Genomic DNA, 56140 nt, shown 5'->3' with positions numbered 1-56140 from the left:
CGATGGCGGCGGCGCGGAGCTCGGGGGCGGCGAGCACCCGGGCGTCGGTGACGGCGGAGATCAGGGCGGCCCGCTGCCAGCGGCTGCCGCGCAGGCGGGCACCGCGCAGGTCGGTGCGGATGAGCCGGGCGCCGCGCAGGTCGGCGTCGCGCAGGTCGGCGCCGGTGAGGTCGGCGGCGTCGAGCCGGGCGCCGACCAGGCGGGCGCCGCGCAGTGAGGCGCCGGCGAGGTTGGCGCCGAGCAGCCGGGCGTCGGTGAGGTCGGCGCGGGCGAGGTCGACGCCGGAGAGGTCCCGGTGGGAGAGGTCCTCGCCGGCCAGGGCGGCGCCGCGCAGGTCGGTGTGGGCGGGGACGCGGAGCCGGGCCAGCACCTTGACCGCGTTGGACCGCGCGACCTCCTCGGAGCCGGCGGAGTCCGCGGCGCCGTCCAGGACGGACTGCGCCCACTCCTGGCAGACCTGGTGGTCGGCCAGGTCGCAGAGGAACTCGACCGCCAGCCGGGTGAGCGGCCGCCGGGCGAGCAGCTCCGGCTCGCCCGCGCCGAGGCCGGCCGCGGCCGCGCGGGCGACCAGCCACTCGACCACCGAACCGTGGATGAACTGGAACATGCCCTCGTCGGAGCGGACCAGCAGCGAGCCGGAGCCGACCGCGTGGGCGACCTGCGGGGTGGGCAGCCCGGTGCCCGCCAGGTCGGCCAGCACCCCGGCGATGTCGAGCAGTTCGTCGTACGGCATGGCGCCCCGGCCGCTCTCCCAGAGCCGCAGCGCGAGCAGCGTGACGGCCTCCCAGAGCTGGTCCAGCCCGAGGCCGGGCGCGGCGCCCGGCCCGCCGTGGCCGCGCTGCTCCTCGAACCGCAGCCAGGCGGTGAAGACCTCCTGGTAGAGGCCGGCGGCGCTGAGCGCCCGGCCGGCGCCGGCGACGGCCCGCAGCCGGTCGTGGTCGAGGTCGGCGACGAAGCTGAGCAGCCGGGGGTTGCGGCAGAGGGCGAGCAGGTCGGGGATGGCCTCCAGCAGCCGCATCCGGCGGTCGGCGGCGGTCTCGTCGCCGTAGCGGTTGACCAGGTAGCCGCGGATCTGGGCGGCGGTGAAGTCCTGGACGGCGAGCAGCCGCCGCTGCGGGAGCAGGCCGACCCGCTCGCCGAGCGCGGTGAGCACCTGCTCCTGGGAGCTGAAGTGCTGGGTGCGGCTGCTGACCACGATCTTGGCGTTGTCGACGGCGGCGTCGAGCAGTACCTGGAGGTGGTCGGCGGCCCGTTCGTAGCTGACCCGGTTGAGCAGTTCGTCGAAGCCGTCGAAGAGCAGGACGATGCGGCCCTGCCGGAGCATGTAGCGGAAGGCCCGCAGGTCGATGGTGTCGATGCCGTGCGCGGTCAGGTGGGCGGCCACCAGGCCGTCGAAGGAGTGCGCCTTGTCGAGCGCGCTGAGCTCGATGAACAGCGGTGTCAGGTGCGGGAGTTCGGCGGGGATGCGGCGGGCCAGCTCGCGCAGGGCGAAGGTCTTGCCGTGGCCGAAGTCGCCGAGCAGCAGCAGGAACCGGCCGTGGTCGGACTCCAGCAGCCGGAGCATCTCGTCGACCAGGCCCTCGCGTTCGGCGCCGCCGGGGCGTTCGGCGTCGCGGTAGCGCTGCGGGAGGTAGAGGCCGGGCTGGTACTGGCTGTCGGTGCTGAGCCGCTCGCTCTGGGCGGCGACGTAGCCGCTCAGGTCGAGCAGGCCCTGGAACTCGATGAAGCTGCGCAGCCGCACGCCACGCCGGCGGGCCCGGTCGCGCAGTTCGCGCGGGGGCGGCGGGCCGTCGTGGACGAGTTCGGCGTCGGGGGCGGTGCCGGCGGCGTGCACGGCGTCGACGAAGCGGTCGACGTCCTCGGCGGTGGGGGTGGAGACGCAGGCGGCGACGCGCTGTTGGCGGACGAAGCCCGATTCCGTCCAGGTGACGAAGAGCTGGGGCGGGGCGCCGGCGACGGTACGGATCTGGGCGCCCTCGTGGCGGGTCCGGCAGACCTCGGCGACCCGGGCGAGCAGGGTGTCGGCCGGGGAGGCCAGCTCCCGGGCCTCCCGTTCGGGTTCGGCGGGCGGCAGGGCGGCGGCGGCCGGCGGCGTCGGCGGGGCGGGCGGTTCGGCCGCGTCGGGCGGCGGCGGGAAGGCGCGGTGGGCCCGGCGCCAGGCGGCGGGCGTCTGCTGGAGTTCGGCGCCCGGGGCCGGCCAGCGGGTGAGGCCGTGGCGGGTGAGCCGGAGCAGCTGGTGGGTGCCGGGGCCGCCGGCGCCGACCACGCTCACCTCGCCGGTGCCGGTGGAGAGCGCGCGGACCGTCGGCCGGGAGTCGGCCGGGCCGTGCAGCAACAGGTGCAGCCGGGGCGCGGTGAGCCGGGTGAACCGGTCGAGGTCGCGCAGCGGTTCGGCGTCCTGGCCGGCCCGGGCCGACCGGGCGCCGGCGGGCCGGGCGGTGACCGGGTGGCGCAGCGCGCCGATCCGCAGCCAGCCGTCGTTCTCGTACGGGCGCAGCGCCTGGGCGAACCAGGCGGCCTGCTCGGGGCCGAGCCAGCCGTACCGGTCGTCGGCGCGGTGGCTGTACGCCATCGAGGAGTTGAGGCCGGCGACGACGGTGCCGAGCTCGGGCACGGGGAAGAGCGTCCACGGCTGGGCGCTGTCGAAGACGACGTCCAGGCCCTGGTAGAACTCCTGGAACAGCCGGGCGTAGTGGCGCCACTTGGGCCAGTACGGCGGGGCGGGCCGCAGTTCGTCGGCCTCGCAGGTGCTGAAGTAGGCGCGCGAGGCGGCCTGGCTGACGTCCTGCCCGCCGGGCACGATGGCCACCCGGTGCGGTTCCACGCCGAGCAGCGAGCGGATCCCGGTGAGGAAGGCGAGCGCCTGCTCGCACTCGCGGGGGCTGCCGGAGGCGGTCAGGTCGCCGGTGACGACGACCAGTTCGGGGGCGGGGGCGCCGGCGTCGGCCAGCTCCACGAGGTCGCCCCAGATGGCGGCCTGGAGGTCGACCGGGTCGCTGCCGCGGCCGAAGGACGGGCCCGCCAGGTGCAGCACCGACACGCCCTCGCGGCCGCCGGCCCGGTCACCGGCCGACGGGTACTCGGGCGGGGCGGAGGGCCTGCGCCGGCCGGCCCAGCCGGTCCCGCCGACCGGCCGGGGCGCTGGCACCTGCGGCTGCGCCTGCCCCGGCACGACGGGCGCCCCGACGGCGCCGCCCGGGTAGCCGGGCCGCAGGTCGGGCCGGGCCCGGCCCTCCATGGCCTGGCCGACCCGGGCGAGCAGCAGCTGCCGGGCCCGCGCGGGCTCGGCGACGCCCGCCAGGTCGATGTAGGTGAGGGTGGCGAGCAGGCCGTCCACCGGGATGTCCTCGATCCGGACGGTCAGGAGCCGGCGGTCGGGGGCGTCCGGGTCGGAGCGCAGGGCGGCCTGCCACTCCATCCGCCCGTACCGGGAGCGCTCGTAGTTGCGCGAGAGCAGGGCGATGGTGGCGGCGGACTCGGTGACGCCGCGGTCCATGAAGTCCACGAAGTTGGTCCCGGGGACGAAGTCCCAGGCCTGCAGGAAGGCGCGGTAGCCGGCCTCCTCCAGCGTCCAGGCGATCCAGGCCGCCCACCGCTCGTCCGCCGGTGAGTAGCTGATGAAGAAGTCGATCGGCCCGGGGCCACCCGGGGTTGCGTCCAAAGCCCCCATGGGGGAGAGCTTGTGACCGATCGGCCTCTGTTAAACCCCGTTCGGACCCGGTCTCGACGTGAGAACAACCGTGTGCGACCCTGGCGGGCGTGCTTGCCTACTGGCCCACCGTCAGACGTCTCCACCCCTTGGACTGGGTGGCCGCGGGGCTGCTCACCTGCGGGTTGCTCTTCCTCGCCACCGGTCTGCTGCCGGCGGCGTCGGCGAGCGCGGCGGTCTCCCGGATCGCACCGCTGCTCGCCTTTCTCGGCACGGTCATCGTGCTGGCCGAACTCACCAGCGCCGCCGAGGTGTTCGACGTCGTGGCGGCGGGCGTGGCGCGGGCCGGGCGGGGCAGCTACGCCGCGCTGTTCCTGCTCTGTGTGGCCTTCGCCGCCGTCACCACGATGACCCTCAACCTGGACACCACCGCCGTCCTGCTCACCCCGGTGATGCTGGCCCTCGCCACGCGGGTGGGCATCGCGCCGCTGCCGCTGGCGATGACCACGGTCTGGCTGGCCAACACCGCGAGCCTGCTGCTGCCGGTGTCCAACCTGACCAACCTGCTGGCCGCCGAGCGGGTCGCGCTCTCCCCCACCGGGCTGGCCCGGGTGATGTGGGCGCCACAGCTGGCCGCCCTGCTGGCGACGATGGCCTGCCTCTGGGGCTTCTACTGGCGGCGCGGCCGCCGGGGCGCCGCCGACTACACGCCGCCGCCCGCCCACCGGCCGGGCGATCGGGTGCTGTTCCGGGTCTGCGGGCTGGCCTGCGCCGGCTTCCTGCTGGCGACGCTGCTGACCGGCCTGCCGCTCTGGGTGGCCTCGGGTGCGGCCGCCCTGGTGGCGGTGGCCGCCTTCGCCGTCCGGCGGCCGGAGGCGCTGCGGGCCTCGCTGGTCCCGTGGCGGCTGCTGGTGATGGTGCCGGGGATGTTCCTGGTGGTGCAGACGGTCGACGCGCACGGGCTGCACCGGGTGCTGGACGCGGCGATCGGGACGGACGGCGGGGTGCTCGGGATGTTCCGGGCCTCGGCGGTCGGCGCGGGCCTGTCCAACCTGCTCAACAACCTGCCCGTCTACCTGGCCGGGGAGGCCGCGGTGCCGGTCGCCAACCACCAGCAGCTGCTCTCCCTGCTGATCGGCACCAACATCGGCCCGCTGATCACGCCGTGGGCCTCGCTGGCCACCCTGCTCTGGTACGAGCGGTGCCGCTCGGCAGGCCTGCGGGTGCCGCTGCGGGGCGTCGCCGGGACCAGCGCGGTGCTGGCGGTGGCCGGCGTGCTGCTGGCCACCTCGGCGCTCGCGCTCACGGCGTAGCCGGGCCGGTGAGGGTCCGGCGTGCCGCCGGGCGGCCCGGGCCGGGCGGGCCCCGCTTCAGTCCTCGTCGGGTGTCGGGTATCTGGCTACGACCCCGTCCTTCTGGGCGGGGGGATGTCAGCGATCCCCCTGGCGGCCGCCTCGGCGATCCGGGCCGTCCGGGCCGCGTCGCACTGCCGGCGCACCACTCGCCGGGCGCCCCCGTCGAGCGGCCCGAGGACGACGTCCACCGGGCCCGGCACCGAGCGGCCCAGCACCACCGTGGCGGCCGATCCACCGCCCGGCAGGACGGTCGCGTGGAACTCGCCGGCCCCCAGGGTGTACGTCTCGCCGCGTGCGCTGGTCCGCTCGCCGAGCGGCTCCCAGCGCACCAGCCGCGCGGTCGGCCGGATCTCGTCGGTGCCCGCCGCGCTGTACACCTCGTACGCGCGGTGGGTCGGCCGGTCCGGCTCGTCGTGGACCGCGACCCGCAGGTTGCCGACCCGCCCGTACAGCACGCTGCTCTTCAGCTCCCAGCTGTGGCAGTGGATCTCCCGCACACCGCGGGCCGGGCCCGGCGCGTCGGTGTCCGGGCCGAAGACGTGCACGCAGACCCCGAACTCCCCGTCGCGCAGCACCGGCAGGCAGAAGAAGCCGAGTGGGTGGGCGACGGCCCGCAGGGGTCTCGCGCCCGAGACGACCTCCGCCAGGATCCCGCCGAGCAGCCCGTCCAGCGCGGGCGAGGCGGCGCTCTGCCCGACGGCCCGGTCGAGCGTCGCGAAGAGCTCCGGGAAGGGGCCCGTGCGGGGGCCCGAGCCAGGGTCCGGGCAGGGGCCCGTGAAGGGGTCCGGGAAGGGGTCCATCGTCTCTCCCTCCGGCGGCTACCTGCGGTACGGGTTCTCCGCGTGCAGCGCCCTGTCGATGATGTCGCCGACGTCCCCGTCCGCGAAGGCCGCGGGCAGTCGGACGCCCAGCTGGTCGAAGAGCCGCCTGGCCTCGTCGACGGTCGGGTCGTCACTGAGCGGCTCGGCGTCCCGGAGGTCGAGCTTGACCGCCTGGTCCCGGTAGTGGTGCAGCTCGGTGACGTAGTAGTCGTAGAGCGGCCGCCCGCGCTCGACGTAGAGGCTGACCCGCCGCGGATCGTCCTGCGTGATGATCAGGCACGACGCGGAGAGGTCGAAGCGCAGGGTCGGGACGACCGAGGAGAGGTGGACGTCGATCTCCAGGGTGTCGAGCCGCTGCCGGTACCAGGCGGCCGCGAACACCGTGGCGTACGACTCCTTGCGGGTGCGTTCCACGCTCCACCCGCCCGGCTGGGCGCCGTCCGGCCGGCTGCCGAAGGTCTCCCGGAACCGCGAGTACGCCGCGCAGGCCCGCTCGTCGCCCGGGTGCACGATGTCGATCTTTACGGTGAGCGAGCGGCGGCGGCGCTTCGCCTCCCGGACGCACTCGGGCAGGGTGACCGCCCGCAGGTAGGTGCCGGTACCGCCCTTGAACACCCAGCGGTCGGTGTCCTGGCGTGCGAGCTCCAGCGCCCGCTCCAGCTCCACCCCGGCCAGCTCCCGCACCGAGGTCAGGCTGTCCAGCGCCTGCCGGGCGCCGGCCGTCGCCTCCCGGATGTCGCTGATCCGGCGCCGGCGCTCGGCCAGCGACCCGTAGACCACCGCCGCCAGCACCAGCAGGGTCGCGCCGGAGACGACGTTGTCGCCGAGCCCGCCACCGAACAGGTCGAGCAGCCCGACGGCCAGCGCACCGCAGAAGGCGACGACGCCGTCCGAGTTCCGCAGCGCCCACGCGATCGCGTTCTCCAGCCGCCGCCCGGGCTCCGAACCCCCGTGCGCCACCCCGCACCCCCTCGTTCGCCGACCAACATGGTAAGTCCCGCAGGCATTTGACGACCAGACAGCAGGACTTCCGGCTGCGCGGCCCTGACCGGCCGGAGCTCGGCCCGGGCCGCCGGCAGGCCCGTCAAGGAGTGATCGACGACACGGGGAGGTCCGGTCAAGGACCCCGGCCCCGACCCCCCGCCCGGGCGAGTCGCCGCCGCCGACCGGCTAGCCTGGAGGGCTCCGCCCCGGGACGCCCGGCCCGGGCGCCCGCCCCGCCGACAAGGAGCCCGCCGTCGTGTCCGACACCTTCGCGCACCTGCACGTCCACACCGAGTACTCGATGCTGGACGGGGCCGCGAAGAACGGCAAGCTGTTCGCGGAGGCCGAGCGACAGGGCATGCCGGCGATCGCGATGAGCGACCACGGCAACATGTTCGGCGCGTACGAGTTCTTCCACGCCGCCGCCAAGACCGGCGTCAAGCCGATCATCGGCATCGAGGCGTACGTCGCCCCGTCCTCGCGCTTCCACAAGAAGCAGGTGTTCTGGTCCCCCGGCGGCCAGCGGCCGGCCAGCGCGGACGGCGAGGGCGGCAAGGACGTCTCCGGCGGCGGCCGCTACACCCACATGACCATGTGGGCACAGAACGCCACCGGCCTGCGGAACCTCTTCAAGCTCTCCTCGCTCGCGTCGATGGAGGGCTACTACATGAAGCCCCGGATGGACCGCGAGCTGATCGCCGCCAACGCGGCCGGCATCATCGCCACCACCGGCTGCCCCTCCGGCGAGGTGCAGACCCGGCTGCGGCTCGGGCAGTACGAGGAGGCCGTCAAGGCGGCCGGCGCCTACCAGGACATCTTCGGCAAGGAGAACTACTTCCTGGAGCTGATGGACCACGGCCTGTCCATCGAGCAGGACGTCCGCCAGGACCTGCTGCGCCTGGCCAAGCAGCTGGACATCCCGCTGCTGGCCACCAACGACTCGCACTACGTCACCGCCGACCAGGCGGACGCCCACGACAGCCTGCTCTGCGTCGGCGTGGGCAAGAACAAGGACGACCCGAACCGGTTCAAGTTCCAGGGCACCGGCTACTACATCAAGACCGCCGAGGAGATGCGCGAGCTCTTCCGCGAGCTGCCGGAGGCCTGCGACAACACCCTGGCGATCGCCGAGCGGGTCGAGTCGTACGAGGAGGTCTTCACCTACGTCGACCGGATGCCGCAGTTCGACGTGCCCGAGGGCGAGACCCAGGCCTCGTTCCTGCGCCAGAAGATCGCCGCCGGCCTGCAGCACCGCTACGGCGACAGCCCCAGCCAGGAGGTGCTGGACCGGGTCGAGCTGGAGATGGGCGTGATCACCCCGATGGGGTTCGACGCCTACTTCCTCGTGGTCGCCGACATCTGCCAGTACGCCCGGGACAACGGCATCCCGGTCGGCCCGGGCCGAGGCTCGGCGGCCGGCTCGATGGTCTCCTACCTGACCCGGATCACCGAGCTGGACCCGCTGGAGCACGACCTGCTGTTCGAGCGGTTCCTCAACCCCGAGCGCATCAACCCCCCGGACGTCGACATCGACTTCGACGACCGCCAGCGCGACCAGATGGTGCGCTACGTCACCGACAAGTACGGCTCCGCCTACACCGCCCAGGTCAACACCTTCGGCACGATCAAGGCCAAGGCCGCCGTCAAGGACGCCAACCGCATCCTCGGCTACCCCTTCGCGATGGGCGACCGGATCACCAAGGCGATGCCGCCGGACGTCATGGGCAAGGGCGTCCCGCTGGCCGACCTCTTCAACGAGAAGCACCCCCGGTACAACGAGGGCACCGAGATCCGGGCGCTGTACAGCAACGAGCCCGACGTCAAGAAGATCATCGACACCGGCCTGGGCATCGAGGGCCTGATCCGCGGCACCGGCGTGCACGCCGCCGCCGTCATCCTCTCCTCCACCCCGCTTCTCGACCTCATCCCGCTGCACATGCGGGACAAGGACGGCGTGATCATCACCGGCTTCGACTACCCGTCGTGCGAAGCCATGGGCCTGATCAAGATGGACTTCCTGGGTCTGCGGAACCTGGGCATCATCGACCACTGCATCAAGATCGTGAAGGCCAACCGGGGCGTCGACGTCGACATCGAGAAGATCCCGATCGACGACCCCACCACCTACCAGCTGCTCGCCCGCGGCGACACCCTCGGCGTGTTCCAGCTCGACGGCGGCCCCATGCGCGCCCTGCTCAAGCTGATGAAGCCCACCGAGTTCGCCGACATCTCCGCCGTCTCCGCGCTCTACCGGCCCGGCCCGATGGGCATGAACTCGCACACCAACTACGCGCTGCGCAAGAACGCCCAGCAGGAGATCGTCCCGATCCACCCCGAGCTGGAGGCCCCGCTGAGCGAGGTCCTCGGCCCCACCTACGGCCTGATCGTCTACCAGGAGCAGGTCCAGCGTGCCGCCCAGGTACTGGCCGGCTACTCGCTCGGCCAGGCCGACCTGCTCCGCCGCGCGATGGGCAAGAAGAAGAAGGAGGTGCTGGAGAAGGAGTTCGTCCCCTTCCACGCGGGCTGCAAGGAGCGCGGCTACTCCGACGAGGCCATCCAGGCCGTCTGGGACGTCCTGGTCCCGTTCGCCGGCTACGCCTTCAACAAATCGCACTCCGCCGCGTACGGCCTGGTCTCGTACCAGACCGCCTACCTCAAGGCCAACTACCCCGCCGAGTACATGGCCGCCCTGCTCACCTCCGTCGCCGACGACAAGGACAAGATGGCCGTCTACCTGGCGGAGTGCCGCCAGATGGGCATCAAGATCCTCTCCCCCGACGTCAACGAGTCCGTGGTCGACTTCACCGCCGTCGGCAGCGACGTCCGCTTCGGCCTGAAGGCCGTGCGCAACGTCGGCGTGCCGGTCATCGAATCGCTGGTGAAGACCCGCAAGGAGAAGGGCAAGTACGCCTCGTTCGCGGACTTCCTCGACAAGGTCGAGCTGGTGGTCTGCAACAAGCGCACCGTCGACTCCCTGGTCAAGGCCGGCGCCTTCGACTCCCTCGGGCACACCCGCCTCTCGCTCAGCACCGTGCACGAGAGCGCGATCGACGCCGTCACCGGGCTGAAGAAGCAGCAGGCGATCGGCCAGGACGACCTCTTCGGCGCACTGGACGCGGACGAGGGCGCCGGCCCGGGCATCGGCCTGGACTTCCAGCTCACCGACCGCGAGTGGCCGCGCCGCCAACTGCTCAGCCTCGAACGCGAGATGCTCGGCCTCTACGTCTCCAGCCACCCGCTCGACGGCGCCGAGCACATCCTCTCCAAGAACCGCGACACCTCCATCGCCGAACTCCTCGGCTCCGGCCGCACCGAGGGCGAGGTCCGCCTCGCCGGCCTGATCACCGCCGTCGACCGCCGGATCAACAAGGCCGGCAACGCCTGGGCGATCATCACCCTCGCCGACCGCGACGGCTCGGTCGAGGTGCTGTTCTTCCCCGCCACCTACAACCTGATGGCCGAGCAGATGGTCGAGGACAACGTCATCTCGGTCCGCGGGCGCCTCAACGAGCGGGACGGCTCGCTGAGCATCTTCGGCCAGGAGATCACCACCCTGGACGTCTCCTCCGCCGAGCTCGGCACCAAGCCGCCGGTCCAGATCACCATGCCGCTCGGCCGGATCACCGCCGAGACGGTCGCCGAACTCAAGCTCGCCCTCCGGGCCCACCCCGGCGACGTCCCGGTCCGCCTGCTGACCACCAACTGGGACAAGGACACCCTCTACGAGCTGGGCTTCCAGGTGAACCCCGACAACGGGCTCGCCTCGGACATCAAGACGCTGCTCGGCACGCACGCCTGGGCGGGGACGGTGTAGCGGGCGCCGGTCGGTTCGCCGGCGTACGGAGCCCGGCCGGCCCGGCAGGGGCGGAGTACGGTGGGGACAGCGGGACAGCCCGGGCTGCCGCGACGGACGGGTCGGCCCTGTGCCGGCGGACCGGACCCGCGCCCGCGGATGGGTGGTGAGCCATGTCCGTCTACGTGAAGCTCTCGACCGAGGCCCGGTCGCCGGATGAACCGTCGAAGGGGCCGTTGGACATGCAGTACCAGGACACGGCCGACGGCTACACGTACGAGTACGACCTGCACCCGAGCGGGGCACTGCGGATCCTGCGCGTCTTCGAGGACACCCCGCACGCGGTCGAGGCGTACTTCAGCCCCTCGGCGTGGCTCCAGGTCGCCGGCACCTACCTGCGGAGCGGCTCCGAGTACTGACGGCGTGCCGACGAGGACCGCGGGCGGCGTTCACGGGTCGCCGTCCGCCGCTGCGGCCCTTACGGTCTGTCCTGGGGCCGGCTCGTCGCCACAGGAGGCCTGGATGCCGCACTACCGATGGGTCCTGGAGACACAGGACGACAACGGACACTGGACCCGGCAGGACGACACCCTCATGCCGAACCCCCTGGCGTACGACGGACCGCCCCAGCGGGCGGCGAACCACCTGCGGGACGTGTTCGTGCGCACACTCTCCCGGCCCGCGCCCGGCCCCCGGGCGGTCAGGCTCCGCCTCTGGGAAGGGGCGGAGGCCGTCGGCGAGCCCCAGGCCGAGACCGAGTGGTCACGCGAATGACGCACGCGGCCCCCGCGTAGCCGGGGCAGCCCGAATCTGACATGGTCACGACCCCTTCGGATCCGCCCCGGCCGGTCCTGGACGAAGCCCCCGCCCCCCCCCCCCGGCACGCGGCCGGCCGGCGCGGGAGCTCGACCGGTCAGTGCGGGAGCTCGACCGACAGGTGCGGGGCCAGCGACCGGAGGAAGTCCGCCGCGTCGAACATCGCACCGGCCGAGGCCAGGCCGGTGGTGCGCGTCTGCCCGGCCAGGACCCGCCGGGCGGCCTCCACCACCAGGGGTGCGGTGATCGCGTAGATGTCCTGGCCACGGGCCGAGGCGCGGCGCTCGACGCCGCCCGAGCGGACGACGACGTCGACCACGAACGTCTGGTCCGAGCGCCCCAGGGCGTCGACCGCCTCCGGCGCCGGGGTGTCCTCCCCGGCCAGGTCACGCGCGGCCTCGACCGTCATGTGGGTGCGGACCTCGGACACGGCCAGGTGGCTGGGCACGGTGACGACATCGGCCATGGTGAACTCCGCGATCACCGCACGCCGGCCCAGCGGCTCCGGGAAGTGCCAGTCCTGCTCCCACGGCTGGTCGTCGTGGTACTGCAGCGCACCGTCCGCGAACCGCACCCGGCGGCCCGCGCGCCGCTCGTGGGACACCTGGCCGGCCTCCCGGGTGCCCGGCGTGGGGTGCCAGCTGCTCAGCCCGTACGCGACGTGCACCGCGTCCGCCGTGGTCCACTCGCCCATCGCCGCGGTCACCAGCAGGTCGCCCAGCCCGCCGTAGAAGGCCATCGCCGGCACCACGGGTGTCTCCGCGTTCCGGGCCGCTTCCGCGTGGTCGGCGAACATCGCGGCATTCGCCTCGATCTCCGCCGCGACGTCGAGGTACGGGATCCCCGCGCGCAGGGCAGCCTCGACGACCGGGCCTCCCGTCACCGCGAACGGCCCGGCGCAGTTGATGACGGCCGCAGCGCCGGCCAGGGCCCGGTCCAACGCGCCCGGGTCGTCCACGGCGGCCGGCCGTACGGTCACGTCCGCCCACTCGGCCGCCAGCGCCTCCAGCCGGGCCGCGTCACGGCCGGAGGCGACGACGGCGAAGCCACGCCGCCGGAGTTCGGCGACGACGAACCGGCCGGTGTGCCCCGTCGCCCCGTAAACCACCACTGCAGCCGTCGTACTCATCGTGCCCCCGCTTCTCGCTGTTCCGATGGGTCCAGTCTGGCCGCGGCGGGGACCGGAGTGTGATGGTCCGGAAGGACAGCACCCGTACACTTTCGGACATGCCCACTGTCGCCCTGCTGACCGCCGGTCACCTGCTGCACTTCGAACTGGCGGTGGCCTACGAGATCTTCGGCAACCCCCCGCGCGAGGCCACGGACGGCTGGTACGACGTCCGGCTCTGCGGGCCCGGGCCGGTGCGGGTCGGCCCGTTCACGGTCGAGCCCGAACACGGGCTCGACCACGCGGCCGGCGCCGACACCGTGATCGTGCCCGCGTGCGCCGACATCGACGAGCCGCTGCCGGCGGAGCTGATCGAGGCCGTACGGGCGGCCCACGAGGCGGGCGCCCGGGTCGCCTCCCTCTGCACCGGGGCGTTCGTCCTCGGCGCCGCCGGCCTGCTGGACGGCCGGCGGGCCACCACCCACTGGGCCCATGCCGCGGAGCTGAGCGCACGCCATCCACTGGCCGCGGTCGACCCGGACGTGCTCTACACGGACAACGGCAGCGTGCTCACGGCCGCGGGCAAGGCCGCCGCCGTGGACCTCTGCCTGCACCTGGTCCACCTCGACCACGGCGCCGCGATCGCCAACTCCGTCGCCCGTCGCCTCGTCATGCCGCCGCACCGGCCCGGCGGCCAGGCCCAGTTCGTGGCGACGCCGGTGCAGGTCACGGGCGACCACGTGCTCTCCCAGCTGCTCGCCTGGGTCCAGCAGCGGCTGGACCAGCCGCTGACCGTGACCGACCTGGCCCGGCGGGCGAACACCAGCCCGCGCAATCTCGGACGGCAGTTCCGGTCGGTGATCGGGCAGACGCCGCTCCAGTGGCTCCTCACCCAACGCGTACGCCGTGCCCAGGAGTTGCTGGAGGCCACCGACCAGAGCATCGAGTCGGTAGCCGTCGCCACCGGCATGGGCACCGCCACCACGCTCCGACGCCAGTTCAAGCGGGTCGTCGGGGTCCCGCCCGACAGCTACCGGCGCTCGTTCCGCAGCGGCGGCGGCCCGGTGACGGCGCTCTGACCCCCGATTGCGCCGCTCCACCCCGCGACGAGCGCGGAATGTGATCGTCGGACCATGACCAAGCTACTCACCCGCGCGTTCGGCTCCCTGTCCGTCCGGAACTTCCGGCTCTTCGCGGCCGGCCAGCTCGTCTCCGCGACGGGCACCTGGATGATGGTCGTCGTCCAGGACTGGCTGGTCCTCGGCCTGACCGACAACTCGGGCACCGCTCTGGGCGCCGCGACCGCCCTCCAGTTCGCCCCCGTGCTGCTGCTGACCCTGTACGGCGGCCGGCTCGCCGACCGGTACGACAAGCGCCTGCTGCTCACCGTCGCCAACCTGGCCGCCGGTGCGCTCGCCCTGGTCCTGTCCCTGCTCGTGTTCGCGCACGAGGTCCGGTTGTGGCACGTCTACGGGCTGGCACTCGGCCTCGGCCTCGTCAACGCGGTTGAGGTCCCGACCCGCCTCGCGTTCGTGAGCGAGATGGTCGGCGCCGAGCTGCTGCCGAACGCGTCGGCGCTCAGCGCCGCGTACTTCAGCACCGCCCGGGTCGTCGGCCCGGCCGTCGCCGGCCTGCTCCTCACCGCGCTGGGCACCGACTGGGTCATGCTGTTCAACGCGCTCAGCTACCTGGCGACGGTGTCGACCCTGCGGATGATCCGCCCCGCCGAGCTGAGGCGCGGCCCCCGCCCGGACGCCCGCCCGCGGGTGCGGGACGGCCTGCGCTACGTCGTGGGCCGCCGGGACCTGCTGCTGGCCCTCGCACTCGTCGCCGCGGTCGGCCTGTTCGGCATGAACTTCCAGCTGACCCTGCCACTGTTGGCCAAGACGGTCTTCCACGTGGACCCCGCCTCCTTCGGACTGCTGGCCAGCAGCTTCGCCGCCGGGTCGCTGGCCGCGGCGCTCGCCACCACGGGGCGCCGGCGACGGCCGTCGGGCCGGCTGGTGACCGGCTCCGCGCTGGCCTTCGGGACGCTGGAGTGCCTCGCCGGATGGGCGCCCTCGTTCGCTGTCGCGATGGTGCTGCTGTTCCTCGTGGGCTTCACCGCGATCCTCTTCGCGCAGGCCGCGAACCACCGGATCCAGCTCGGCAGCGACCCGCGGTACCGCGGTCGCGTGATGGCGCTCTACACCCTGATCCTCCAGGGGTCCACGCCGCTGGGCGCCATGGGCGTCGGCTGGCTGGCCCAGCATCAGGGTGCGCGTTCCGGGCTCGTCCTGGGCGGTCTGGGCTCGGTGGCCGCCGGCGCCTGCGCGTTCGCGTACGAGCGGCGCGAGCGGGGCGGCCGGGGCGCACGGGACGGGGACCAGGACGGGGACCAGGACGGGGACCGGGGCGGGGACCGGGCCGGGCGGTCGGCCGTCGGGCCCGACCTGCCCGACGAGGAGCGGGTACTGCGCTGACCGGCCTCACCCCACCGCCGGCGGGGGGGGGGGGGGGGGGGGGGGCCGCCCCCCCCCCCCCCCCCCCCCCCCCCCCCCCCCCTCCCCCCCCCCCCCCCCCCCCCCCCCCCCCCCCCCCCCCCCCCCACCGCCGCGCCGCTACTTGCCCCGCAGGCCGACCGGGTTGCCGTCACTGTCCTCCAGCACGCAGATCCGCACCCCCGGACTGACCTCGCGCGGCGCGCTCCGCTCGGTCGCGCCGGCGGCCAGCAGGGCGGTGCGGGCGGCGTCGAGATCGTCGACGTCGGCATGGACGACCGGCCCGCCGGCCACGTCGCCGTGGGGATTCAGGCCGACCTCGAAGCCGTCGACCGAGTAGCCGACGTAGTAGGGCTGGTCGGTGTGCGGCGTGCCCAGCAGCGCGCCGTAGACCTTCTTGGCGGCGTCCAGGTCGGACACCGGGACCACCAGGGTGCGGATCGTCGGACTCATCGGTTCTTCCTCTCGGGTGGAGTGGGCCGGGCCCGCCCGTGCCGAGGGCCGGTCAGAGCCCCAGCCGGGGAGGACCGGTCGCCCAACGTAGCGGCGGGGCCGTCACCATTCCCGCCGCCGCCGCCCACCCGCACCGGCCCTCCTCGGGAAGTCACCCGATCGGACCGGCCCCCACCACCCGCACCCCTGCCACGGGCATTCGCGGGTCGGCCGGATCACGCCGACCCGCGACCGTCGCCCTTCCGACGGAGCAACTAGAATGAGACACCGTCGCGAGTGATCCATCTGCGCACGCACGAAGCGTGTGCACGGGGTGAGGGAAGAGGTGTGCCGTGCCCGAAGCAGACTCCGGTGCGTCCACGCTCGCAGCGAAGCTGGACCGGCTGTTCGACGTGGTCCGCCGTCCCGACCGTGAGCAGTACACCCACGAGGAGGTCGCCCGGGCCTGCCGGGAGGCGACCGGCGAGAGCTTCTCGGCCACCTACCTCTGGCAGCTCCGGACGGGCCGCCGGGACAACCCGACGAAGCGTCACCTCGAAGCGCTGGCACAGTTCTTCCAGGTGCCGCCCATGTACTTCTTCGACGACCGGCAGAGTGCCAGGATCGCCGAGGAGCTGGCACTGCTCGGAGCGCTGCGCAACGCGGGCGTACGGGAGGTGGCCCTGCGTGCGGTGACCCTCTCGCCCGAAGGGCTCGGCACGATCAGCGACATGATCGAGGCGATCGCCCGCCGCGAGGCCGGCGGCAGGTAGCGGCCTTCACGGCGAAGCGGATTCCCTCGGCGTTGCCGCGTCCGTAGTATCACCTCCCGGTCGAACGCCAGGGGGGCGAATCGTGGGGTATCCGGGTGGGGTTGAGCATGGGCTCTGGCAGCGATGTCGGGGGGTCGCGGAGTCGATACCGCTTCCGGAACCGTTCGGCATACCGGCACTGACGGAGGCGCTCGCCCTGCGGCGCGGCAGACCCATCGAACTGATGCCGCTCTCCGGCCCGGAGCACTCGCCGTGCGGTGTGCTGATCAGCACCGACCGGGCGGACTACATCGGCTACCCGGCCGACACCACGGCGCTGCACCAGCAGCACATCGTGCTGCACGAGATCGGGCACCTCCTCTGCGGCCACATCGGGCACATCGGGGGCTCCGGGGGCACCGGGCTGAGCACCGCCGTGCCGCGCGCTCTGACGACCCAGCTGTCGGAGGAGTTGGTGCGCCGGGTGCTCGGCCGGTCCGGATACACGGAGCGGCAGGAGCAGGAGGCCGAGCTCGTCGCCTCGCTCGCCCTGCAACGCGCACTGCGCCGGCCCTGTTCCATGGCGGCCGGCCAACTCGCCGACCAGGTAGGACGGTTACGGTACGTGTTCGGGCGGCCGTTGCGGCGCAACACGGCGCGCCGTGGGTGACCAGGTGGCCAGCACCGCCGGCTACTTCGCCGGTGCGGTCGCGCTGCTGGGCACACTCTGGAAGATCCTGATGGACCGGGGACGCCGCTCCGACCCGGCGCTCCACTACGGCTACGCCTGCGGGGCGCTGATCGGGGCGGGGATGGCACTGAGCGCCCCGGCCACGGCTCCGGCGCTGGCCGCCGTGGTGCCCGACCCGAGCCACCTCACCCTGGTGGCCGACCAGTTGAAGATCGCCGCGTCCGGGGCACTGGCCATGATGGCCTACTCCACCTGGCCGGCCGCGACGGCGCGACGCGCCGTGCGGCGGCAGACCGCCCTCACGGCCGCCACGGTCGTGCTGAGCATCGCCGCCTTCGTCGCCGCCTCGCCCGTCCGGGAGGGCGCCGCGGTCAGCGTCAACGGCGCGGGCAGGCCGATCCTGGCGGCGTACGTCGCACTCTTCGCCGTCCACACCACGTGGTGTCTGGCGGTCTTCGGGTTCCTGATCGGGCGCTGTGCACGGTGCCTGCCGCCCGGGGTCCTCCGGCTGGGCCTGCGGCTGATGGCGCTCAGTGCGCTGGCGGGCCTGATGTGGACGGCGGACAACCTGCACGACCTGGCGAACATCCTCACCGCGGGCCGTGAGAACGGTGCGGAGAGCAGGGTGTCCGGGGTGGCGGGCGCCGTCTGCGTCACGCTGGGCTTCGCGGGAGCGACCGCGTCGGCCTGGGCCGACTGGGCCGGACGCGTGCGGGCCTGGCACGATCACCGCCGGCTCGGTCCGCTCTGGTGGGCCATGCGGACCGCGCTGCCGGAGATCGAACTCGTCACCCCGGACCGGCTGTTCGGGGGCGGGAGAGGCCGGCGGCGAGGCGATGTCCAGTTCGCGCTGTACCGGCGGATCATCGAGATCCGGGACGGCCAGCTCTCCCTCCGCCCCCATCTGCATCCGGCGGTACCGCTCTGGGTGGGGGAGGTCATCGGCCCCGCCGAGGCGGAGGAGCTCGCGGCCGTGGTGGAGGCGGCCGCCATCGCCGCCGCTCTGGAGGCGGCCCGGGCCGGGCACCGCTTCCCCGTCGGCCCCGGCGAGGGATGCGTGCCGCACCCGGTGGCGGCGGACATCCACGAGGAGGCGGCGTGGCTGGTCAAGGTGGCCGCCGCGTACACGGGTTCGCCCGCCGTGGCCCACGTCCGCGGCCGGGTGCGCGGCGAGCTGGCCCGCGCGGCGGTAGAGCGCTGACGTCGTGGGACCGCCCCGCCGCCCGGCGTCTACGGCGGGGTGGCGGGGCGGGGTTGGTGGCGGGGCGGGGCCCGATCAGGCGTGGGCCAGGTCCGGCATCAGCTCGTACACCTGCTCGGCGGATGCGGGATCGGCTTCCAGGCAGGCGAGCAGGTCTTCCTTGGCGGTGTCCGCCCGGTCGAGCCCGATCAGGCAACGGGCCCGCTGCAGCCGGGCATCCACGTCCTCGGTCGAGCCGAGCACCTCGTCGAGCAGCCGAAGGGCCTCGTCGTAGCGTCCGGCGTCGTGATGGACGACCGCCAGGTTGAACTGCATGCCGGGGTCGTCCGAGAGCTCGACCGCGCGTGCCAGGTCGGCACTCGCGCCGTCCAGGTCGCCCTCCTCGTAACGGAGTTCGCCGCGCAGGGCCCACGCCTGGGCGTACTCGGGGTCGACGGCGAGGGCGGCTTCCCAGGCGTCGGACGCCGCGGGCGTGTCGCCGTCGGCCGCCAGCAACTGACCCTTCAAGCAGAGGAGTTGCGGGCTCGCCGGGGTGGCCGCGAGGCCGGCCAGGACTTCGCTCCAGGCGAGCTGGTGCTCGCCCGACTCGAGGAGCAGGGCGGCCCGGTTGAGGCGGGCGTCGGCGAACGCCGGGTCGAGCTGGAGGACATAACCGAAGTCCGCCACCGCCGCCTCAGTGTCGCCGAGCTCGGCCAGGACGTCGGCCCGGTTGAAGTACGCCTCGGGGAACGGCGGCGAGAGGCGGATGGCCCGGTCGTAGTCGGCCAGCGCCTGCTCCGGACGGCCGAGGTCGCGCCAGAGCATGCCCCGGTCGAAGTAGTACTCGGCGTAGTTGGGGTCGCACTCGATCACCGCGGTGTAGTCGGCGACGGCCTCGGTGTGACGGCGGAGACCCGCGTACACCTGCGCACGGTTGTAGCGCAGCACGGATCGGTGCAGCGCGTGCTCGTGGTCCTCCAGCGTCTCGTCGAGCCGGGCGATGCAGGCGTCCAGCAGCGCCAACGCCTCCTCCAGGCGGCCCTGGTGGACCTCGATCAGCGCGAGCCCGTTGCGGTTGAACACCACGCGCGCCTCCCGCTCCTTCGGCTCGGGATGCCACTTGGCGAAGGCGATCGCCTGGTTGACCCAGCTCCGGGCCAGCTGGTGGTCGCGCCGGTCGGCGTCGAAGTGCCGGGTGTGGAGCATGGCCGTGGCGTACGCGGCCTGCATGTGGACCTCGGGCGAGGTGCTGAGCGCCCGGGCCTCGTCGTACAGCGGCAGCGCCCGCTCGGCGAGGCCCAGCGCGGCGAAGGAGGTCGTCATCTTGGTGGTGAAGGCCCACCAGTGGGTCGGGCTGCTCTCGTGGGTGACCAGCCGCCGGCCGCGTTCGCCGAGGTCGAGGACGGCGTGGTAGTAGCCGAGGTCCATGCAGTGGTCGAGCGCGTGGCGCAGGATGTCGGCCCCGGCGCCGGACGGGTCGCTGCCGTGCTCCGCGTGCCAGGCGATGGCGCCCAGCCGCAGGGAGGACTCGCCGGCCGTCTCCAGCTCCGCCCGCCGCAGATCGTGCAGCCGGGCGCGCTCGGTGGGCGGCAGGCCCAGGTAGGCGGCGATCTCGTCCGGATTGTCGCCGACGCCGTCGCCGGCGATGTAGCTGCGGCCGAGCGCGGCGTCGGCCGGGGTCCGGGAGTGGCCCTCCGCCGACCGGCCCTCGTCCGGCCGGCCGCCCCGGTCCGACAGGTCGAGCACCGTGCACCAGGTGGCGAGGGCGGTCGGAAGGTCCTCGCTTCCGATGCCGGCCGGGCGCTCCGGCGGCTCGCTGCCGGTGGTGACGACCACGGTGAGCAGCGCGGGATCGATGCGCCGCAGCAGGACGGCGAGGAACTCGGCGTCGGTGGGGTCGGCCCGGTGGGCGTCGTCGACGATCAGTGTGCGCGGGGCCGGACCGGCCGCGCGCAGGTACGCCTCCAGGAACTCGACCAGGCCGTGGGCGATCCGCAGGGTGCGCAGCGCGGAGTAGAAGCGGGTGCGCTCCTTGGGCACCGCCAGGGAGGTCAGCGTCTCGCGGGTGGCGGGCACCAGGTCACGCAGTTCCGGCGTGGTGGAGAGGATTTCGATGTCGTGCCCGGTGACGGCCTCGGGGCAGCGGGCGAGCGCGTCCGGGACGATCGCCCGCAGGATCGAGCCGACGGCGGTGTAGGGCCCGCGCAGCCGGCGGTCGGCGTTCACCGCGGCGAGCACGGGCGGCAGGTCGAGCCGCTCGCGGGCGTCGACGCGGGCGGGACGCCCGGCGGCGCGGACCCAGTGGTGGCGGTGCTCGGCCATGACACAGCTGCCTTTCGTGCGGTGGCGCAGGGGCGAAGGGAGGGTTCGGGGCTCAGGCCGACCGGGCGGCGCGCCGCTCGCGGGCGGCGAGCACGACGACGGCGGCGGTCTGCGCGAGGCTGAGCAGCATGAGGGCGAGCGAGTCGAGGCGGCCGGCGAGGTCGGCCTGTCCGGTCAGGCGCAGCCACATGTCGTGCAGCATGCGGTACGCCGTCGGTACGACGACCCCGGCGAACATCGTGAGGGTGAACACGTAGCCCACCAGCATCAGCCAGGCGTACCAGCGCGCCACCCTCCGGTCGACCGGGTGGTGGGCGGAGAGGTCCAGCGGCGGCCGGCCGACGACCCGCCGAACGGCGTTGCGCAGCACGTCGGTTGCGGCGGCATGGAGGTTCACGCAGCCCAGGACGGTACTGAGCAGGACGTAGATGTCGGTCCGCAGGTAGAAGAACCCCTGCCAGGCGAGGCGTAGTGCCGTGGCGTAGGCCATCGCGAGACAGAGCGACGCGACCACCCCGTTGGCGTCGCGGGTCACGTCGGCGACCAGGGTGAGCAGGGCGATCGCCAGGGCATCGGCCAGCATGCCGGCCATGATGGGCAGATAGCGCTTCCGGCGCGGCACGCTGACCAGCCCGTCGAGGGAGGTCTCCAGCACCAGGTAGACCAGGCGGCGGCCGATGGAGAGCCGCGAGCGCAGGCCGAGCCGGCGGCCGGCCAGGGCGTGGAAGGCCTCGTGCAGGGCGAGCAGCGGCACCTGGCCGACGAACAGCATCAGCACGACGAGGGTGTAGGACGAGCTGAAGAACAGGTTGTCGACGCGCGGGACCAGCTCGGGCACCCGGACCATCTCGGTCACGGCGAGGGCCGTCACCAGTGCGTAGCCCACGAGGGCCGGTCGGCTGAACACCAGCTGCCCCAGACGCTGCCAGCGCACCGGCGTGGCAGGTCCCGCCGGTGTGTCGTCGCCGGCGGGGCGGACGAGGTCGAGGTCGACGAGCGCCTCGACCAGGTCGGCGATGTCGACGCTCTCACCGTGCACGGCCTCGTAGCGTCCGGCGGTCTCGCGGGGCGTGAGGCCCTCGGCCAGCATCCGGACCAACTCGGCACCGTCGGCGGGGAAGACGGCGTAGGTGTCGGTCTCCGGGCTGCCGATGGTGACCTCGTCGGCCTCGGGGAGGTACACGAGCTCACGGAGCGGTATCGGCCGGTCCAGGTCGATGCCCGGGGCGGTGGAGTTGCTGTCCGTGGAGGAGTGCACGGATCCTCCTGCGGGAGGTAGGCGGAGGGGGCGGGGTGGAGCGGTGCCGGCCGGACGTAGTGGCCGGCCGGCACCGTGTTCCCCCTTTACCCGGGGGGATCGGTTCAGTTCTGCACGGCGCAGGACCACGGCAGGTACAGCGCACGGGCCGCGCTGGTCAGGCGAACCGGGCCGGCCTTGCGGACGACGATCTTCTTCATCGCACACACCTCCTTCGGTGATGGGTCATCAACAGTGCCATCAGCTGAGATGAATGACCCACTGGGAGCCATCCATGCCAGCTTGGCGATGGACCAAGAGTGATGAAGGTGTGGTGATCGTGTCAATAGATCCAGGCGCCCTGACCTGAGCAGGCATCAGCTCCCCGAGGAAGTCCCCAGGTCGAGGGCGGTGCGGAGACCTCAGGGACGGGAGAGCAACTAATAAACTGAAATAACGGACCGGCGCCCTGCTCTCCACATAAGCTGATCCCGCAGACCCCAAGGACACCCGAGCGGGCCACCCTCCGGTGGGGCTGCGCGCCGCTGCGCGCCGCTGCGCGCCCGCCCCTGCCCGGCCCCTACCCGGCCTCGGCGTCGACCTCGACGGTCAGGCCTTCGACGGTCAGGCCTTCGACGGTCAGGCCTCCGACGGGCCGGCTCGCCGCGCCGTGTCCCTCACACGTTCCGGCCCCGGTGCGGGAATGCGCAGCGAGTCCAGCAGCGGGGGAAGCGGGCCCTCCGGCGGCGCCTGCCCGGCGGCGCGGCCGATCTCCCCTATCCATGCGCAGAGTTCGGCCGTTCCCGTGGCGTCGGTCACGTTCCCGAACCAGACCGGCCGGGCGCGCCGACCGTCCTCGTGCCGCCCGTGCGGGCGGACCACCACCACGTTGGCCTGCTCGCAGGGGCCCAGGCAGTCCGTGACGACCAGGCGCGCGGCCGGCAGGGCCGCCACCGCCTCGGCGAGCACGGCCAGTTGACCCTCGTGATCGGTGCCGGGCCGCTTCCTGGCAGTGCCGCAGCAGCAGCCCCGGCAGACCACGACATCGACGGCAGCCGTTACCGGTGACATCGCCCAACCTCCTCGTGGGGTTCCGCGCCCCAACCGTCGGAGAAACCACGGGTCAGTGTCCTGACTCCCGGATCGACGCTCGCCCCGACCTTCCGGCCACAAGGCCGTGATCGTCACCTGCAGGGGGTCGCTCCCCGGTCACAGTGGCGGGACCGCCCCGGAATCACACCGGGTTCCTGCGCACCGTGGTCTCGGATGCTTACATTTCGTGCGCGACCCTGCCCCACCGCGTACGAACACGTCAACCCGGGCCCACTCACGCGAGGCGCCCGCAGCGCACGTTCCACCGGCCGGCACGTCCGCTCAGGTCCGTGACGGAGAGCGGCTCCACATCGAGCCGCCAGAACGCCGAGGCCGGCGCGCCGAGCGCGTGCTGGACGGCGGCCCGAACGACGTCCGGTTCCGTGACCACGACCACCCCTCCCGCCTCCGGGGCAAGGGCGTCGAGCCAGGTACCGACCCGCGCGAGGACATCGAGCAGGCTCTCCCCGCCCTCCGGGGCGAACTCCGGATCGGCCAGCCACCGGGCGACCGCCCCGGGCTCGGCCGCGGCCACCTCGTCAAGCCTGCGGCCTCTCCAGCGGCCCATCTCGCGCCCGCCGGGAGCGGACCGGGCCGAGGCGGGGAGGCCGAGGGCCTCGGCGGTCTCGCGGCACCGGACCGACGGGGAGACGAGCACCTGACCGGTGGCCCGGATGTCGCCGGCGGCTTCCCGCGCCTGCCGCAGCCCCGCCGGGTCGAGCGGGCTGTCGTCGTCGAAGCGCGCCTGCCGCATCGCCTCGCTCATCGCCGCCGAGATCAACGTCACCCGCACCGCCACGCCGCTCCTCCTCTGCCTCTCCGACTGTCCCGTGGAATCCGCCGATCGGTCCACGCACGCGGCGCCGGGGCGTGCACCCCGGGACAGACCGGCGGATCCGCGCCGCCCGCACGCTCCTGGCGCAACCGCCGGCTGCCGATACCGTCTGCTCGATATGACGAGGACGGCATGACGGAAGTCCGGTGCGAATCCCGCACGGTCGCGCCACTGTAAGCCAGGCGGGCGCCGCCCCCACAGGGCGGTGGCCCCGAGTGTCAGCGGATGGTGATCCGGTCGAGGTTGGGGCCGCCGTCGGCGGTGGTCGAGGTGACCCGGATGGCGTTGGCTCCGGCCTTCAGCGGGACCGGGAGCGAGCTGGTCGCCCAGCTGTCCCAGCCCGCGGTGGGCGGGAAGGGGCGCCCGGCGGCGATCCGGGTGCCGTTGACGGTGATGTCCATCGGCCGGTCGACGGTGGTGCCGTTGGCGTACCTCAGGTCGAGGGTGGCCCCGGACGCGGCTCCCGCCTGAACCGTCCACTCGGCGTAACTCCCGGCGGAGTTAGCCAGGTTGACGAATCCGGTGCCGCCGTACCCGGCGTGGTCGGCCTCGATGGTGCCCTGCGAGATCCGTGCCTCCTCCGCCTGGTAGACGCCGGAGCCGCCGGAGACCAGCTGGTAGCCGCGCATCGCGGTGGTCAGCAGGTAGCAGTCCTGGAGGGAGCCGGAGGTGTCGCCGAGCGAGCGGTAGATGCCCCACTTGGGCCGCACTCGGTCCGCGAGGAAGGTGTCGACGCCGGTCCTGGTGACGTCGACCACGGTGGCGCCCGCGCTGCGCAGGATCCACCGGACCGACCCCGAACTGCCGTCCCCCACCTTGATCTGGAAGTCGACGTCCACCCAGCGGTCGTGCAGCTGGTCCAGGCTGGTACGGCCCACCAGGACTCCGCTGACGGGGAGTTGGAGTTCGATGGTCTGCGCGCCGCCCACCCGGCGCAGGGACTGCACGACGATTGGCGAGGTGCCGTTGCCGGGCTGCTTCATCTGCATGATGTGGGTGAAGGTCGTGGTCGCCTTCAAGGAGGAGGGGATGTACATCGAGTAGGTGGTCCGCCAGGTCTGGCCGGGCAGCCACTGCAGGTAGGCCCCGCCCGCGGGGCTGCGCATGCCGGTGACCTCGTGGCGCTGCCGGTCGGTGGAGCTGTCCCGGTCCACCGTGTGCATGGTCCAGCGGTAGGTGTCGTTCTCGACCCGGATGTGCGGATGACCGGCCGGATGGGAGTCGGCGCGGTCGTCCTCGATCGTCTCGAAGGCGGCGAGGCCGACGGTGGCGGCCGACGGTGCCCAGCGCTGCTGCCAGCTCGCCACGGCCAGGGTGGCGGCCGAGGCGGTGGTGCGCGGCAGTCCGGCGGTGGCGACGGCGGTGAGGGCGGCGCCGAGGACTGTTCTGCGCGAGGGCCTGTTCATGGCGCTACCGTGCCTTCCCCGGGGAGGAGTGAACTGGGTGACGTACAGAATCCCGGGATGAGGGAACACGGTCAAGAGATGTGGTTAGGAAAGTTTCCCAACCAATCCCGGAGCCGCCGCAGGACCACCCCGGCCCCGTCCGGGAACGGGCGCGCCCGAGTGGAAGGCACGCCGCCACTGCAGGCGACCTGGGTGCCCAGCCCACCCACACGCCCCGGTTGATCGGCGCCGGCACGCCGGCCCCGGAACCGCCGCCCGCGCGGGAACCTCCGGGCCAAGACCAACTGGCTACGCTCGGTGGCACGGGCGTACGCCGAAAGCGGCATCGTCCGGACGGCCTCGCGCGAGGCACCGATGCTCGAGACGGCACAGGGACGAGAATGAGCAACCCACTTCAGGACCAAGGCTTCTTCCGAAACCCGTACCCCACCCTCGCGGCACTCCGAAGCACCTCGCCGGTCCGGAACGTGCCCAGCGGAGGAGGGCGGTCGAGCTACCTCGTCACCGGCTACGCCGAAGCCAGAGCTGCCTTCACCGACCCGCGGCTGTCCAAGGACACGGCGGCCTTCTTCGCCGGCAAGGACACGGGACGCAACCTGCACCCCGCCGTGTCCCAGAGCATGCTGGCCACCGATCCACCTCAACACACACGGCTGCGGAGCCTGGTGACGAAGGCGTTCACGCCAGGCGCCGTCGCTCGGCTCCGCCCTCACATCGCCAGCGTGACGGACGAGCTGCTCGACGCGTGGGCGCCCGGCGAGCAGACCGACGCCATCGCGAGCCTCGCCGTCCCGCTGCCGGTCACCGTCATCTGCCAACTCCTCGGAGTTCCCGACGCCGACCGCGCGGCGGTGCGCACATGGTCCAACGAACTCTTCGCGGCCGGACAGCCCGAACGGATCGACTCCGCCTCGCACGCCGTCGCCGGCTACCTGGCTGACCTCATCGAAACGAAGCGCCGCACCCCCGACGACAGCCTGCTCACTGACTTGATCCGTGCCCGCGACGGCGAGGACCGGCTCAGCGAGAACGAACTCGTCTCCTTGGCGGTGCTCCTTCTCGTGGCCGGGCACGAGACCACCACCAACTTGATCGGCAACGGTCTCCTGGCCCTGCTACAGGCACCGGATTCGTTGCACCGCCTGCGAGGCGAGCCTGACCTGGTCGACGCGGCCGTGGACGAGCTTCTCCGGCTCGACTCCCCGGTGAGCATGGCCACCTTCCGGTTCGCCACCGAGGCCATCAGCCTCGGCGGCACCGAGATTCCTGCGGGCTCCCCGGTGCTCATCGCGCCCGGCGCCGCGAACCGCGACCCTGCGCGTTTCTACGACCCGGACCGACTCGACATCAACCGGGATGCCAAGGGGCACCTCGCCTTCGGGCACGGAATCCACCGGTGCCTCGGGGCACCCCTGGCTCGTGCCGAGGGCGAGATCGCGTTTCGGGCCATCGCTACTCGCTACCCTCGGCTTCGCCTCGCAGTGCCCGCCGAGGAGTTGGAGTGGCGGCACACAAGGTTGATGCGGGGCCTGGTCTCCCTACCGGTTCTACCGTGACCATGCCCGACGCACCAGCTCCGCCGCTTCCGGCCACGACTGGCGCGCTGAAGGCGATTCACACGGTTGAGTGCACCCCAGAGCGCGCCAAGGCTCCCAGGGCGAAGATCACTTGCAGATGGCCACACCTGAGACTCGCGGCCGATCACCAGAGCCATCATCCGGTGACGCGAACGTCTCCCCGGAGCGGTGGATCGCAGGCCGCCTGGACCGCTGTCCACCGCGACTCAGCGCACCGCCTCCGGGGCACGTATTCCCAGGTCAGCGCACCCTTCCCCGTGGCTTCAGCGGGAGGGCGGGGAGCTCGGGCGCCGACAGCCGGGTGCCGTCGTAGCCGTGGACGTCGCCGAAGCGGGCGGTGGTCATCCAGTCCTCGCGGGCCTGGGTGATCTCCTCGCCGGAGCGGCCGATGAAGTTCCACCACATATCACCGATTCAGCGTTTTCACCCAGGTCAGAGGCCTGGTGGACCATCCCCCGTCAGCAAATAGTCAGCATTGGTACGCGGGGAGTCGATCAGCATGGCCACCAAGGCTTTGGCCCACGGCATGGGCACCTTCTTCAAGGAGTGCGAGCACCCTCAGGCGAGGTGGTCCAAGTGCCCGCACGAGTACAAGATTCGGTACCGCGACGCCACCGGAAAGCAGGTCGAGGAGTCGGGCTACGCCACCCAGGACAAGGCCATCACCCGGTTGTCCGAGATCTACAAAGCCAAGAAGGACACCCCGCGAAAGCAGAGCAAGGCCGAGCGCATCCAGAAGTACGGGGTGATGCAGTTCGGCGAGTACGTCGCCGAGTGGAAGGCCGGCCAGCGGCATCTCGGTGAGTCATCGGTGCGGGCTCTCGACTCCCTGTTGGAGCACCACCTCTTCCCGGCGCTCCGCAGTCGTCGGATGGGCACGTTCGACCACAAGGTCGTGGACGGCTTCCTCCAGACCATGGAGCGCAACGGCGTCGGGCTGGCAACGCAGTCCAACGCCTACGACAAGCTCAAGTCGATCCTGCTCGATGCCCATCGACTCGGCATCTACGACGAGAGCCCGCTCGAGGGTGTGAGGCCCCCGCAGTACGACCCGACGCGTGCCGTCATTCCCTCGCCGACGCAACTCCGGGACATACGCACCGCCGGCGACGACATGTTCCTCCTGATCACCGACCTCATGAGCGGCTGCGGGCTGCGCAATGGGGAGGCGGCGGCAGTCAACCTCAGGAACATCGTGGCCGACGACATCTACCGGATCACGGAGCAGGTGAATCAGACCACCAAGACCTATGGGCGGTTGAAGCACCGTAAGGTCACCGAGTACCGCGATGTCCCACTTCCGGCGCGGGTCAAAGAGACCATCGACTGGTACGCGGACAAGTACGGCACGGTCGATGGCTACCTTCTCCGGCATCCTCACGACCTCAGCAAGGCGTTTCCCTGCTACTACCTCGACAACCAGTGGCGGAGGATCAAGAAGTCGGGTGTGGTGGAGATCCCCGAGGGGATGGTCGTCTACAGCTTCCGGCACTTCTTCGCATCGAACTGCCTGACCAATGGCATTCCGATCACTGATGTCGCCGAGTGGATGGGACATAGGAGTCTCGACATCACATTCAAGATCTACCGGCATCTCATGCCGGGGTCGATCAGCAAGGCCGCCAAGATCCTCGATCTCGGCCTGGCCGCTTAAGAGCAAGGAGCGGCCCCGGCTCCGATCGAGCGGGGCCGGGGCGTGCAAGCACTCGCTACTCAGTATCTGCCGTTCACGATCCAGAAACCGTCTGCTGCTTGAGCCATGACTGGACCTCAGAAATCCTAAACTGGATCTTCGCATTACGCCCTCGCCCGAACTTGTAAGGGATGAGGCCCAACTGCGGAGCCTCCCTGTACACCCACGGCACCGACATGTTCAAGTACTCTGCGGTCTGCTTGACATTCATGAACTGAGCCGACACGAGCACTCCATAGGTGATGGCACGATCGAACGCCAGAGCGGGATCGCTCAGGCAGATATCACCTTCCGGGCGAAAGCTGGTTTGGAATGACCGGCACTTACTGATATGCGGTGCAAGTGGCGCGTGTTTGGAGGTCACTCGTCCAGGCAGGGCGGCGGGGCATGCGCCGCCTGGCGTCCCGCGTAGCGGTACCAGGTTGCCCAATCAGAACAACCTTGTCAGAACACCAACCGCCTGCAGGGCGCGGATGTGCTCGCCGGCACGTTGGGGCGACTCGGGGGCTTCAGGGTTCGATGACGAGGCGCTCGATGCTGCCCTCGTGGAGGGTGAACTGGTAGCGCAGGTCGACGGTTCCGCCGGGGAAGTTGCCTTCCAGGTGGTGGACGGCGGTGTAGCGGGTGGCGTCGGTCTGCTGTGCGCGGGTCAGTTCGATGGTGTAGGTGTACTCGCTGGCGGAGCGGGTGAGCCATTCCTTGATCGCGGCGGGGCCGTTGTAGGTGGTGCCGTCGTCGGTGACGGTGGCCTGGCTGGTGAAGGCGCTGAGCGCGGCGGCGGTGTCGTGGGCGCGGTGGGCGTTGAGGTAGCGGGTGATCACGTCGGGGAGTGCGGCGGGGTCGATGGGGCGGCCCTGGGTGGCCTGGTGCTCGGTCATGGCGGTCCTGTCGTGGGTAGGTTGGGGTCAGACGGTGGGTGTGGTGCCGCCGTCGATGACGTGTTCGGCGCCGACGATGGCGCCGGCGCGGTCGGAGGCCAGGAAGGCGACCAGCTCGGCGACTTCCTCGGGTCGGTTGGGGCGTCCCAGCGGGATGCCGCCGAGTGAGTCCATCAGCTGTTGAAGTGCCGCTTCCGTCGTGCTGCCGGAGCCTTGCGCGATCCGCTGTACGAGGTCGTCGGCGGCGGTGGTCTGGATGAAGCCGGGGGCGACGGTGTTGACGCGCACGCCGTGGGGGGCGACCTCGTTGGCCAGGCCTTTGCTGTAGGCGGTCAGGGCGGCCTTGGCGGCGGCGTACGCCAGCGTGCCGTTCCACAGCGGCATGCGGCGCTGGATCGAGGAAACGTGGATGATCACTCCTTTGCCGGCTTCGATCATGCCGGGCAGCAGGCCGCGGTCGAGGCGGACCGCGGCGAGGAGGTTGATGTTCAGTTCCCTGGCCCAGTGGTCATCGTCCAGGGCCGCGAACCCTCCCGTGGGGGCGTCGGAGCCGCCGAGGTTGTTGACCAGGATGTCGATGCCGCCCAGCCGGTCGAGTGCCTCCTCGACCACGGTGGTGGCACCTTCCGGGGTGGACAGGTCGGCCGTGATGATCGCGTTCGGGTCGAGGCCCTCGGCCTTGCGGCGGGCGGTGACCAGCACGGTCGCGCCGCCTTGGGCGAGGCGTTCGGCGATGGCAGCGCCGGCACCCTTGGTGCCGCCGCTGACCAGGGCACGCCTGCCGTCGAGGGAATCACTCAGGGGGGACACGGGGTGCTCCGATCCCGGGTGCAGGCGAGTAGCTACGCCGCCCCGCAGTTGCTGCTAAAATAGAAGCTAGTAACTTCGACTTTAGCACCAACTCATTGGGGATGGTCACCTTGGCAAGCCGGATCAGGTTGGAGGACCGGGAGTGCCCGCTGTCCACCACGGTGCAGCACGTCGGCGAGTGGTGGACGTTGCTGATCCTCCACGACGCCTTCGACGGCTACACCCGCTTCGACCAGTTCCAGGAGAGCCTGGGCATCTCCTCCAGCATGCTCACCACCCGCCTCAGGACCCTGGTCGCCGACGGACTGCTCGAACGCCGCCCCTACCAGACCAACCCCGTGCGCCACGAGTACGTCCTCACCGACCTGGGCCGTTCCCTGCGCCCCGTGATCGTCGCGCTGGCAGCCTGGGGCAACTCCCGCCTGGCCCCCGAACAGCGCAGCATGATCCTCGTGGACGCGCAGACCGGCGAGGAAGTCGAACCCGTCGTGGTCGACGCCCTGACCGGCCGCCGCCTCGATGACAGCGACGCGTACAGCTTCACCGCCGGCCCCGCCGCCAGCGACGGCATGCGCGCCCGCTACACCCACCGGTCACAGGTCAGCGAGCAACCGGCGGGACCGGCCGACAGGGCCCACCCGGCACCGATGGCGGCCCACCACCAACCAGCTGCGGCCGGATAGCCGGAGCGGATTGTGCGCCCCAGTTGCCCGACCATGGCAGCCCAGGCCGGTCACCGGCCGCAGGCTCGCCAACTACGCGAACATCCGCCAAGCAGCCCGAACCGTCACAGCACCGCCAAAGTTGATCGTGATGACAGCTGCGACTTGAATTGAACGTATGTTCGATTCACTATGAAGGGGTGACCGCCACCGCTTCTCTCATCACTCCGCTCCTGTCAGACCGGCTGCCGGACGACGCGGCCCCCGCGCCTCGCGAGCTGCTGACAGGCCCCGGACGCACTTGGGCTGCCGAGGAGCGCTGGTCGCATGTGGACATCCGCATCGGCGGACAGTGGCTTCCCGGCCACCTTGAACGCTGGCGAATCCATCAGGGCTCACTGCTCTGGGTCGCACTGGTGCGGTGGGGCACCGGACCCCGCGACTGGAACTGGTACCTGTGCGACGCGAGAACCATCCGCCAAGCCCCGTCCGGCGGGGGTTCTTCTTCCATCAGTCGGTGATGGCGTGCCGGCCGCGTTCGGTGAAGTGTTCCAGCTGGGTCCACAGTTGGTTCTTTCGTTCGCGGAATCGTTCGATGAGAGCTGCGTCGTCCACGCCGTCCACCAGCGCCCCGACGGTACGGCGTAGGTCACGAACGGTGTAGCGCAGCCCGTACGCAGCTTCCACCACGTCGTCGGGCCCTTCCAGCGCGACGCGTTCCAGCGCTGGCCGGAAGGCTTCGTGGTAGATACGCCGGAGATCCCCGTCGCAGGTTTTCAGCGCCGGAACAGCTTCGGGGCGTGGTGGTGGGCGATAATCTGCGTCACATCACCGTAGATGGTGCCAAGTTCGTGTGCCGCGTCGGTCAGCGCGGTGTAGGCGGCACGTCGGGTGTCGCGCAGGGCATCGGCCCGTCGTTCGGCGGCGGTCCGGTCGATCTGGTAGCGGGCGGCTCGGTAGGACTGCCGTCCGGTGATCAGTGCGGTGAGTATCGCCGTGGCGCCGGTCAGTGCGCCGATGACCCATCCCCCGTCTCCCATGGGGGCAGTGTCCGACCGTACCGAGGGGCGGGACAAGAGGCCGGTTCGGACGGGGCGCAAAACCCCCACGGAACGAGTCAGCTGGTAGCCACGCCTGCGAGAAGGTGCCACCAGCGAGACGGTGCCTCCCGCGCGTACCAATCGGGCGTGCGCCACCGATTCTCGACCCGGATGCAGACAAGTCGTGTCTGGCTCGTGAAGCCAGGACATGAAGCACCCGGAGTTCCTCGGCCAGAGCGCTGTCAGAGGTCGCGCGGAAGTCCGGGATCTGGCCCTGCTCCATGCCCACGATGTATACGATGTCGAACTCCTGGCCCTTGCCGGCATGCCCCGACAGCAGATGAAGCCCGGGGGTAACAGGGCCTTCGGAGTCCTGAGCAGCTCTGCACGCCGCTACGGCCTGTACGACCGTCATGCCCTCCTCGACCTGCTCTCGCAACGATGCAAGGGCACCGCTCAGGTGATCGCTTGCCTCGGCCGCGTCAATCGCAAGGTCCGCTCGGCACAGCTCGGCCAGCCGTTCTGGCTGGGCCTCCGGCGCGAGCTGCGCGATTGAAGTGGACATGTGTTCGATCATCTGTGAAGGGGTGGCTCAGCCGCTTCTCTCATCAGCCGCGCTGAGGCTGGATCGATGCGGACTGCGCTCTACCGTGGTCTTGGGTTGACGGGCTGCGGCAGGGGTCACGTGCGGCTAGTGTGCGCTTGTGGCGGATTGGACGACGATCTCCTCGCTTGCGACTGCTGGTGGAACGCTCGTACTGGCGGTTGCCACGTTCGCTTCGGTCCGGTCAGGGAACCGGTCGGCCCGTACGGCGGAAGGGGCCGCGCGGATCGCTGAGCGCTCGCTGCTGTCGGGGCAGCGGCCGTTGTTGATGACCTCCCGTGAGATGGACCCTGACCAGGCGGCTCGCTTCGTGGAGGGGCACGTCGTTTCGGTACCCGGCGGTGGAGCGGTAGTCGAGGTCGCCGACAGCATGGTTTTCATGGCGGTGTCGCTGCGGAACGTCGGTACCGGACTGGCCGTGCTGCAGGGCTGGAGCATTTCTCCTGGGGAACGGATCGAGCGGACTCATTCGCCGCTTGATGAGTTCACGCACCATGTCCGGGACATCTTCGTGGCGCCAGGCGACCAAGGCTTCTGGCAGGGAGCCTTCCGCGACCCCGACAGCGTCCGGTTCAGAGCCGTGGTTGACGCCGTCGAGGCGGGGGAGCCGCTGATGCTCGACATCCTCTACAGCGACTACGAGGGAGGCCAGCGAATGATCACCCAGTTCGCTCTTCGCTTCGATGGAGAAAGGTGGAAGCCCTTGGTGGCCAGGCACTTCAGGGTGGAGTCGGCAGACCCGAGCTGACGGGTGGCCCGGAGTGCTGGACGAGTTCGATCAGGTTGCCTTCGGGGTCCTTCACGTAGGCAAAGCGGGCGTGCGGTCGGCTGGCAGCAGCGGGTGGTGACACTTCCTCGGCGCCAGCCTCGATCGTTGACCGGAAGGCCGCGTCGAGGTCTGCCACGACCAGCGCCCAGTGGGTGTAGCTGTGGGTCGCGGAACGTTCATAGGCGTTCGCGGCCTGGCCGGCCGGGACCGATCCGCCGCGTTCCATGAGTTCGATCTTCAGCCCGCTCGCGGAGCGCAGGATCACGGATCGCAGCTGGGCGTCGGGCCGATCGAGGCGGGCTTCCTGCTCGCGGAGCCCGAACGCGGCGCAGTAGAAGCCAGCCTGGGCATCCAGGTCGGCGACCGAGAGCCCGAGGTACTCGAAGCCGTAGGACAGCGCTGTGGTGGTCATCGGGCCGTGTACCCGCCGTCGACCGCGATGGTGGTGCCGGTGACGAAGCTGGATCTGCCGGAACACAGCCATGCGACGACGTCGGCGATCTCGCTCGCCTCCGCGAGGCGCCCGATGGGATGGGCTGCGGTCAGCGCGGCGATGTACTGCGGTGAGCGGTCTTCGGCGACCAGCGGTGTGTTGACCAGACCGGGGCAGACGACGTTGACGCGGATGCCGTCGGCGGCGTAGTCCAGCGCGGCGGACTTGGTCAGTCCCACAAGGCCGTGTTTGGCGGCGGAGTAGCCGCAGAACCCGGGCATGCCGACCAGGCCGGCTCCGGACCCGATGTTGACGATCACTCCGAAGCCGTGAGGGATCATGAGCTGGAGTTCGTACTTCATCGACAGGAACGTGCCGCGCAGGTCGATCGCCATCATTCGGTCGAACATCTCGGTCCGGTAGTCGGCCGTCTTGCGCTGGTCGTCGCCGCCGCTGACGCCTGCGCTGTTGACCGCGAAGTGGAGACGGCTCGAGCCGGCGGCAGCGGCCTCGACAGCGGCCCGTACCGATCGCTCGTCGGAGACGTCACACTCCACGAGGCCGGCGGTTCCTCCGGCGGCCGTGATCTGTCGCACGGTCTCCTGGAGAGTCACAACCGTCCGGCCGCAGACGGTGACCTGGCAGCCTTCCGCGGCGAGGGCGAGCGCTGACGCGCGGCCGATCCCCGTACCTCCGCCGGTGATGAGGGCGGTGGTGCCGTCCAGCTCGCGCACTGCGGTGTTCGCGCCAGGCATGATCAGTTCTCCGCAGGCGCGGCCTCGGCGCGGGCCTCGGCGAGCATCTCACTGGAGACCTGCCAGAGCCGGGCGGCCTTGTCGGGGTCAAGGGCGTAGGCGGCGATGCCGCGCCGGACGCCCTCCTCGTGGGCGCCGGCCTCGTTGCAGTCCTCGAAGTAGCACCCGGTCACGCCGTGCACAAGCGGGGACGCGGCCAGGAGCACCGAGGTGGCCGCGCCCTGCTCGGTGTTCTTCCAGGACACCCCGGTGCTCTGGCTAGGCTCGAAGGACGACGGGGCATTGTCCGGTTCACCGATGAACCGGGACAGCCCGGTCGTCGTGATGCGCCCGGGGTTCAGCGCATTGACTGCGATGTGGTCCGCCTCCCAGCGCCGGGCGGCCTCGACTGCGAACAGAATGTTCGCGGTCTTGGACTGGCTGTAGGCCGCCCAGGGGTCATAGGGGTGGTGCTCGAAGTTGATGTCGTCGAACAGCACCTCGCCGTTGACGTGCCCGACCGAGCTGACGACGACGATCCGGGCGTATCCGGCGGCGCGCAGGGCGTCGTGCAGGCCGGTCGCGAGCGCGAAGTGGCCCAGGTGGTTGGTGGCGAACTGCAATTCCCATCCCTGGCGTGTCCGCTGCTCGGGCGCGGCCATGATCCCGGCGTTGTTGACGAGGATGTCCAAGGCCCCGGTCCAGTTGGCCACGAAGGCGTCCACGGATGCCAGGTCAGCCAGGTCGAGCCGGGCGACCGGAAGGCTTCCGTTGCCGGTGCTCGCGGCGATGTCGACCGCGGTGCGTCGCCCGGCCTCCGGGTCGCGGACGGCCAAGGTGACCTCCGCGCCTGCCAGGGCCAGGGCTCGGGCCGTCTCGACGCCGAGCCCGGAGGAGGCTCCGGTGACCACCGCGCGCTTGCCCTTGAGGTTCACACCGGCGATGACTTCTGCGGCGGTCGACTGAGCGTTGAATGGGGTGGTGACCAACGGCCGGCTCATCTTTCCTCCAGGAGTTCCGTGCCCTGGCGTGCCGCCACCGCCAGACTTTCCCCGGCAACCAGAAGGGGCATCCCCGGCTCGGCGACATCATCCTCTGCTAGAGACGGTAGGAGTCTTCGCTGGTCCGGAGCCACGGCCCTGTGCTTCCTATGAATCGCAGGGTTACCCTCAACCTCCGTGGTGGTCCGTGCCGGATGCCTCCGGCTCACCGGCCGCGATCTTCCCCAGGTGTGCCAGCGCCTCCTCGGCCGCGGTGTCCGGCTCGGCGTAGTAGAAGGTCAGGGTCTGGTGGTGGGTGCCGCTGATTTCGAGGTACTGCGAGCACAGGTCGAGCCGCCCCACGACCGGGTGGTTGTAGGAGCGCAGTGCCCCTGGGGCGAATTCGACGTCGTGCCGGTCCCATAGGCGGCGGAAGTCCTCGCTGGCGGCCGAGATCCGCGCGACGAGCCCGGTCAGGAGCGGGTCATCGACGTCAGCGCCAGCGAAGGCGCGCAGGCGGGCGGTGGAGATGTAGGCGGCCTTCTCCCAGTCGACGATCAGCTCCCGCACGGACGGGTCGAGGAAGACCGCCTCGACCAGGTTGGTTCCCGGGTTGAAGATCGCAGACAAGGCGCGCGCCACTGCATTGGACGCCAGCACGTCCATGTAGGCGTTGCAGACCCAGGCCGGCGTCTGCGGCCACGAGTCGATCAGACGCACGACCCCGATCGGTGCGCTCTCGCCGGGGTTCACTGCACGCCGGTTCTCCCGAGCGCTGGCCAGTTCCTCCAGGTAGGCAGTCGCGACGTCGCTGAGTTGCAGGGCTCGGGCCAATGACTCGATCACCTGCTGGGACGGCCGGTGATCATGGCCTTGCTCCAGCCGAAGGTAATAGTCCGGGCTGATGCCAGCCAGCGCGGCGACCTCCTCGCGGCGCAGCCCCTGTACCCGCCTACGCCCGTCAACCCGCAGACCCACGTCAGCCGGGCTCACTAGTCCCCGGCGTGCACGCAAGAACTCGCCAAGAGCCGTGTTTCGTCCCATACCCCGAGAATAGGTTGGCTGTAGCTCGCTACAGCCAACCTATGGGTACCTGCGCGGCGCGAAGGCCACCCGCCGAGCCCAAAGGGCGGCCAAGCGCGCCACGCTGACGGCTGAACCATCCCTGCCCCGCAGGGATCGGCGTTGGGCGGGCCGGTACGCCCTGCCGAGGGGAATATCCCGTCCAGCGCGTTGATCGTCTCTCCGTATTGGCGCGATGACGGGGGGATGCAGGTGACCGACCTCAATGTGTTCCGGCTCGGTGCCGACGGCCAGGACCTTGAGCTGCAAGGCTCGGCCGTGGCACTCGAGGTGGACCTGCAGCGCCGGATCGAGGCCGGGATGGAGCAGTTGCTCGGTATCCGCTTCGTGGCCTCGGAGTACCCGACGGGGCCGTGGCATCGGGGGCGGATCGACTCGCTCGGGCTCGACGAGAATGGCACCCCGACGGTGATCGAGTACAAGAAGGGCAGCGACCACGGGGCGGTGACGCAGGCGGTCTCGTACCTGTCCTGGCTCAAGAGCAGCCGCCACGAGTTCCAGACTCTCGTGCGGGAGAAGCTCGGCGCCGAGGCGGCCGACAGCATCGACTGGCGGAACCCGCGGGTGGTCTGCATCGCCGCCGACTACTTCCGGCACGACCGGACCGCGATCTACCTCATGGGTCAGCGGATCGACCTGGTGCGGTACCGGATCTTCGAGGGCGGCCTGCTGAGCCTGTTGCTGGTGGAGTCGGCGCCCGGCACCGCCGCGCCGGCTGCATCACGGGGGGGCGGTAGAGCGCGCTGGCGAGGCTGCCCAGGAGGCGTCGAACTCGGCGAAAATGATCCTGGCTGAGCCGCCGGCGCCGCTGCGGGCTCTCTACGGGGAGCTGTGCGAGGCTCTGACCAGGTCGGGAGATGTCGAGGTGGAGGCGAAGCTCCACTACATCGCGTTCCGGCGAATGAAGAACCTGGCGTGCGTGCTGTTCCGCCCCTCCAGCCAGACAATCATGATCTACCTGCGGGTCGATCCATCGAGCGTCACTCTGGAGGAGGGGTTCACGCGCGATGTGCGTGGGATCGGCCACCTGGGGACGGGCGACCTGGAGGTGCGGATCAGACCGGCGGCCGACCTGGAGCGGGCGGCGCCGCTGATCCAGCAGGCGTTCGACGCGGCGTGACCAACGGCGAAGGGCGGCTGCCGCATCGGTAACTCGATGCGGCAGCCGCCCTTTGGCGTCTGCGCTCTGCCGGCCCCGGCTGCCCCGGTTCTCATGCCTCGGGCCCGGCCCCTGCCGCCGATGGCGCCAGACGTACAAGGTATTGACCGAGATCCCCAGGTACTTCGCCGCGTCCTGGACGGTCATGAAAGCGGCCTCGACGGCGAGCTCCGACTTGCTTCGCATCTTGTCTCCGGGGTCAACGCCGCCCGAAAGCGGCCATGCAGATCACCTGTCATCCGCACAACCGAGTCGCGCGAACGGTGGATGATCAGAATCCGGGAAACTAGCAGTTTGGTTGGGCCGCTATGGTGTGATATACAGCAGAACATTCCACCGTACGCGCGGCGAAATGTCATGACCGGCGACGCCAAGGAGTAGCCGGAGACCATGGCCATGCGAGGTTGCTTCACCCTCAGCCTTCGGGACCAGCGCGGGCGGTCAGCGGAGGTCTCGACGCACCTCGCCGCTCGACCGGTGCGGCGCCCCAGCCCCCTCCAAGCGTGCGCCGGAGCATGGCCCATTCGGTGGATGCACCGCTCGGCGCCTCACCGAGGATCGAAAGCATTCCGATCTCGCCCTAGAGTGGCTTTCATGGCGGTTGTTGTGCGTTCCCCTAGCAGGGATGAGCTGGTAGACCGACGCGAGGCAATCCTCCACGACCTCAGGCTAAGTCTCGCGGAACTACGTGACAGGGCGGTGACAGGCGGGCTCGTGGGAGACGAATGGCCCGCGTGGGCAGAGGTCCAAGAGATCAACTATCTCCTTGCCGATGACTGAGGAGCATCCCCGGCCGCTGAGAGAGCATGTGCAGCACTTCGCCGACAAGATCAGCGCCCTCCTGCAAGCGTGTCTGCCTGCAGCCCCTGACGTGGAGGTCATCCGACTCGGGGATCGCTACAGCATCCGTCCTCAAGGTCAGCAGGATAGGCGGGGTGGGGTACCCCTTCTGGTGCACGGCGAGACGTTGGCCTGGCTGCGGCTCGACTATCTGTGTCGGTGGGATGCCACCCATGCATTCCTGGCAGTCGACGCCTCGAAGATTTGGATCGTGGCAGATGTCGACCGGACTCCGATCTTCCGGTTCGAGTACTTATACGACGCTGACTGGGTACCCCACTCCCACATCCAGGTCCACGGGCAGCGGGGTGCGCTATCGCATCTCCTGTCGAAGGCAGGCCACCAAGCACCACACGACATGTCAGCCCTTCATCTGCCGACTGGCGGGCAACGCTTCCGTCCTGGACTCGAAGACGTAATCCAATTCCTCCTCGCAGACTGCCAGTTCGACTCAGCCCAGAGGTGGCGGGACGCCGTCGACTCCGCTCGCGCTGAATGGCGAGCCATCCAGGTCCGAGCCGTTACGCGCGCCATGGCCGCAGAGGCTGCCGCCCAGTTGGAAAGCATGGGGTATACCGTCACACCTCCCGCGGAGGGGCACCCAGAACCCGGCCGAAAGGCCCGCTTCGCGTGGTGAGCCCCGAGCTACACCTGACAGGTACCACCCGCAGGAGACTCCCAAGGCGCCAGACGTGACCATCAGTCGAAGCGCGCACCTGATTCCGAAGGCTGCGCTTCACTCGCACTCCGGAGTCATTGGATTACCTTCTGTACATGCAAAACCCGCACGCGGCCCCAGGACGACTCACAGGCGTCAAGCTATGGATGGCCCGGACTCTGGCTACCGCGGCGGCGATCTGTCAGATCGCCGCCATCCCCGCCCACCCCGACCTCCCGTCAGCCGAAGCGCCGGCCACGCCTGTATCAGTGACCCTCACTGGCGCAGATCGCATGACAGACCACACTCCGGCCGATCTAATCGCTGTAGTTACAAATAATTCCGATGCGCAAGTTATCGCCGATGTGCAAGCTGACGCGGGCCGACATCACGTTCAGGTTTCCGCCACCCACGAGGGCATCACGGGGAAATCGAGCACGTCTGCGTCAGTGACCGTGGGACCGCAGTCTTCCGCACTCGTATACATCCAAGTTAGGGTGGTGAAACCGGTCCGGCGGGAGAAAGCACCCCTAGTCGTCATGGCTACAGTACGTCCCGTCCACCCCCCTGACTCCAAGGGATCGCCCAATAAACCAGACCCGGCTACCACGCGAGAGATCAGCGTGGACTTGGCAGGAAGTGATCTCCTTGGCGTCCTGGGGGTGGGGGCTGCGCTTCTCGTTCCTGGTGTCCTCGCAGTGTGGGCCGCACTGTCCGTTTGGGTATATGACCGGCGTCGGCTCGGCCTACACCTTAGCGCCCCATCAATTCTCTGGGGAAACAAACTCTGGCTGCTTGCCGCAGCGGCTGTGTCGCTCCTCGCGATCGGGACGTACAGACTATTCGGTCGCCCCGACCTGCTTGACGCTTATACCCTTCAGGACTTCTCAGGCGTTACAATTGCAACCGCTGTCACTGCAGCGATCCTCGCGGCGCTCGGCGTCCGAGTGTACCGATGGCGCAAGCCCCGAATCACCTCTAATAGCTCGCCTTTGGAGGTGCTGCAGGCTGCTGAACGGCATGACGGATCCACGTGCGATCGACCCGTCTATCTTACGCCCGGTGACAATCCGCGTCGAGGATTGCTCGTTCAGCACGACGGAGAGGCAGTGGTGATTACACCGCAGATCCGCTTCGGCCATCCCGACGAAATGGATCTTCTTTTTCGTGAACAAGCTGATCCAGCCCTCACGACAGCACTTAATAAGATCCACGAAGGGAATAGAACGGCTAGATCTAATGCCACCGGCGATCTCTTTGATGGGAGCTATATCAGGGCTGAAGGATGGATCAGTCGACCTGCCGTGGTCATCGATCCGACGCCATTCGCGAACCCCCATGAGAAGCTCCTCAAGTACGACCAGGAGCCTGATGGCGGTAATAATTGATCAAGGCATGTGGCTTCCAATGCTGGAAACACAACGGCGCCGCATTCGCGGCGCCGTGCACCCCATGGCTCTCGTAGTCCATGGGCGCCGTGCAGAAGAGGACGACGGCCTCCCTATCCGCTGGGGTAGGAGAAGGGCTGCCCGAAACACACGCCACGTTACTGCCGCAACGTGCTCAAACTCCATCGGCGTAGGACCATTGTAACCGAGGCGGTGTCCCGCTCGCGGAGGGAAGGTCGCCATGGCGTGTGAGGTCAAGGTCAGTCGACTGCGGGTCTCCTACCTGCACACACGCATCCACGCGGACGTCCACAGGGGCATCGGCCTGCCCGGCGCCTTCGTCACGCGCCTCATGCAGCCCGAGGCCGAGCCGTTGGAAGGACTCGCGACCACGCTACCCTTCAAGCGCGTGGGAGACCTCCCCTGGTCGTTCTGGTCCAACGTGGCGGATTACCCCCGACTTCGTCCGCCTCAGAGCCGGCAAGAAGCAGACAAACTCTTCCGGGCGGCAGTGCCATTGCGACATCAAGCCGATCTCGTCGTTGGAGGCGGAGCGTGCGAAGAGCCTCATTTAGAGGTATTTTTGCATCCTTTCGGCTGGACTGCCGTGGCAACGGTGGACCTCACTTGGAAGCCGGAAGTAGGAATCCTGGAAGCTGCGGAATCGCTAGATGGCCTGGAGGGTCAACAAACCGCTACCGTGATCGTCGGGGGCGAGGAACAGGGACCAGTTGAGCTCCTCAAGGCTGCCGAGCATGCGGCTTCAGCCGTGTCGCATCGACTTGCCAATGACGAGCCATGGGCGGGTGCGCTTCGTACATACCGAATCGCTACGGTGACCGAATGCAATCTTGAAGCAGGAGCCCTCGCCATGCCGACAGTCGGGGACGCCATACATCGCGCACTGCATCAACTTTCCACCGGCCGTGGCATGCCAGTCGAGCCATCTTCCGCCCTGGTGGCCCGCTGGTCTCAAGGCTCACAAAGGTTCATATGGAATCCAATGGATCTCGTCTACATGTTTCGCAATGGCGCATCGGTCCTTTGTGCAGAGTCAATGGATTCGAAGCCAGGGAACGGGATAGATACCGCTCCCGACCGCCATCGGCGCATGATACTCCTTCTCGCGTATCTTTCGGCAAATGCCGGACTGGTTCGCTCAATGCCTCGTGATGCCGTGCATCAAAATTGGGCAGAGAAGGCTGCGGGGCGACTCGGACGTCTTTATGGCCCGTATCGTGCCGGATCTTCATACTGGGGCTTGGAACCGCGATGCTATCTTCGCTGGACTGAGGCCGTTGATGATGTCAAGGCGATGCTTTCCTCTGATCTATTGGAGAAGGAGCCACCTCCGAACGCATATCCATAGGCGCCACAGGATCGCGCGATTCCCGATCTGCTACACCCGTAAGCACCAGAGGTCGGTGTCAAGACCTCGACAAAGGTTGATGGATCGTCCGAATGGGCCGCATCAACGACAGGGGTCACAGCCGCTCGGAGATCCGCAGGACTAAGATCTGCACCGTCTGCTATTCCTCGGTGCCTACCAGGCCATCGATCTCAAGCGCCAGCGCGTCGATCGCAAGTCCGGCGAGGTCACTGTGAAAACCGTCTACGCAGTGACCAGCCTGACCGCCGAGCAGGCCGCGCCCGCCCAGCTCGCCGCCCTGATCCCCGACCACTGGAAGATCGAGGCCCTGGCACAGCCTGGCCCTCGGCGCCTGCCGCCTGACCGGGGCCGCCAACATCGCCGCCACCCTCCGGCGGAACGCCGGCGACGCGACCCGCCCGCTCGCACTCCTCGGGCTCACGTGATCACAGAGCGGGCGTCACGCCGCCTTGCGAGGCCCTGCTCCCCCCAAGGAATATCCCGCCCGGCTCGTTGATTCGTCTTCCTGGACTGATGCGATGACGGGGGATGTAGGTGACCGACCTCAAGGTGTTTCGGCTCGATGCTGGCGGCCATGATGTTGAGCTTCGGGGCTCGGCTATGGCACTCGAGGTGGACCTGCAGCGCCGGATCGAGGCCAGCATGGAGCAGATGCTGGGCATCCGCTTCCTCGCCTCGGAGTACCCGACCGGGCCGTGGCACCGGGGACGGGTCGACTCGCTCGGGCTCGACGAGAACGGCACCCCGGTGATCATCGAGTACAAGAAGGGCAGTGATCACGGGGTGGTGACGCAGGCGGTCTCGTACCTGTCCTGGCTCAAAACCAGCCGCCACGAGTTCCAGGCTCTCGTGCGGGAGAAGCTGGATGCCGAGGCGGCGGAGAGCATCGACTGGCGGAACCCGCGGGTGGTCTGCATCGCTGCCGACTTCTTCCGGCACGACCGGACCGCGATCTACCTCATGGGTCAGCGCATCGACCTGGTCCGGTACCGGGTCTTCGAGGGCGGCCTGCTGAGTCTGCTCCTGGTGGAGTCGGCTCCGGGCACTGCGGCGCCTGCTGCGACACGGCCGGTGGCCGAGGGCTACGCCGGGGGGACGGAGGAGACGCCTACCTCGGCGGAGCCGATCCCGGCTGAGCCGCCGGCGCCGCTGTGGGCTCTCTACGAGGAGTTGTGCGAGGCGCTGACCAGGTCGGGCGATGTCGAGGTGGAGGCGAAGCTCCACTATGTCGCGTTCCGGCGGATGAAGAACCTGGCGTGTGTGCTGTTCCGGCCGGCCAGCCAGACAATCGTGGTCTACCTTCGGGTGGACCCGGAGAGCGTCGCGCTGGAGGAGGGCTTCACGCGCGATGTGCGGGGGATCGGGCACCTGGGGACGGGCGACCTGGAGGTGCGGATCAGATCGGCGGTCGACTTGGACCGGGCGGCGCCTCTGATCCAGCGGGCGTTCGACGCGGCCTGACCAACGAAGGGCGGCTGTCGCATCGAGTTACCGATGCGACAACTGCCCTTTCGCGTCTGCTCCCTACTGGCCCCAGCTGCCCCGGTTCTCATGCCTCGGGCCCGGCCAGGACGAAGTCGTCCTGGGTTAGTTCGGCTCGCAGCCGCTGTTCGGCGACGTTGGCGTAGTGGCTGGAGAGTTCGACTCCGACGAACTTCCTGCCCTCCTTGAGCGCGGCGACGCCGGTCGAGCCGGAGCCGGTGAACGGGTCGAGGACGGTGCCGCCTTCGGGGCAGATCTGGACGAGCTGCTGCATGATCTCCACCGGCTTCTGGGTGATGTGGACCCGGTCCTTGCGCGGCTGCGAGGCGATGAAGTGGCCCGGGAGGTAGATCTCCCTGTTCTTGTTGAGGCTGCCCTTGACGCCCCAGGTGATGAACTCGGCCGACTGCTTGAAGCCGCCCTTGCGCGGGCGGCTGGCGGGCTTGATCCACGGGATCGTGCCGCACCAGGTCCACCCGGCCATCTGCAGGGCGTCCGAGGTGGTGGGCTCCTGCCTCCAGTCGGAGAACACCATCGCGACGGAGTGCTCCTTCGACGCCCTGTAACCCTCGGTCAGCAGGGCGGTCAGCCAGGCGCGGTACGAGCGCTGGTCGCGGTTCTCGCCGGGGAAGGTCTGCAGGTCGTGCGCGGAGCCGCTGGTCACGTACTTGGCGCGGGCGTCGCGGGCGGTGCGCTCGGAGCTGGTGCGTCCGCCAGAGTTGTACGGCGGGTCGGTGATCACCGCGTCGACGCTCTCGTCGGGGAGGGTCTTGAGCACGGTGAGGGCGTCACCTCGGTGCAGGGTGTAGCTCATGCGCGGGGCCTCTTTCAGGGCGTGACGGGACTGGGCCCACTCCGAGCGACGCCGATGCGGCAGCCGCTCGGAGTGGGGATGCGCCGGAGGTTAGCCGCGATATCCGGCCGCACCTAATGAGGCAACCGACCGGTTCAGGGGCCTGGTTCGGGGTCGTTTGGTGCGGCCGGAATCCGCGTCTAATGTCTGGCCATGTCACCGGGACGGAGCCCCGCTCCAACCCTGCTGACCTGTGCTGATTCATGTTGCGCCGTCCAATTACGGTGCACTGTGGGCGCATTCGAATGCCGATTCCGCAATCCGAGGAGAACCTCCGTGCACCGCCTGAGATTACGAGCGCGGCTGGCTGCCGCGCATGACCCGAGACCGGCGTCCGGGAGCTACCAACTCCCCTGACCCGGGCCCGCCTCCGCGAGGCGGATTCACACCGGTGCGGGTGCCGGCGGCTTTGCACGAGAAGCCGGCACCGCGCCTCCTACAACCAGCGAGGAGCCGCTGCGATGCAGCATGCCCTGATACACCCGCCGCCGTTCTCGACCCTTCGTCCGGTCAAGGCCGTTCCCGCCGTTGACTGTTGGCGGCGGCGATGAACAAGACTGCCGGGGCCGTTGTCGGCCTCGCCGCCGCCGGCCCGCTGATGCTGGCTGTTCCGGTCCTCGTCGCGGCAGCCGGATCTGCCGCCGCCACGTCATGTTCCAACAGCGGTGCACAGGCTGTGGATACATCGGCGGTGGCCGCTCAGGTGAAGGCGATTCTCAACGGCGGCGACAAGAGCACCGTTGCGGTGCCGGGGCTGGACAACCCGGCCGAGCAGGTGCCCAACGCCAAGACGATCCAGGCCACCGGCGTCGCGATGCACATCCCGGTCCGGGGGCAGATCGTGGCGCTGGCGACCTCTCTACAGGAGAGCGGCCTGCGCAACCTCACCTACGGGGACCGGGACAGCCTGGGCCTGTTCCAGCAGCGGCCCTCCCAGGGCTGGGGCACCGCGGAGCAGATCCTCGACCCGGTACACGCGAGCACCGAGTTCTACTCGGCACTCCAGCAGGTCTCGGGCTGGGAGTCGATGACCGTCACCCAGGCCGCCCAGGCGGTGCAGCGCTCGGGGTATCCGGACGCCTACGCCAAGTGGGAACCGCTGGCCACCGCGCTGCAGAAGGCGATCGAGCCGCTGCTCGCCAAGACCGGCGCCACGCCGAGTCCCAGCCCTGCCGCCGGAGGCAGCCCCCCTCCGGCACCGATCGGCGGCTGCACGGGCGGTGGGGACGGCTCTGGCTTCGGGACCATCCTTCCGGGCACTCTGCCGGCCGGGTACACGATCCCGGCCGATGCCCCGCCGCAGGTGCAGACCGCGATCCGTTGGGCGTTGGGGCAGCTCGGCACGCCGTACCAGTGGGGCGGCAGTTGTACCGACCCGCACGGGCCGGACCCAATGGGTCGGTGCGACTGCTCTGCGCTGATGCAGGCGTCCTACCGCGCTGCAGGGGTCACGCTCGGGCGGACGACCTACGAACAGGTCACCGAGGGCCAGCCCGTCTCTGTCGACTCCCTCAAGCCGGGTGACCTGCTGTTCACCGAGGGAACGGCCCAAGCCCCGGATCACGTGGGCATGTTCATCGGCTCGGGCCTTGTGGTTCAGGCCCCGCACACCGGCGACGTGGTCAAGATCTCGACCCTCGCCGACTGGAAGCCGCAGGTTCTCGCGGCCCGCCGAGTCGTCTGACCGGCACTTTCTCCCCTCCCCCCCTTTTCCCGCTCCACCGCACCGCCTCCTTCCCCGATCCGGGCTGGCGCGTGCACTGAATCGAACTGGAGTTCGTAATGTTTCTCGCCGACAAGGCCATCCAGCTCGCCTACGACCCGGGCATCCAGCCGAACGAGGGCGGCCTGCCCGGCCTCGCCGTCCTCAAGCAGGTGATGGGCTCGATCAACCTCTTCGGCATCATCGCCGTCGTCGGCGCGCTCGCGGTGAGCGCCGGCGTGTGGGCCTGGGGCCACCACTCGGGCGGCCACCAGGCCGAGGCCAGCGGCAAGAAGGGCGTACTGGTCTCCGCCGGCACGGCCCTGCTGCTCGGCGCCGCCAACGGCGTGGTCGCGTTCTTCTCCACGCTCGGCGGCCAGGTCCACTGATGCTCAAGCGTTCCTTTGCCGCTGACCGCAGCGGCGACCCCGGCGGCGCATCTCGCGTGCGCCGCCGGGCGCTGCTCGGCACGGCCGTCCTGGCCGTGCTCGTCGCCCTCGCCGGCCTGTTCGCCTACCTCACCCGCGACGGCAGGGCGCCCGCCAAGGACCCCTCTTCCTCGGCGAGTTCGGCCATCTCTCCTTCTGCCCTGCCTTCCGCGACCGCGGCTTCGGCCGCACCCAGTGGTCGCGCTGCCCTGCCCGCTCCGCCCGCCACCCAGGATCCGATCGCCTTCGGCAAGGCGGCGGCATCGGCGCTGTGGTCGTACGACACCCGCTCCTACGCCCAGCCCGAGCTGCTGGCCACGCTGCACAAGTGGATGTCACCGGACGCCAAGTACGCGGACACCGCCTCCGTGGATGCCCTGGTGCCCTCGCCCGTGCTCTGGGGCCGGATGGCCGACAACGGCCAGTTCGCGACCGCGAGCGTGGACGAGGCGCACTTCCCGGCTTCCTTCACCCAGGCTCTGCAGGCCGACCCGGGGGCGATCACGCAGGCGTACGTCTACGCCGTCACCGTATCCGGCCAGCAGTCGATCAGCTGGAACGGCTCGCCCGCCGGCGGCGCCGAGGCCCGCTCGACGACTCTCGCGGTGCAGTGCCGCCCCTCCCAGAACTGCACGCTCGCCGGCGTCTTCCCATCCGTCTCCCCCTGACCACCACCCCCGAAAGGAGGTACCCCCATGGGTGTCTGCGACCTTCCCCTGATGAGCCAGGTCTGCGACGCGGCCAACTTCGTCTCCGATCCCGGCAAGTCGATCACCGACGGCATCGGCGCGTGGATCGCCAAATCCGCCGGCGAGCTCGCCTCCAGCGCAGCCGACCTCGCCGCCAAGACCGTCAACGCGACCACGAGCATCGACCTCAACGCCCCCTGGTTCCGCGACAACTACGCGCTGCTGCTTCCCATCGGACTGTCGATCATCGTCGGCACGTTCTGCATCCAGCTGATGTTCGCCGCCTGGCGCCGCGACGAACGCGCCCTCGCCCAAGCCGCGATCGGCACCATGACCGGAGTCCTGTTCTCCTTCTGCGCGATCTCCTTCACCAGCGTGGCGATCACCGTCGTGGACGCGTTGAGCGACGGCCTGTTCCAAGCCGCCAACACCTCCGTGGAAGACGCGATCCGCCGCGTCGTCAAGGTGAACGAACTCGGCGCGATGTACGGACTCGGCTGGGGCGTACCGTCGTTGGTCGCCTTGGGCTGTGCGATCGGCGCCTTCCTCTATTGGTGCACGATGGTGGCCCGCAAGGTCGGCGTCCTGATCCTTGTCGCCCTCGCGGTCTTTGCGGGAAGCGGCGGCGGCTGGGAGGTCGCCAAGCGCTGGCGGCGCGGCTGGATCGAGGCCACGGCCACCCTGGTCGTGTCAAAGTTGCTGATGACCGTGGTGTTCCTGATCGGCGTCTCCGCGATGGGCAAGAGCGATGCCAAGGACGGCATGTCGGCGCTCTCGGACGCGATGGCGGGCATCGTCGTGATGGTGCTCGTCCTACTGTGCCCGTACGCGACGTACAAGTTCGTGCATTGGGCGACGGACAACGGCGGGCACGACGACCTGCACCGCACCGGTGTCGCCGGGGTGGCGGTCGCCGCAGGTGCGGCCAAGACTGCGGCGAGCATGGCGATGCAGGTCGGCACCGGCACGCCCGCACCTCAGGGCCCCGCCAAGGTTCCGGGCATGGGCCAGGACGGTGTCGCCTCCGGGATCGATCCCTCCGGGCGGTTCAGCAAGGAGGGCATCGACGCCGGACCGCCGAGCACGCCGAGCACCTTCCGCTTCGGCGAGAACCCGAGCGCCGGCGGAGACCGGGGCCGTGCCCTCATCCAGCGTCCGGGAATCCCCGCACTCATCACCCGAGCACCCGCCGCTGGTGACGACGGCGGCTCGGAGTCGGGTGACTCCACGGCATCGGGGGGCTCCGCCAGCCAGAGTGCCGCACCGTCGGCCCAGGGCTCACCGGTCAGCCGACCGTCGGGCACCACCGGTCACGTTCCAGGCTCCTCGGGCTCCGCGCCGAGCAGCCCTCCGGCTCCGCCGGCCGGTGGACCCTCCCCGCAGGGCTCACCGTCCCCACAGCGCTGGGTCTTCCCCCAGCAGCCTCCGTCCGGTTCCTGACCGCTCACCTCCTCGGGGCGGGCTGCTGACCGCCCAGGCCACAGCCCGCCCCTCCTCCCCCGAACCCCCGAACAGGACTTCCGCCATGGCTTCCAGAAGAACGCCGCGACCGCCGCCCCCATCCGCCCGCTCGCACCTCCTGGATCCCCGATGACTGACACCTCCCCGGCCACCGTGAAGTTCCCGCACCGCTCCAAGCGCGGCATCCTGCTGGGTCTGACCGCCGCCCAGCTGATCGTCGCCTCCCTCGCCGGCCTTCTCCTCCTCGCCGTCGTCCTCACCCATGGCGTGGTCGGCGCGCTCGAGCTCATCCCGCTGTGGGCCGCCGTGGCCCTGTTCGTCCTCGTCCGCCACCGTGGCCGCTCCCTCGCCGACTGGGCTCCGATCGTCACCCGCTACGCGCTGCGGCGCCTGCGCGGCCAGCTGGTCTGGCTCGCCCGGCCTTCCCGGAGGCCGGTACGTGAGGGCCTGCTGCACCTGCCCGGTACTGCCGCGAGCCTTCGGGTGGTCACCGCCCCCGACCGCCGGTACGGCGCGGTCCATGACCCGCGCTCCGGCACTCTGACCGCGGTCGTCAAGGTCAGCAGCCGCGCCTACGCGCTGCTCGACCCCGCCACGCAGAACACCAACGTCAACGGTTGGGGCCGGGCCCTGGCGGCGCTGGCCCGCACCGGTCACATCGCCCGCATCCAGGTCATCGAGCGCACGATGCCGGCCTCGGGCGACGCGCTTCGGCGCTACTGGGAAAAGACTGGCAACCCGGATGCGCCCCTCGCCGGAGACATCTACAGCGAGCTGGTCAAGAATGCGGGACCTGCTGCCGCCCCGCACGAGGCGTACGTGGCCATCTCGCTGGACTTCAAGGCGGCCCGGCGGCTGATCAACCAGGCCGGCGGCGGCCTCGCCGGTGGATTCTCGGTCCTGGCCCAGTTGACCGCGACCTTCGACCAGGCCGCCCGCACCGCAGGTCTCAACCCGGTCGGCTGGCTGTCCGCCACCGAGATCGCTGCCGTAGTGCGCACTGCGTACGACCCGAAGGCCCTGACCGGGCTGGAGCGCTGGTCTGCCTCCGGCCGACCGGAGGCAGACCCCGCCGCTGCGGGCCCCGTGGTGGTGGTCGAGCGCGCTGGGCACATCGCCACCGACTCCGCCGTGCACTCCACCTACTGGGTGGAGAACTGGCCGCGCACGGAGACCAGCGCCGGGTTCCTGCACCAACTGCTGTTCAGCGGCGGGGTCCAGCGCACCCTGTCCCTGGCGTATGAGCCCAAGGGACTGGACGCGGCCATGCGCGATGTCCAGCGCAAGAAGGCCAGCATCATCGCGGACTCGGCCGAGCGCGCCCGCCGGGGCCAGGTCGACAGCGAGGCCGACACCGTCGAGTACCAGGACGTCAAGCAGCGCGAGCGCCAGCTCATCGCCGGCCACGCCGACGTCGCCCTGACCGGCCTGCTGACGGTGAGCGCCGACACCGAGGACGAACTGCGCTCGGCCTGCGCCGTCGTGGAGACCGCCGCCGTCGCCGCCCAGCTCGACCTGCGCCCGCTCACCTGGCAGCAGGCCGAGGCGTTCACCGCCGCCGCGCTCCCACTCGCCCTCGCCGCCTGAACCACCCAGCCCCCACCCCCTGGAGAGCACCGCCATGCCCCGCACCACCACTCCCCTCGCGGAGGACTTCCTGCCCTTCGCGACCGCGGCGGTCGACTTCCACCGCACGCTCAACATCCCCGCAGGCCCACTCGTCACCTCACGCACCGAGCTGGACAGCCTGCACGCCCACCTCGTCTCCCTCCACGCCCTGCTGGACGCCCACGCCAGCCGGACCGGTGCGCTCGTGCCGATCGAGGGCGAGCATCTGCGGGCCGCCCGCACCCGGATCTGGCAGGCGGCCGACCACGTGCACGCCGCCTACCACTGCGCTCCCCGACCCGGCAGCGGCGAGGTGCCCGACCGCGAGGCGTGCCAGGCCGGCCTTCCCGAAGGCGCGCCCGAGCTGACGATCTGCCAGCGCCACCAGCGCACCGCACACCGCGTCCGCCGCCAAACCACACCGGCCGACCTGCACACCCCGTTCACCGGCCTCGTGCGCCGCTGACCCTCTCCCGCCAACCCACCGGAGCCCGTCGCCATGCCCAAGACCCGCGCCAGCGCCAGCCCCCTGTTTGTCCCCCGCAAGTCCACACGTTCTGAACTGCGCTCCGCCCGCCGCGACTTCGACCGGGCCCGCCGCCAGGCCCGCCTCGCCGAGGCCCCGCCCGAGCGGGAGGAGGAGGGGCTCGATCCGGAGCTCCGGGCGACCCACCCGTCGGCAGGTCGACCGGGCCCAGCTTCCGCCCGAGGCGGGAAGGTGCGCCTGCCCGCCCACCGGATGACCACCGCCGTGGCGAGCGGGGCCTATCCGTTCCTGGCGGAGGGCGGCCTGGGCTCGGAGGGGATCTTCATCGGCCGGGACGTCCACTCGGAAGGCTCGTTCTGCTACGACCCGTTCAGCCTCTACAACAGCGGCAAGGTCGAGGGCTTCACCAACCCGAACGCCGTGCTGGCCGGGATCATCGGCATGGGCAAGTCCGCTCTCGCCAAGTCGATAGCGACCCGGGCCATCGCCCACAACTACCGCGTGTACGTGCCATCCGACCCGAAGGGCGAGTGGACGGCGGTCGCCCAGGCCCTCGGCGGGCAAACGATCGCGCTCGGGCCCGGGCTGAGGGGCAGGCTCAACCCGCTCGACGCCCCAGCCCGGCCGGACGGCGTGAGCGAGCAGGACTGGGCGGGCGAGGTCCGAAAGCGCCGCCTCATGTTGCTGGCCGGCCTCGCCCGCACGGTACTGGGGCGCGACCTGCTCCCGATGGAACACACCGCCCTCGACCTCTCGCTGGACCTGGTCGTCGCCGACGCCCAGGCGCGCGGCACAGTGCCGCTGCTCGGCCAGATCGCGCACACCCTCGGCTCACCCGAGCGCCTCGACGCCGCCCTCGGCGAACAGGGCGGACGGATGGGCCCAGCCGCCGAGGACCTCGCCCACGCCCTGCGGCGCCTGGTCCACGGCGACCTGTCCGGGATGTTCGACGCCCCGAGCACCTTCACCTTCGACCCGAGCGTCCCCATGCTGACCATCGACCTCTCGCGCCTGGGCGGCAGCGGCGACGACACCGCGCTCGTCCTCGCGATGACCTGCGCCAGCGCCTGGATGGAGTCCGCTCTCGCCGACCCGCACGGCGGCCGGAGGTGGGTGATCTACGACGAGGCGTGGCGGGTAATGCGCCATGTTGGCCTACTCGAGCGGATGCAGAGCCAGTGGAAACTCTCACGCGGCCTGGGCATCGCCAACGTGATGGTGATCCACCGCCTGTCCGACCTGCTGTCCGCCGGCGATGCCGGCTCGCGCGGCCGGGTCCTGGCCGAGGGCCTGCTCGCCGACTGCAGCACACGCATCATCTACCGCCAGGAAAGCGACCAGCTCGCAACCGCTGCCTCCCTCCTGGGATTGACCGGTGTCGAGACCCAGGCCGTGTCCGCGCTCACCCGTGGACGCGGGCTATGGAAGGTCGCCGGGCGGAGCTTCATCGTGCAGCACATCCTCCACCCGGCCGAGAAGGCGCTCTTCGACACCGACGCCCGCATGACTTGAGGGCTAACTTGGCTGCCAGATACCGACGTTACCGGCCTCCTGGCCCGTTCCGACACCGCTGCCGTGCCCCGCGCAACGTCACCTTGCTGCCCAAGAACGCCCAGCCGATCACCGCGCACCGGTCCCGCTGACAGGCCGCTATCACCGGATTCCGGCCTGCCAAAACCGGCGGTTCCTCAGATCCTGCTTGTGATCCGCTTCCCCCGGACTCGCCCCGTTTCGAAAGGTCATCCCGTGAACACCCCCTCTATCCGTATCTCGCGCCCGCCCGGCGCGGGTGTGACCGCCGAAGGTTCCGGCGACGAGCTGAGCAGCCTTCTCCTCCAGCGGGCTGGGTTTGTTCCGGTCTCCACTCCTGGCTCTTCCTGGTGGCGTGCGCCCTACGACCTGGCCCCGGCCGAGGAGAGGGAGATCGCGAGCGCCGCGTACGACATGCTCACCGCTGCCCGGTACGAGGTCACCATCGCACCAGAGTTGCGCTCTCGACCCGCAGCGTCAGGTCGGGAGGTCAAGGCCATGGCCGACGAGATCACCGAGGCGGACAACCTCAGCACCGTAACAACGCTGTTGTCCACCATGTCCGACGTCAACGACGGCACACTGATCGAGGTCGCTCGGATGATCAGCGATGCCGCGCACTGGACCGCGACGAAACCAGCGTGCACCTACCGGGACGGGCTCGCCTTCAAGCTGTCACAGGCCCGTCGAGCGATGGAGTCGGCCCAGGAGTATCTGGAGGACGCCGTCGAAGCCCTGGCGTTCGTGCCGGAGCACATGCGCGTGCTCCGCCCGGCCAAAGCCGTTTCCAAGGCATCGGCCGAACCGCGTGTTGCGGCGGCCAGCGCCCGCTCCGCCACGACGTCCGCACCGTCAGCGGTGCTGCCGCCACCGCCGCCGGTCCAGTCGCAGGCGTCGGTGGCTGGCCGCCGACCCTGACCGGACGGGATCCCATGGACGTCGAACTATCCGCACACCGAGTCCCAGAGCGCCTGCTGCTGCCCCCTCTCCAGTCCACGTGTGCGGCTCCCACACGCCGCCCAGCCGCACCCACCCGATGACCCAATTCAGTTCTGGAGGCATCCCGTTGAACCGCGCCGGCAGATCCCGCCCCAATACCGCGCTCTTCCCCAACCCCCCGCCCCTCGGATGGACCTGCCATGCCCGACCCCAAGCTCGAACACGCCCGCTTCCAACCGGACATCGCCATCGGCCGCGACCCCGAACTCGGGATCTGCGCAGCCAACCCACGCCAACTCGCGGGCGCCGAGTGGATGCTGGAGCGCCTTGGATTCCAGCGCGTCCCCGACAGCAAGATCATGTATGCGCTGACCGACAAGCACCTCGACAGCCGGGCCCATGCCACTCAGGCTGTGGCCACGCTCCGGTATGCCGGCTACGCCGTGCACGCCGACGACGACCTCGACCCTGAACCGGCGTCCACCCGACGGATGGTGAACGGGCGCTCCGAGCCGGACGTCGCGTTCGCCGAGCACCCAAAGCTCGGCGTCGTGGCGGCCACTGCCGACACGATCAACGCCGTCGAGCGCGGCGGCGCAATCCTCGAAGAGCACGGCTGGAGCTTCAGCCACGAGCTGGACGTCTACACCCTGCCCGCAGCCACCGACCGCGGTGCGGCGTTCGGCAAGCTCGCTCGAGCCACAGCAGCGATGCAGCGGGCGGGTGACCTCCAGGTGGCCGTCCAGCCGCAGCTCGCCGAGGCCACCACTCGACGCACGCCAACTCCAGCAGCAGTCCGGCACGAGAGCGGCCAGGGCTCCACCACCCACCGGTTCCCGCTCAACGCAGCCGCCCTCACTGCGAGCCCGGCCCGCACGGGCGTGCCCGGCAAGGCGCCGGCCGCCGAGCCCAGCTCCCCCATCCCGGCTGCGCGTCCTGTGGACCCGCGCATCGCCTTCGCCCGCAACCGCTGACCCCAACTCCCCTATGGAGCAGCCCCCATGGCCGTGAAGAAGATCTGGACGATCACCCACTCCTGCGGACACGAGGCCGAGCGCGACCTCTCCGCCCGGCCCGCCGACCGGCGCGCCGGCTACGCCGAGTGGCTCGCCAAGCAGAAGTGCACCGACTGCTGGCGGGCCGCCAAGGACGGCGACGAGCAGGACAAGGCCGCCTGGCTGGAAGCCAAGCGCGCCAAAGAACAGGCCGAATCCGACGCCTGGTCCGAGCAGTACCGTATGCCGCCGCTGGAGGGCACCGAGCGCGCCGTCGCCTGGGGCGTGCGCTGTCGGCACCAGATCCTGTCCGCCGCCTACACCACCCTCGTCCTCGAAGGCGAAACGAGCGAGGCCGAGTGGGAGGGGATCGAGGACGCTGCCCGCACCATCACCCGCGCCGGCTGGTGGATCGACCAGCGCGCCTCCGAGCCCGGCGATCTGACCGAGCTGCTGGAGGCGGCCACGGAGCAGGACCGGCCCGTCGAGAACCCCCACTTCTGACCGATCTGGTGCCCCGCCCGGCGGGGCACCAGCCCCTGTCACCAGCCCGAGACGACCGAAGCGGAACCACCGTGACCACCTACCCGCTGCCCTGCCAGGTGCGACGCACCGAAAGCACCACCGAGCTCCTAACCCAACTCCACAGCAGCGAACCCGGCTGGATGCAGTTCCTTTGAAGGGAGGGTTGAGTAGGGCGCGGTGCGTGGGTCGGACGAGCGTCACCAGCTCTTGGTCATCGTGCTGCGCTCTCGCGTTGCTCAAGCCATTCGAGGTACCAGGTACGGAAGGTGTGGGGGTTGCCCTTCGCATCGAGGTACGGCTCGAAGGGCGGGTTGGTCGCGCAGTCCCGGTCGCGTAGTCCCCCGCGGTGCGGGCCGACGATGACGAGCCAGCCGGTCATCCCGCAGCCGTTGTCGCTGATGAGGATCGCGCCCCGGCCGCGTTCCAGGTACCAGGCCTCGTCGCCGGCGTCGCCGAAGACGTTGCGGTAGTCGTCAAGGTAGTCGTCGTCTTCGTCGCGGGTGGTGGGTTCGTACCCAGCGGCGCGCAGAGTCGCTATCTGCTGGTCGGCCCAGCCTTCCGTCTCGACGAACGGCCCGCTGGGGTCCAGCCGCCAGTGGTACCCCCCGTCCCAGAGCCATCCCCATGTCCCGTCGATCCGGCACAACGACGTGAGGTGGATCGCCGGGCCGGGGCCGCCGGCCCCGACCTCCGCCAGAAACGTGCGGTACTCGTCGGGGAGCGTGACGCCGAGCTGTGCTTCGACCTCCGCGATCTCAGCGGGTGTCAGGACAGGTTCGAGTGTCGAGTATCCAGACGGCTCACAGCCACGGGCCCGACGCTCGGCCTCCTCTACAGCGATGACGCGTTCCCGGACTCCGGACCAGTCCACGTGCGTGTTCAAAGCTCTCCTATCGACGGCGAGCACGGACATTAGCGCCTGTCGCCGACAATCCTTCAGCGTCAAAGGACATCCGCTCAGTGATCCCCGAGCTCAGCTCCCCCTTCAGAGGGAGTGCACCTTGATCGGGTCAGGGTTGTCATGGAGCCAGGCGGCAAGTTCAGAAAACCCGCTAGCGGTTCTGAGGTGCTGACCGGTCGAACTCGTGTCGAGGACCTGGGTGGCTCCTCCGAGTGGGGTGTAGGGGACGTGGGGGTAGCACACGGCAGCGATGATTCGCGTGTAGCGGCTCAGGTCGTAGTTTGACCCCACCGGCCGCTCCGTCAGGGTGCGGTGAACCTTGTCCCACTTCGCGACGGCCTCCTCCGCCCGCGAGACGGCATTGCGGACCGTGCGGTAGTCGCCAGCGTCGAACTGCGCCGTGTAGGGCTCGCTCTTGCAGGAGACCAGGAGCAGAGTGTCGTCCTTCTCTCCGACAGCGTCCACATCCGTCAGGCGCTGGCCTTTGACAGGGTAGAGATCAAGCCCGCGACGCGGCGCTGCAGACGACGGCTTCCAGGGTGAGTGGTCGATGAGGTCCTGGACGATCTCCTCAAAATGGAAGGCTCGGGCGTTCACCAGTGCGCCCTGATCGGCCGGGGCGATCGTGCTCATGGGCAGCAGGTGGCGGACGGCGGCTTCGACGTCGATGAGGACGTCGTCGCCAGCACGGTGCAGGATCGGGCCCGCTGGGACCTGTTCCCAAGGGGAGGGCAGGGCGGTGATTGCGGCGAGAGCCTGGCCTGCGTCTATCGGAGCGCCAGTCTCAAACCATGTCTCCAGCCCTTCCCGCAGCACCGGCAGGCTGCGGTCGACGAGGTCGATCAGGAGATCCCAACGGGTGCCGATGTAGCCGTAGCGAACCAGGCTG

General features: G+C 70.3%; 51 protein-coding genes, 4 pseudogenes and 1 riboswitch (2 of these 56 cut by a window edge). Of the genes and pseudogenes, 28 read left to right on the top strand and 27 right to left on the bottom strand.

Translation table 11 applies throughout. The features are described 5' to 3' along the window. On the bottom strand, positions 1-3670 hold the 5' portion of the coding sequence (locus ACZ6NC_RS06820) for a WD40 domain-containing protein (protein WP_465729678.1). 2261 nt of this gene lie to the left of the window's left edge; only the first 3670 of its 5931 coding nucleotides appear in the window; the start codon lies at positions 3668-3670; the stop codon falls past the left edge of the window. Positions 3671-3759: 89 nt separating this feature from the next. Here ACZ6NC_RS06820 and ACZ6NC_RS06815 point away from each other — a divergent pair, with 89 nt between their 5' ends. Next, positions 3760-4962, top strand: coding sequence for an ArsB/NhaD family transporter (locus ACZ6NC_RS06815; protein WP_465729676.1), 1203 nt, complete (start codon positions 3760-3762; stop codon positions 4960-4962). Positions 4963-5048: 86 nt separating this feature from the next. Here ACZ6NC_RS06815 and ACZ6NC_RS06810 read toward each other — a convergent pair whose 3' ends face one another. Both ACZ6NC_RS06810 and ACZ6NC_RS06805 read right to left on the bottom strand, forming a co-directional pair. Then, the gene (locus tag ACZ6NC_RS06810; RefSeq protein WP_465729674.1) at positions 5049-5804 is read right to left on the bottom strand and encodes a hypothetical protein; all 756 of its coding nucleotides are present in this window, start codon (positions 5802-5804) and stop codon (positions 5049-5051) included. Between the two features lie 18 nt (positions 5805-5822). Then, complete coding sequence (locus ACZ6NC_RS06805) at positions 5823-6785, bottom strand: hypothetical protein (RefSeq protein ID WP_465729672.1); 963 nt, start codon at positions 6783-6785, stop codon at positions 5823-5825. Between the two features lie 280 nt (positions 6786-7065). Here ACZ6NC_RS06805 and dnaE point away from each other — a divergent pair, with 280 nt between their 5' ends. From dnaE to ACZ6NC_RS06790, 3 genes are all read left to right on the top strand, one after another. After that, positions 7066-10623, top strand: a complete 3558-nt coding sequence (dnaE, locus tag ACZ6NC_RS06800; protein WP_465729670.1) for a DNA polymerase III subunit alpha — start codon at positions 7066-7068, stop codon at positions 10621-10623. Positions 10624-10775: 152 nt separating this feature from the next. Beyond that, complete coding sequence (locus tag ACZ6NC_RS06795; protein WP_465729669.1) at positions 10776-11021, top strand: hypothetical protein; 246 nt, start codon at positions 10776-10778, stop codon at positions 11019-11021. Between the two features lie 103 nt (positions 11022-11124). Then, on the top strand, positions 11125-11376 hold the full coding sequence (locus tag ACZ6NC_RS06790; RefSeq protein WP_465729667.1) for a hypothetical protein: 252 nt from the start codon (positions 11125-11127) through the stop codon (positions 11374-11376). Between the two features lie 139 nt (positions 11377-11515). Here the strand turns inward: ACZ6NC_RS06790 and ACZ6NC_RS06785 are convergent, their stop codons facing one another. Next, complete coding sequence (locus tag ACZ6NC_RS06785; RefSeq protein ID WP_465729665.1) at positions 11516-12547, bottom strand: saccharopine dehydrogenase NADP-binding domain-containing protein; 1032 nt, start codon at positions 12545-12547, stop codon at positions 11516-11518. A 98-nt stretch (positions 12548-12645) separates the two neighbouring features. Here ACZ6NC_RS06785 and ACZ6NC_RS06780 point away from each other — a divergent pair, with 98 nt between their 5' ends. Together ACZ6NC_RS06780 and ACZ6NC_RS06775 are read left to right on the top strand one after the other, a co-directional pair. Continuing rightward, complete coding sequence (locus ACZ6NC_RS06780) at positions 12646-13605, top strand: helix-turn-helix domain-containing protein (RefSeq protein ID WP_465729663.1); 960 nt, start codon at positions 12646-12648, stop codon at positions 13603-13605. A gap of 54 nt (positions 13606-13659) precedes the next feature. Further along, positions 13660-14988 (top strand): MFS transporter, encoded by a 1329-nt coding sequence (locus ACZ6NC_RS06775; protein WP_465729661.1) that lies wholly within the window; start codon positions 13660-13662, stop codon positions 14986-14988. Positions 14989-15126: 138 nt separating this feature from the next. Here the strand turns inward: ACZ6NC_RS06775 and ACZ6NC_RS06770 are convergent, their stop codons facing one another. Next, positions 15127-15459 carry a VOC family protein gene (locus ACZ6NC_RS06770; RefSeq protein ID WP_465729659.1) on the bottom strand — a complete coding sequence of 111 codons (333 nt, stop codon included), beginning with the start codon at positions 15457-15459 and terminating at the stop codon, positions 15127-15129. Between the two features lie 332 nt (positions 15460-15791). Between ACZ6NC_RS06770 and ACZ6NC_RS06765 the strand changes: the two genes are divergently transcribed. From ACZ6NC_RS06765 to ACZ6NC_RS06755, 3 genes are all read left to right on the top strand, one after another. Further along, the gene (locus ACZ6NC_RS06765) at positions 15792-16211 is read left to right on the top strand and encodes an XRE family transcriptional regulator (RefSeq protein ID WP_465729657.1); all 420 of its coding nucleotides are present in this window, start codon (positions 15792-15794) and stop codon (positions 16209-16211) included. Positions 16212-16434: 223 nt separating this feature from the next. Continuing rightward, positions 16435-16860, top strand: a complete 426-nt coding sequence (locus ACZ6NC_RS06760) for a hypothetical protein (protein ID WP_465729655.1) — start codon at positions 16435-16437, stop codon at positions 16858-16860. 4 nt (positions 16861-16864) lie between these two features. Next, positions 16865-18082 (top strand): MAB_1171c family putative transporter, encoded by a 1218-nt coding sequence (locus ACZ6NC_RS06755; protein ID WP_465729653.1) that lies wholly within the window; start codon positions 16865-16867, stop codon positions 18080-18082. Positions 18083-18157: 75 nt separating this feature from the next. Here the strand turns inward: ACZ6NC_RS06755 and ACZ6NC_RS06750 are convergent, their stop codons facing one another. From ACZ6NC_RS06750 to ACZ6NC_RS06725, 6 genes and pseudogenes are all read right to left on the bottom strand, one after another. Beyond that, on the bottom strand, positions 18158-20383 hold the full coding sequence (locus tag ACZ6NC_RS06750) for a tetratricopeptide repeat protein (RefSeq protein WP_465729651.1): 2226 nt from the start codon (positions 20381-20383) through the stop codon (positions 18158-18160). Between the two features lie 52 nt (positions 20384-20435). Beyond that, positions 20436-21641, bottom strand: a complete 1206-nt coding sequence (locus tag ACZ6NC_RS06745; protein ID WP_465729649.1) for a hypothetical protein — start codon at positions 21639-21641, stop codon at positions 20436-20438. 618 nt (positions 21642-22259) lie between these two features. Continuing rightward, positions 22260-22691, bottom strand: a complete 432-nt coding sequence (locus ACZ6NC_RS06740; RefSeq protein WP_465729647.1) for a (2Fe-2S) ferredoxin domain-containing protein — start codon at positions 22689-22691, stop codon at positions 22260-22262. Positions 22692-22723: 32 nt separating this feature from the next. Beyond that, a riboswitch (cobalamin riboswitch) is annotated at positions 22724-22894 on the bottom strand. A gap of 53 nt (positions 22895-22947) precedes the next feature. Beyond that, the gene (locus ACZ6NC_RS06735) at positions 22948-23511 is read right to left on the bottom strand and encodes a histidine phosphatase family protein (protein ID WP_465729645.1); all 564 of its coding nucleotides are present in this window, start codon (positions 23509-23511) and stop codon (positions 22948-22950) included. 254 nt (positions 23512-23765) lie between these two features. Continuing rightward, a complete protein-coding gene (locus tag ACZ6NC_RS06730) occupies positions 23766-24176 on the bottom strand; it encodes a carbohydrate-binding protein (RefSeq protein WP_465729822.1) in 411 nt (136 codons plus the stop codon). Further along, a pseudogene (locus ACZ6NC_RS06725) lies at positions 24156-24953 on the bottom strand (Tat pathway signal sequence domain protein); the annotation flags it as partial. The gene ACZ6NC_RS06730 and the pseudogene ACZ6NC_RS06725, both read right to left, overlap by 21 nt. A gap of 380 nt (positions 24954-25333) precedes the next feature. Between ACZ6NC_RS06725 and ACZ6NC_RS06720 the strand changes: the two are divergent. After that, positions 25334-26509 (top strand): cytochrome P450 family protein, encoded by a 1176-nt coding sequence (locus ACZ6NC_RS06720; protein WP_465729643.1) that lies wholly within the window; start codon positions 25334-25336, stop codon positions 26507-26509. Positions 26510-26770: 261 nt separating this feature from the next. On the opposite strand, the pseudogene ACZ6NC_RS06715 reads toward ACZ6NC_RS06720, so the two are convergent. Further along, a pseudogene (locus ACZ6NC_RS06715) lies at positions 26771-26935 on the bottom strand (pirin family protein); the annotation flags it as partial. Positions 26936-27029: 94 nt separating this feature from the next. Here ACZ6NC_RS06715 and ACZ6NC_RS06710 point away from each other — a divergent pair. Continuing rightward, positions 27030-28184, top strand: a complete 1155-nt coding sequence (locus tag ACZ6NC_RS06710) for a tyrosine-type recombinase/integrase (RefSeq protein WP_465729641.1) — start codon at positions 27030-27032, stop codon at positions 28182-28184. Between the two features lie 73 nt (positions 28185-28257). Here ACZ6NC_RS06710 and ACZ6NC_RS06705 read toward each other — a convergent pair whose 3' ends face one another. The 3 genes from ACZ6NC_RS06705 to ACZ6NC_RS06695 all read right to left on the bottom strand — a co-directional run bounded on the left by ACZ6NC_RS06705 (position 28258) and on the right by ACZ6NC_RS06695 (position 29911). Then, positions 28258-28587 carry a helix-turn-helix transcriptional regulator gene (locus tag ACZ6NC_RS06705; RefSeq protein ID WP_465729639.1) on the bottom strand — a complete coding sequence of 110 codons (330 nt, stop codon included), beginning with the start codon at positions 28585-28587 and terminating at the stop codon, positions 28258-28260. A 145-nt stretch (positions 28588-28732) separates the two neighbouring features. After that, positions 28733-29101, bottom strand: coding sequence for a nuclear transport factor 2 family protein (locus ACZ6NC_RS06700; protein WP_465729637.1), 369 nt, complete (start codon positions 29099-29101; stop codon positions 28733-28735). A 27-nt stretch (positions 29102-29128) separates the two neighbouring features. Continuing rightward, positions 29129-29911, bottom strand: a complete 783-nt coding sequence (locus ACZ6NC_RS06695) for an SDR family oxidoreductase (RefSeq protein WP_465729635.1) — start codon at positions 29909-29911, stop codon at positions 29129-29131. 101 nt (positions 29912-30012) lie between these two features. Between ACZ6NC_RS06695 and ACZ6NC_RS06690 the strand changes: the two genes are divergently transcribed. Beyond that, on the top strand, positions 30013-30594 hold the full coding sequence (locus ACZ6NC_RS06690) for a winged helix-turn-helix transcriptional regulator (RefSeq protein ID WP_465729633.1): 582 nt from the start codon (positions 30013-30015) through the stop codon (positions 30592-30594). A 489-nt stretch (positions 30595-31083) separates the two neighbouring features. Here ACZ6NC_RS06690 and ACZ6NC_RS06685 read toward each other — a convergent pair whose 3' ends face one another. The 3 genes and pseudogenes from ACZ6NC_RS06685 to ACZ6NC_RS06675 form a co-directional block, all read right to left on the bottom strand. Then, positions 31084-31263 (bottom strand): hypothetical protein, encoded by a 180-nt coding sequence (locus ACZ6NC_RS06685; protein ID WP_465729631.1) that lies wholly within the window; start codon positions 31261-31263, stop codon positions 31084-31086. 86 nt (positions 31264-31349) lie between these two features. Continuing rightward, the gene (locus ACZ6NC_RS06680; RefSeq protein ID WP_465729828.1) at positions 31350-31613 is read right to left on the bottom strand and encodes a hypothetical protein; all 264 of its coding nucleotides are present in this window, start codon (positions 31611-31613) and stop codon (positions 31350-31352) included. Between the two features lie 232 nt (positions 31614-31845). Further along, positions 31846-32028 (bottom strand): annotated as a pseudogene (locus tag ACZ6NC_RS06675) (hypothetical protein); the annotation flags it as partial. Between the two features lie 289 nt (positions 32029-32317). Between ACZ6NC_RS06675 and ACZ6NC_RS06670 the strand changes: the two are divergent. Further along, entirely contained in the window at positions 32318-32965 is a 648-nt protein-coding gene (locus tag ACZ6NC_RS06670; RefSeq protein ID WP_465729629.1) for a hypothetical protein, read from the top strand. Here the strand turns inward: ACZ6NC_RS06670 and ACZ6NC_RS06665 are convergent. The 4 genes from ACZ6NC_RS06665 to ACZ6NC_RS06650 form a co-directional block, all read right to left on the bottom strand. Continuing rightward, positions 32937-33398: a VOC family protein gene (locus ACZ6NC_RS06665; protein WP_465729627.1), complete on the bottom strand. Its 462-nt coding sequence runs from the start codon at positions 33396-33398 to the stop codon at positions 32937-32939. The two genes, ACZ6NC_RS06670 and ACZ6NC_RS06665, sit on opposite strands and share 29 nt — an antisense overlap. Continuing rightward, positions 33395-34174 (bottom strand): SDR family NAD(P)-dependent oxidoreductase, encoded by a 780-nt coding sequence (locus tag ACZ6NC_RS06660; protein WP_465729625.1) that lies wholly within the window; start codon positions 34172-34174, stop codon positions 33395-33397. The genes ACZ6NC_RS06665 and ACZ6NC_RS06660 overlap by 4 nt, the downstream gene beginning before the upstream one ends. A gap of 2 nt (positions 34175-34176) precedes the next feature. Continuing rightward, the gene (locus ACZ6NC_RS06655; RefSeq protein ID WP_465729623.1) at positions 34177-35154 is read right to left on the bottom strand and encodes an SDR family NAD(P)-dependent oxidoreductase; all 978 of its coding nucleotides are present in this window, start codon (positions 35152-35154) and stop codon (positions 34177-34179) included. 168 nt (positions 35155-35322) lie between these two features. After that, positions 35323-36177 carry a helix-turn-helix domain-containing protein gene (locus ACZ6NC_RS06650; RefSeq protein WP_465729621.1) on the bottom strand — a complete coding sequence of 285 codons (855 nt, stop codon included), beginning with the start codon at positions 36175-36177 and terminating at the stop codon, positions 35323-35325. Positions 36178-36402: 225 nt separating this feature from the next. Between ACZ6NC_RS06650 and ACZ6NC_RS06645 the strand changes: the two genes are divergently transcribed. Together ACZ6NC_RS06645 and ACZ6NC_RS06640 are read left to right on the top strand one after the other, a co-directional pair. Continuing rightward, positions 36403-37011: a hypothetical protein gene (locus tag ACZ6NC_RS06645; RefSeq protein WP_465729620.1), complete on the top strand. Its 609-nt coding sequence runs from the start codon at positions 36403-36405 to the stop codon at positions 37009-37011. Beyond that, positions 36998-37336: a DUF5655 domain-containing protein gene (locus ACZ6NC_RS06640; RefSeq protein WP_465729618.1), complete on the top strand. Its 339-nt coding sequence runs from the start codon at positions 36998-37000 to the stop codon at positions 37334-37336. Before ACZ6NC_RS06645 ends, ACZ6NC_RS06640 begins: the two co-directional genes overlap by 14 nt. Positions 37337-37444: 108 nt before the next feature. On the opposite strand, the pseudogene ACZ6NC_RS06635 reads toward ACZ6NC_RS06640, so the two are convergent. Next, positions 37445-37522, bottom strand: a pseudogene (locus ACZ6NC_RS06635) (helix-turn-helix domain-containing protein); the annotation flags it as partial. Between the two features lie 2343 nt (positions 37523-39865). Between ACZ6NC_RS06635 and ACZ6NC_RS06630 the strand changes: the two are divergent. Next, a complete protein-coding gene (locus ACZ6NC_RS06630; protein WP_465729616.1) occupies positions 39866-40261 on the top strand; it encodes a hypothetical protein in 396 nt (131 codons plus the stop codon). Positions 40262-40502: 241 nt separating this feature from the next. Then, positions 40503-41630 (top strand): hypothetical protein, encoded by a 1128-nt coding sequence (locus ACZ6NC_RS06625; protein WP_465729614.1) that lies wholly within the window; start codon positions 40503-40505, stop codon positions 41628-41630. Between the two features lie 160 nt (positions 41631-41790). Here the strand turns inward: ACZ6NC_RS06625 and ACZ6NC_RS06620 are convergent, their stop codons facing one another. After that, positions 41791-41943, bottom strand: a complete 153-nt coding sequence (locus ACZ6NC_RS06620) for a hypothetical protein (RefSeq protein ID WP_465729612.1) — start codon at positions 41941-41943, stop codon at positions 41791-41793. Between the two features lie 242 nt (positions 41944-42185). Here ACZ6NC_RS06620 and ACZ6NC_RS06615 point away from each other — a divergent pair, with 242 nt between their 5' ends. Continuing rightward, positions 42186-43112 carry a DUF5655 domain-containing protein gene (locus ACZ6NC_RS06615; protein ID WP_465729610.1) on the top strand — a complete coding sequence of 309 codons (927 nt, stop codon included), beginning with the start codon at positions 42186-42188 and terminating at the stop codon, positions 43110-43112. 88 nt (positions 43113-43200) lie between these two features. On the opposite strand, the gene ACZ6NC_RS06610 is transcribed toward ACZ6NC_RS06615, so the two are convergent. Then, the gene (locus ACZ6NC_RS06610; protein ID WP_465729608.1) at positions 43201-43947 is read right to left on the bottom strand and encodes a DNA-methyltransferase; all 747 of its coding nucleotides are present in this window, start codon (positions 43945-43947) and stop codon (positions 43201-43203) included. A gap of 586 nt (positions 43948-44533) precedes the next feature. Here ACZ6NC_RS06610 and ACZ6NC_RS06605 point away from each other — a divergent pair. The 10 genes from ACZ6NC_RS06605 to ACZ6NC_RS06560 all read left to right on the top strand — a co-directional run bounded on the left by ACZ6NC_RS06605 (position 44534) and on the right by ACZ6NC_RS06560 (position 54329). Beyond that, positions 44534-45670, top strand: a complete 1137-nt coding sequence (locus ACZ6NC_RS06605) for a C40 family peptidase (RefSeq protein ID WP_465729606.1) — start codon at positions 44534-44536, stop codon at positions 45668-45670. A 98-nt stretch (positions 45671-45768) separates the two neighbouring features. Beyond that, positions 45769-46077, top strand: coding sequence for a DUF6112 family protein (locus tag ACZ6NC_RS06600; protein WP_465729604.1), 309 nt, complete (start codon positions 45769-45771; stop codon positions 46075-46077). Continuing rightward, positions 46077-46784 carry a hypothetical protein gene (locus ACZ6NC_RS06595; protein WP_465729602.1) on the top strand — a complete coding sequence of 236 codons (708 nt, stop codon included), beginning with the start codon at positions 46077-46079 and terminating at the stop codon, positions 46782-46784. Before ACZ6NC_RS06600 ends, ACZ6NC_RS06595 begins: the two co-directional genes overlap by 1 nt. 27 nt (positions 46785-46811) lie before the next feature. Then, positions 46812-48245 (top strand): SCO6881 family protein, encoded by a 1434-nt coding sequence (locus tag ACZ6NC_RS06590; RefSeq protein ID WP_465729600.1) that lies wholly within the window; start codon positions 46812-46814, stop codon positions 48243-48245. Positions 48246-48395: 150 nt separating this feature from the next. Beyond that, positions 48396-49853 (top strand): SCO6880 family protein, encoded by a 1458-nt coding sequence (locus tag ACZ6NC_RS06585; RefSeq protein ID WP_465729598.1) that lies wholly within the window; start codon positions 48396-48398, stop codon positions 49851-49853. Between the two features lie 34 nt (positions 49854-49887). Next, positions 49888-50340, top strand: coding sequence for a DUF6238 family protein (locus ACZ6NC_RS06580; protein WP_465729596.1), 453 nt, complete (start codon positions 49888-49890; stop codon positions 50338-50340). A gap of 33 nt (positions 50341-50373) precedes the next feature. Continuing rightward, positions 50374-51873: an ATP-binding protein gene (locus ACZ6NC_RS06575; RefSeq protein WP_465729594.1), complete on the top strand. Its 1500-nt coding sequence runs from the start codon at positions 50374-50376 to the stop codon at positions 51871-51873. A 234-nt stretch (positions 51874-52107) separates the two neighbouring features. Beyond that, positions 52108-52809, top strand: a complete 702-nt coding sequence (locus ACZ6NC_RS06570) for a hypothetical protein (RefSeq protein WP_465729592.1) — start codon at positions 52108-52110, stop codon at positions 52807-52809. A gap of 221 nt (positions 52810-53030) precedes the next feature. After that, on the top strand, positions 53031-53804 hold the full coding sequence (locus ACZ6NC_RS06565; protein ID WP_465729590.1) for a hypothetical protein: 774 nt from the start codon (positions 53031-53033) through the stop codon (positions 53802-53804). A 27-nt stretch (positions 53805-53831) separates the two neighbouring features. Next, complete coding sequence (locus ACZ6NC_RS06560) at positions 53832-54329, top strand: hypothetical protein (protein WP_465729588.1); 498 nt, start codon at positions 53832-53834, stop codon at positions 54327-54329. Between the two features lie 232 nt (positions 54330-54561). On the opposite strand, the gene ACZ6NC_RS06555 is transcribed toward ACZ6NC_RS06560, so the two are convergent. Together ACZ6NC_RS06555 and ACZ6NC_RS06550 are read right to left on the bottom strand one after the other, a co-directional pair. Next, positions 54562-55257: an SMI1/KNR4 family protein gene (locus ACZ6NC_RS06555; RefSeq protein WP_465729586.1), complete on the bottom strand. Its 696-nt coding sequence runs from the start codon at positions 55255-55257 to the stop codon at positions 54562-54564. Positions 55258-55335: 78 nt separating this feature from the next. Next, positions 55336-56140 carry the end of a hypothetical protein gene (locus ACZ6NC_RS06550; RefSeq protein ID WP_465729584.1) on the bottom strand. The gene runs 902 nt beyond the window's last position, so only the last 805 of its 1707 coding nucleotides appear in the window; the start codon falls outside the window, past its right edge — the gene reads right to left on this strand; the stop codon is at positions 55336-55338.

The organism is Kitasatospora sp. NPDC041988, from assembly GCF_055588525.1.
Note: the sequence above shows the minus strand (reverse complement) of the source record. Positions and strands in the feature narration are given on the sequence as shown.

Bases quoted from the DNA above. Each gene is read 5' to 3' on its own strand.
- ACZ6NC_RS06810 (WP_465729674.1), bottom strand. From the start codon at position 5,804: ATGGACCCCTTCCCGGACCCCTTCACGGGCCCCTGCCCGGACCCTGGC.
- ACZ6NC_RS06795 (WP_465729669.1), top strand. From the start codon at position 10,776: ATGTCCGTCTACGTGAAGCTCTCGACCGAGGCCCGGTCGCCGGATGAA.
- ACZ6NC_RS06790 (WP_465729667.1), top strand. From the start codon at position 11,125: ATGCCGCACTACCGATGGGTCCTGGAGACACAGGACGACAACGGACAC.
- ACZ6NC_RS06785 (WP_465729665.1), bottom strand. From the start codon at position 12,547: ATGAGTACGACGGCTGCAGTGGTGGTTTACGGGGCGACGGGGCACACC.
- ACZ6NC_RS06780 (WP_465729663.1), top strand. From the start codon at position 12,646: ATGCCCACTGTCGCCCTGCTGACCGCCGGTCACCTGCTGCACTTCGAA.
- ACZ6NC_RS06775 (WP_465729661.1), top strand. From the start codon at position 13,660: ATGACCAAGCTACTCACCCGCGCGTTCGGCTCCCTGTCCGTCCGGAAC.
- ACZ6NC_RS06770 (WP_465729659.1), bottom strand. From the start codon at position 15,459: ATGAGTCCGACGATCCGCACCCTGGTGGTCCCGGTGTCCGACCTGGAC.
- ACZ6NC_RS06760 (WP_465729655.1), top strand. From the start codon at position 16,435: ATGCCGCTCTCCGGCCCGGAGCACTCGCCGTGCGGTGTGCTGATCAGC.
- ACZ6NC_RS06750 (WP_465729651.1), bottom strand. From the start codon at position 20,383: ATGGCCGAGCACCGCCACCACTGGGTCCGCGCCGCCGGGCGTCCCGCC.
- ACZ6NC_RS06740 (WP_465729647.1), bottom strand. From the start codon at position 22,691: ATGTCACCGGTAACGGCTGCCGTCGATGTCGTGGTCTGCCGGGGCTGC.
- ACZ6NC_RS06730 (WP_465729822.1), bottom strand. From the start codon at position 24,176: ATGCGCGGCTACCAGCTGGTCTCCGGCGGCTCCGGCGTCTACCAGGCG.
- ACZ6NC_RS06720 (WP_465729643.1), top strand. From the start codon at position 25,334: ATGAGCAACCCACTTCAGGACCAAGGCTTCTTCCGAAACCCGTACCCC.
- ACZ6NC_RS06710 (WP_465729641.1), top strand. From the start codon at position 27,030: ATGGCCACCAAGGCTTTGGCCCACGGCATGGGCACCTTCTTCAAGGAG.
- ACZ6NC_RS06700 (WP_465729637.1), bottom strand. From the start codon at position 29,101: ATGACCGAGCACCAGGCCACCCAGGGCCGCCCCATCGACCCCGCCGCA.
- ACZ6NC_RS06690 (WP_465729633.1), top strand. From the start codon at position 30,013: ATGGTCACCTTGGCAAGCCGGATCAGGTTGGAGGACCGGGAGTGCCCG.
- ACZ6NC_RS06680 (WP_465729828.1), bottom strand. From the start codon at position 31,613: ATGGGAGACGGGGGATGGGTCATCGGCGCACTGACCGGCGCCACGGCG.
- ACZ6NC_RS06665 (WP_465729627.1), bottom strand. From the start codon at position 33,398: ATGACCACCACAGCGCTGTCCTACGGCTTCGAGTACCTCGGGCTCTCG.
- ACZ6NC_RS06660 (WP_465729625.1), bottom strand. From the start codon at position 34,174: ATGCCTGGCGCGAACACCGCAGTGCGCGAGCTGGACGGCACCACCGCC.
- ACZ6NC_RS06655 (WP_465729623.1), bottom strand. From the start codon at position 35,154: ATGAGCCGGCCGTTGGTCACCACCCCATTCAACGCTCAGTCGACCGCC.
- ACZ6NC_RS06650 (WP_465729621.1), bottom strand. From the start codon at position 36,177: ATGGGACGAAACACGGCTCTTGGCGAGTTCTTGCGTGCACGCCGGGGA.
- ACZ6NC_RS06645 (WP_465729620.1), top strand. From the start codon at position 36,403: ATGCAGGTGACCGACCTCAATGTGTTCCGGCTCGGTGCCGACGGCCAG.
- ACZ6NC_RS06640 (WP_465729618.1), top strand. From the start codon at position 36,998: ATGATCCTGGCTGAGCCGCCGGCGCCGCTGCGGGCTCTCTACGGGGAG.
- ACZ6NC_RS06625 (WP_465729614.1), top strand. From the start codon at position 40,503: ATGGCGTGTGAGGTCAAGGTCAGTCGACTGCGGGTCTCCTACCTGCAC.
- ACZ6NC_RS06610 (WP_465729608.1), bottom strand. From the start codon at position 43,947: ATGAGCTACACCCTGCACCGAGGTGACGCCCTCACCGTGCTCAAGACC.
- ACZ6NC_RS06605 (WP_465729606.1), top strand. From the start codon at position 44,534: ATGAACAAGACTGCCGGGGCCGTTGTCGGCCTCGCCGCCGCCGGCCCG.
- ACZ6NC_RS06600 (WP_465729604.1), top strand. From the start codon at position 45,769: ATGTTTCTCGCCGACAAGGCCATCCAGCTCGCCTACGACCCGGGCATC.
- ACZ6NC_RS06595 (WP_465729602.1), top strand. From the start codon at position 46,077: ATGCTCAAGCGTTCCTTTGCCGCTGACCGCAGCGGCGACCCCGGCGGC.
- ACZ6NC_RS06590 (WP_465729600.1), top strand. From the start codon at position 46,812: ATGGGTGTCTGCGACCTTCCCCTGATGAGCCAGGTCTGCGACGCGGCC.
- ACZ6NC_RS06585 (WP_465729598.1), top strand. From the start codon at position 48,396: ATGACTGACACCTCCCCGGCCACCGTGAAGTTCCCGCACCGCTCCAAG.
- ACZ6NC_RS06580 (WP_465729596.1), top strand. From the start codon at position 49,888: ATGCCCCGCACCACCACTCCCCTCGCGGAGGACTTCCTGCCCTTCGCG.
- ACZ6NC_RS06575 (WP_465729594.1), top strand. From the start codon at position 50,374: ATGCCCAAGACCCGCGCCAGCGCCAGCCCCCTGTTTGTCCCCCGCAAG.
- ACZ6NC_RS06565 (WP_465729590.1), top strand. From the start codon at position 53,031: ATGCCCGACCCCAAGCTCGAACACGCCCGCTTCCAACCGGACATCGCC.
- ACZ6NC_RS06560 (WP_465729588.1), top strand. From the start codon at position 53,832: ATGGCCGTGAAGAAGATCTGGACGATCACCCACTCCTGCGGACACGAG.